The sequence below is a fragment of the Actimicrobium sp. CCI2.3 genome (genome assembly GCF_035019065.1).
In the GTDB taxonomy this organism is placed as follows: domain Bacteria; phylum Pseudomonadota; class Gammaproteobacteria; order Burkholderiales; family Burkholderiaceae_D; genus Actimicrobium.
The window spans coordinates 1-57,250 of sequence record NZ_JASJWR010000034.1 but is presented as its reverse complement, the minus strand read 5'-3'; the positions used below and the strand labels follow the sequence as shown (position 1 = coordinate 57,250).

Annotated in this window: 45 protein-coding genes; 24 read left to right on the top strand and 21 right to left on the bottom strand. The window is 58.3% G+C overall.

Features of this window, described 5'->3' with window-relative positions; genetic code table 11:
- Positions 1–106: 106 nt before the first annotated feature.
- The 4 genes from serS to QN370_RS17255 form a co-directional block, all read right to left on the bottom strand.
- Positions 107–1,402, bottom strand: a complete 1,296-nt coding sequence (gene serS / locus QN370_RS17270; RefSeq protein ID WP_322127036.1) for a serine--tRNA ligase — start codon at positions 1,400–1,402, stop codon at positions 107–109.
- 61 nt (positions 1,403–1,463) lie between these two features.
- Positions 1,464–2,759, bottom strand: a complete 1,296-nt coding sequence (locus QN370_RS17265) for a replication-associated recombination protein A (RefSeq protein WP_322127035.1) — start codon at positions 2,757–2,759, stop codon at positions 1,464–1,466.
- Between the two features lie 21 nt (positions 2,760–2,780).
- On the bottom strand, positions 2,781–3,452 hold the full coding sequence (gene lolA / locus QN370_RS17260; RefSeq protein WP_322127034.1) for an outer membrane lipoprotein chaperone LolA: 672 nt from the start codon (positions 3,450–3,452) through the stop codon (positions 2,781–2,783).
- Between the two features lie 6 nt (positions 3,453–3,458).
- Positions 3,459–5,795, bottom strand: a complete 2,337-nt coding sequence (locus QN370_RS17255) for a DNA translocase FtsK (protein WP_322127033.1) — start codon at positions 5,793–5,795, stop codon at positions 3,459–3,461.
- A gap of 241 nt (positions 5,796–6,036) precedes the next feature.
- Between QN370_RS17255 and trxB the strand changes: the two genes are divergently transcribed.
- Positions 6,037–6,993 carry a thioredoxin-disulfide reductase gene (gene trxB, locus QN370_RS17250; protein ID WP_322127032.1) on the top strand — a complete coding sequence of 319 codons (957 nt, stop codon included), beginning with the start codon at positions 6,037–6,039 and terminating at the stop codon, positions 6,991–6,993.
- Positions 6,994–7,020: 27 nt separating this feature from the next.
- A complete protein-coding gene (locus QN370_RS17245) occupies positions 7,021–7,665 on the top strand; it encodes a Smr/MutS family protein (RefSeq protein ID WP_322127031.1) in 645 nt (214 codons plus the stop codon).
- A 190-nt stretch (positions 7,666–7,855) separates the two neighbouring features.
- Here the strand turns inward: QN370_RS17245 and QN370_RS17240 are convergent, their stop codons facing one another.
- Positions 7,856–9,073: an ABC transporter substrate-binding protein gene (locus tag QN370_RS17240; RefSeq protein WP_322127030.1), complete on the bottom strand. Its 1,218-nt coding sequence runs from the start codon at positions 9,071–9,073 to the stop codon at positions 7,856–7,858.
- A 285-nt stretch (positions 9,074–9,358) separates the two neighbouring features.
- On the opposite strand from QN370_RS17240, the gene QN370_RS17235 reads away from it, so the two are divergent.
- From QN370_RS17235 to QN370_RS17215, 5 genes are all read left to right on the top strand, one after another.
- Positions 9,359–9,955, top strand: coding sequence for a hypothetical protein (locus QN370_RS17235; RefSeq protein ID WP_322127029.1), 597 nt, complete (start codon positions 9,359–9,361; stop codon positions 9,953–9,955).
- Between the two features lie 70 nt (positions 9,956–10,025).
- A complete protein-coding gene (locus tag QN370_RS17230) occupies positions 10,026–10,691 on the top strand; it encodes a hypothetical protein (protein WP_322127028.1) in 666 nt (221 codons plus the stop codon).
- Between the two features lie 19 nt (positions 10,692–10,710).
- Positions 10,711–11,160 carry a MauE/DoxX family redox-associated membrane protein gene (locus tag QN370_RS17225; protein WP_322127027.1) on the top strand — a complete coding sequence of 150 codons (450 nt, stop codon included), beginning with the start codon at positions 10,711–10,713 and terminating at the stop codon, positions 11,158–11,160.
- Positions 11,118–12,116 carry a hypothetical protein gene (locus tag QN370_RS17220; RefSeq protein ID WP_322127026.1) on the top strand — a complete coding sequence of 333 codons (999 nt, stop codon included), beginning with the start codon at positions 11,118–11,120 and terminating at the stop codon, positions 12,114–12,116. Before QN370_RS17225 ends, QN370_RS17220 begins: the two co-directional genes overlap by 43 nt.
- A complete protein-coding gene (locus QN370_RS17215; RefSeq protein ID WP_322127025.1) occupies positions 12,113–13,078 on the top strand; it encodes a hypothetical protein in 966 nt (321 codons plus the stop codon). The genes QN370_RS17220 and QN370_RS17215 overlap by 4 nt, the downstream gene beginning before the upstream one ends.
- 34 nt (positions 13,079–13,112) lie before the next feature.
- Here the strand turns inward: QN370_RS17215 and QN370_RS17210 are convergent, their stop codons facing one another.
- The 7 genes from QN370_RS17210 to QN370_RS17180 all read right to left on the bottom strand — a co-directional run bounded on the left by QN370_RS17210 (position 13,113) and on the right by QN370_RS17180 (position 20,888).
- Complete coding sequence (locus tag QN370_RS17210) at positions 13,113–13,814, bottom strand: ABC transporter ATP-binding protein (RefSeq protein WP_322127024.1); 702 nt, start codon at positions 13,812–13,814, stop codon at positions 13,113–13,115.
- Positions 13,811–14,578, bottom strand: a complete 768-nt coding sequence (locus tag QN370_RS17205; protein WP_322127023.1) for an ABC transporter ATP-binding protein — start codon at positions 14,576–14,578, stop codon at positions 13,811–13,813. Before QN370_RS17205 ends, QN370_RS17210 begins: the two co-directional genes overlap by 4 nt.
- Positions 14,575–15,852 carry a branched-chain amino acid ABC transporter permease gene (locus QN370_RS17200; protein ID WP_322127022.1) on the bottom strand — a complete coding sequence of 426 codons (1,278 nt, stop codon included), beginning with the start codon at positions 15,850–15,852 and terminating at the stop codon, positions 14,575–14,577. The genes QN370_RS17205 and QN370_RS17200 overlap by 4 nt, the downstream gene beginning before the upstream one ends.
- On the bottom strand, positions 15,849–16,739 hold the full coding sequence (locus QN370_RS17195) for a branched-chain amino acid ABC transporter permease (RefSeq protein WP_416172135.1): 891 nt from the start codon (positions 16,737–16,739) through the stop codon (positions 15,849–15,851). Before QN370_RS17195 ends, QN370_RS17200 begins: the two co-directional genes overlap by 4 nt.
- Positions 16,740–16,982: 243 nt before the next feature.
- The gene (locus tag QN370_RS17190) at positions 16,983–18,233 is read right to left on the bottom strand and encodes a branched-chain amino acid ABC transporter substrate-binding protein (RefSeq protein ID WP_322127020.1); all 1,251 of its coding nucleotides are present in this window, start codon (positions 18,231–18,233) and stop codon (positions 16,983–16,985) included.
- A gap of 100 nt (positions 18,234–18,333) precedes the next feature.
- Positions 18,334–19,986: a 3-(methylthio)propionyl-CoA ligase gene (locus QN370_RS17185; RefSeq protein ID WP_322127019.1), complete on the bottom strand. Its 1,653-nt coding sequence runs from the start codon at positions 19,984–19,986 to the stop codon at positions 18,334–18,336.
- Positions 19,987–20,105: 119 nt separating this feature from the next.
- Positions 20,106–20,888 carry a class II aldolase/adducin family protein gene (locus QN370_RS17180; protein ID WP_322127018.1) on the bottom strand — a complete coding sequence of 261 codons (783 nt, stop codon included), beginning with the start codon at positions 20,886–20,888 and terminating at the stop codon, positions 20,106–20,108.
- A 100-nt stretch (positions 20,889–20,988) separates the two neighbouring features.
- Between QN370_RS17180 and QN370_RS17175 the strand changes: the two genes are divergently transcribed.
- From QN370_RS17175 to QN370_RS17150, 6 genes are all read left to right on the top strand, one after another.
- Positions 20,989–22,191 (top strand): serine hydrolase domain-containing protein, encoded by a 1,203-nt coding sequence (locus QN370_RS17175; RefSeq protein ID WP_322127017.1) that lies wholly within the window; start codon positions 20,989–20,991, stop codon positions 22,189–22,191.
- 76 nt (positions 22,192–22,267) lie between these two features.
- On the top strand, positions 22,268–23,749 hold the full coding sequence (locus QN370_RS17170; protein ID WP_322127016.1) for a protein adenylyltransferase SelO: 1,482 nt from the start codon (positions 22,268–22,270) through the stop codon (positions 23,747–23,749).
- Positions 23,746–24,168 carry a peptide-methionine (R)-S-oxide reductase MsrB gene (gene msrB, locus QN370_RS17165; protein ID WP_322127015.1) on the top strand — a complete coding sequence of 141 codons (423 nt, stop codon included), beginning with the start codon at positions 23,746–23,748 and terminating at the stop codon, positions 24,166–24,168. The genes QN370_RS17170 and msrB overlap by 4 nt, the downstream gene beginning before the upstream one ends.
- Positions 24,165–24,785, top strand: a complete 621-nt coding sequence (locus QN370_RS17160) for a septation protein A (RefSeq protein WP_322127014.1) — start codon at positions 24,165–24,167, stop codon at positions 24,783–24,785. The genes msrB and QN370_RS17160 overlap by 4 nt, the downstream gene beginning before the upstream one ends.
- Positions 24,782–25,063 carry a BolA family protein gene (locus QN370_RS17155; RefSeq protein ID WP_322127013.1) on the top strand — a complete coding sequence of 94 codons (282 nt, stop codon included), beginning with the start codon at positions 24,782–24,784 and terminating at the stop codon, positions 25,061–25,063. The genes QN370_RS17160 and QN370_RS17155 overlap by 4 nt, the downstream gene beginning before the upstream one ends.
- A 48-nt stretch (positions 25,064–25,111) precedes the next feature.
- Positions 25,112–25,888 (top strand): peptidylprolyl isomerase, encoded by a 777-nt coding sequence (locus QN370_RS17150; RefSeq protein WP_322127012.1) that lies wholly within the window; start codon positions 25,112–25,114, stop codon positions 25,886–25,888.
- A 121-nt stretch (positions 25,889–26,009) separates the two neighbouring features.
- Here QN370_RS17150 and QN370_RS17145 read toward each other — a convergent pair whose 3' ends face one another.
- Positions 26,010–26,930, bottom strand: a complete 921-nt coding sequence (locus QN370_RS17145; RefSeq protein ID WP_322127246.1) for a LysR family transcriptional regulator — start codon at positions 26,928–26,930, stop codon at positions 26,010–26,012.
- A gap of 100 nt (positions 26,931–27,030) precedes the next feature.
- Here QN370_RS17145 and metE point away from each other — a divergent pair, with 100 nt between their 5' ends.
- A complete protein-coding gene (metE, locus tag QN370_RS17140) occupies positions 27,031–29,304 on the top strand; it encodes a 5-methyltetrahydropteroyltriglutamate--homocysteine S-methyltransferase (RefSeq protein ID WP_322127011.1) in 2,274 nt (757 codons plus the stop codon).
- Between the two features lie 141 nt (positions 29,305–29,445).
- Here the strand turns inward: metE and QN370_RS17135 are convergent, their stop codons facing one another.
- A complete protein-coding gene (locus QN370_RS17135) occupies positions 29,446–31,179 on the bottom strand; it encodes a methyl-accepting chemotaxis protein (protein ID WP_322127010.1) in 1,734 nt (577 codons plus the stop codon).
- 397 nt (positions 31,180–31,576) lie between these two features.
- A complete protein-coding gene (locus tag QN370_RS17130; protein ID WP_322127009.1) occupies positions 31,577–33,139 on the bottom strand; it encodes a methyl-accepting chemotaxis protein in 1,563 nt (520 codons plus the stop codon).
- A gap of 738 nt (positions 33,140–33,877) precedes the next feature.
- Between QN370_RS17130 and QN370_RS17125 the strand changes: the two genes are divergently transcribed.
- On the top strand, positions 33,878–35,590 hold the full coding sequence (locus tag QN370_RS17125) for a methyl-accepting chemotaxis protein (RefSeq protein ID WP_322127008.1): 1,713 nt from the start codon (positions 33,878–33,880) through the stop codon (positions 35,588–35,590).
- A 33-nt stretch (positions 35,591–35,623) separates the two neighbouring features.
- On the opposite strand, the gene QN370_RS17120 is transcribed toward QN370_RS17125, so the two are convergent.
- Positions 35,624–38,251, bottom strand: a complete 2,628-nt coding sequence (locus tag QN370_RS17120) for a chemotaxis protein CheW (protein WP_322127007.1) — start codon at positions 38,249–38,251, stop codon at positions 35,624–35,626.
- Between the two features lie 258 nt (positions 38,252–38,509).
- Between QN370_RS17120 and QN370_RS17115 the strand changes: the two genes are divergently transcribed.
- The 3 genes from QN370_RS17115 to QN370_RS17105 all read left to right on the top strand — a co-directional run bounded on the left by QN370_RS17115 (position 38,510) and on the right by QN370_RS17105 (position 43,977).
- On the top strand, positions 38,510–41,629 hold the full coding sequence (locus QN370_RS17115) for an error-prone DNA polymerase (RefSeq protein ID WP_322127006.1): 3,120 nt from the start codon (positions 38,510–38,512) through the stop codon (positions 41,627–41,629).
- A 157-nt stretch (positions 41,630–41,786) separates the two neighbouring features.
- Positions 41,787–42,623 (top strand): creatininase family protein, encoded by an 837-nt coding sequence (locus tag QN370_RS17110; protein ID WP_322127005.1) that lies wholly within the window; start codon positions 41,787–41,789, stop codon positions 42,621–42,623.
- 46 nt (positions 42,624–42,669) lie between these two features.
- Positions 42,670–43,977 carry a YncE family protein gene (locus QN370_RS17105; protein WP_416347710.1) on the top strand — a complete coding sequence of 436 codons (1,308 nt, stop codon included), beginning with the start codon at positions 42,670–42,672 and terminating at the stop codon, positions 43,975–43,977.
- A 1,012-nt stretch (positions 43,978–44,989) separates the two neighbouring features.
- Here QN370_RS17105 and QN370_RS17100 read toward each other — a convergent pair.
- The 5 genes from QN370_RS17100 to QN370_RS17080 form a co-directional block, all read right to left on the bottom strand.
- Entirely contained in the window at positions 44,990–45,994 is a 1,005-nt protein-coding gene (locus QN370_RS17100) for a S49 family peptidase (protein ID WP_416172120.1), read from the bottom strand.
- Positions 45,995–46,019: 25 nt separating this feature from the next.
- Positions 46,020–46,394: a Rieske (2Fe-2S) protein gene (locus QN370_RS17095; RefSeq protein WP_322127004.1), complete on the bottom strand. Its 375-nt coding sequence runs from the start codon at positions 46,392–46,394 to the stop codon at positions 46,020–46,022.
- Positions 46,387–47,046, bottom strand: a complete 660-nt coding sequence (locus QN370_RS17090; protein ID WP_322127244.1) for an HAD-IIIA family hydrolase — start codon at positions 47,044–47,046, stop codon at positions 46,387–46,389. The genes QN370_RS17095 and QN370_RS17090 overlap by 8 nt, the downstream gene beginning before the upstream one ends.
- 43 nt (positions 47,047–47,089) lie before the next feature.
- Positions 47,090–48,118, bottom strand: a complete 1,029-nt coding sequence (locus QN370_RS17085) for an RluA family pseudouridine synthase (RefSeq protein ID WP_322127003.1) — start codon at positions 48,116–48,118, stop codon at positions 47,090–47,092.
- A gap of 143 nt (positions 48,119–48,261) precedes the next feature.
- On the bottom strand, positions 48,262–48,561 hold the full coding sequence (locus tag QN370_RS17080) for a hypothetical protein (RefSeq protein ID WP_322127002.1): 300 nt from the start codon (positions 48,559–48,561) through the stop codon (positions 48,262–48,264).
- A gap of 118 nt (positions 48,562–48,679) precedes the next feature.
- Here QN370_RS17080 and QN370_RS17075 point away from each other — a divergent pair, with 118 nt between their 5' ends.
- The 6 genes from QN370_RS17075 to QN370_RS17050 all read left to right on the top strand — a co-directional run bounded on the left by QN370_RS17075 (position 48,680) and on the right by QN370_RS17050 (position 57,148).
- On the top strand, positions 48,680–51,958 hold the full coding sequence (locus QN370_RS17075; protein ID WP_323581756.1) for an Rne/Rng family ribonuclease: 3,279 nt from the start codon (positions 48,680–48,682) through the stop codon (positions 51,956–51,958).
- A 130-nt stretch (positions 51,959–52,088) separates the two neighbouring features.
- Positions 52,089–53,438: a chromate efflux transporter gene (gene chrA, locus QN370_RS17070; protein WP_322127000.1), complete on the top strand. Its 1,350-nt coding sequence runs from the start codon at positions 52,089–52,091 to the stop codon at positions 53,436–53,438.
- A 28-nt stretch (positions 53,439–53,466) separates the two neighbouring features.
- A complete protein-coding gene (gene moaA / locus QN370_RS17065; protein ID WP_322126999.1) occupies positions 53,467–54,582 on the top strand; it encodes a GTP 3',8-cyclase MoaA in 1,116 nt (371 codons plus the stop codon).
- Positions 54,583–54,589: 7 nt separating this feature from the next.
- Positions 54,590–55,174 (top strand): molybdenum cofactor guanylyltransferase MobA, encoded by a 585-nt coding sequence (mobA, locus tag QN370_RS17060; RefSeq protein WP_322126998.1) that lies wholly within the window; start codon positions 54,590–54,592, stop codon positions 55,172–55,174.
- A gap of 5 nt (positions 55,175–55,179) precedes the next feature.
- Complete coding sequence (gene glp / locus QN370_RS17055) at positions 55,180–56,484, top strand: gephyrin-like molybdotransferase Glp (RefSeq protein ID WP_322126997.1); 1,305 nt, start codon at positions 55,180–55,182, stop codon at positions 56,482–56,484.
- Positions 56,485–56,500: 16 nt separating this feature from the next.
- A complete protein-coding gene (locus QN370_RS17050; protein ID WP_322126996.1) occupies positions 56,501–57,148 on the top strand; it encodes a DsbA family oxidoreductase in 648 nt (215 codons plus the stop codon).
- The last annotated feature ends 102 nt before the right edge of the window (positions 57,149–57,250 follow it).

Sequence of the window (57,250 nt, the reverse complement as noted above, 5' to 3'; positions counted from 1 at the left end):
GCGCTCTTTCCGATATCTTTGATGCCACATCAATCTAATCAAAATCAACCGTTAAAAACAGCATACAAGGGTGCAATGCCCGAAGGGCATTGCACCGCACACAGAATCAGCGTGCCGCAACCAGCCGTTTGAGCCCACCCATGTAATTCCACAACACTTCCGGAATATCAACGCTGCCATCAGCCTGCTGAAAATTCTCCAGCACGGCCACCAGCGTACGTCCCACCGCCAGGCCGGAACCGTTCAAGGTATGTACTAGCTCCGGTTTGCCCTGCGCATTCCGGAAACGGGCCTGCATCCGGCGCGCCTGAAAGCACTCGCAATTCGATAGCGAAGAGATTTCGCGGTAGGTTTTTTGCGCTGGCAACCAGACTTCGATGTCATAGGTCTTGGTTGCCGAGAAGCCGATGTCGCCGGTACACAAGCTCACTACGCGATACGGCAGACCCAGCTTTTGCAGGATGGTTTCGGCGTGGCCGACCATCTCTTCAAGTACGGCGAACGACTGCTCCGGATGCACGACCTGCACCAACTCGACCTTGTCGAACTGATGCTGGCGAATCATGCCGCGTGTGTCGCGACCATAGGTGCCGGCTTCCGACCGAAAACAGGGGGTGTGCGCCGTCATCTTGACGGGCAAGGCATCGAGCGCAAGGATCTGGTCGCGCACGATGTTGGTCAACGAGACTTCCGAAGTCGGAATCAAATAGAGCGTCTCGCCCTCGCCTTCCTGGCCGCCCTTTTTTACCGCAAACAGGTCGGCTTCAAACTTGGGTAACTGGCCGGTACCACGCAGCGAGTCGGCATTGACGATGTATGGGGTGTAGCACTCGGTGTAACCATGTTCGCCGGTGTGCGTGTCGAGCATGAACTGCGCCAGCGCACGGTGCAGACGGGCGATACCGCCTTTCATCACCGAGAAGCGCGAACCGGTCAGCTTCACCGCCACATCAAAATCGAGCCCCAGCGGAGCGCCAATATCGACATGATCCTGCACCGTAAAATCGACATTGCGCGGCGTACCAACGCGACGCACTTCGACGTTATCGGCTTCTTCCTTGCCGATGGGCGTGGATTCATGTGGCAGGTTAGGAATCTGCAGCATGAACTCGCTGAGTTGATGCTGAACGACTTCGAGGCGGTCACCCGACGATTTCAGTTCATCGGCAATGCCAGCGACCTCGGCCATCACTGCGCTACTGTCCTCGCCTTTGCCCTTGAGCATACCGATCTGCTTCGACAGCGCATTGCGCTTGCTCTGCAAGTCTTCGGCGCGCATCTGGATTTGCTTGCGCTCGCCTTCAAGAAGGTTAAAGCCGGCAACATCGAGCACGTACTTGCGGGTGGCCAGGCGGACAGCGACATTATCAATGTCTTTGCGGAGGAGTTGGATGTCGATCATGTGGGGTGCCGGAGTCGGATTTGTGTGGCGTCATTGTACCAACAGCACCGCGTCAGGCAGTTCACTTCTTGTCGTGCTTGCGCGCCGTCTGGTCGAGATTTTTCAGAAAAATGAGCTTCTCCGAAATTTTTCCTTCGAGGCCGCGCGGTGTCGGCTTGTACCACTGCATCCCTTCCATGCCCTCCGGCAGGTAGGTTTCGCCAGCGGCAAACGCGTCCGGCTCATCATGCGCATAGCGGTACAGCTTGCCGTAACCGAGTTCCTTCATCAACTTGGTCGGCGCATTACGTAGATGCTCGGGTACCGGACGCGACTTGTCCTTGGCGACGAACGCACGGGCCGCGTTGTAAGCGTTGTACACCGCGTTCGACTTGGCCGCGCACGCCAGATAAATCACCGCTTCGGCCAGCGCCAGCTCACCCTCGGGCGAACCAAGCCGTTCGTAGGTTTCGGTCGCATCGAGTGTCAGGCGCAACGCGCGCGGGTCGGCCAGACCGATGTCTTCACTGGCCATGCGGATCAACCGGCGCGCCAGATAACGCGGATCGGCACCGCCATCGAGCATGCGTACCAGCCAGTACAGCGACGCATCCGGATTCGAGCCGCGCACCGATTTATGCAGTGCCGAAATCTGATCGTAGAAGGTGTCGCCGCCCTTGTCGAATCGCCGCAGCGCGTCGCCGAGGCACTCCGACAGCAACGCGGCATCGACCAGCACGACGCCTTTTGCCGCTGCCGCACGGGCCACGATTTCAAGATTATTGAGCAGCTTGCGGCCATCGCCATCGGCACTCGCCACCAGCGTGGTTTTGGCATCGTCGGCAAACTGCAAGCCGTCGAGCAGATCGCGGCAGGCACGATCAAGCAACTGCGCGAGATCCTCTTCGGTCAACGATTTGAGCACATACACCGCAGCGCGCGAGAGCAGCGCGCCATTGACTTCAAAGCTGGGATTTTCGGTGGTGGCACCGATGAAGGTGAACAGGCCGCTTTCGACATGCGGCAAGAAAGCGTCCTGCTGGCTCTTGTTGAAACGGTGGACTTCATCAACGAATAAAATCGTGCGCCGCCCCATCGCTCCGCGCGAGAGTTGGGCCCGCTCAACGGCCTCGCGGATGTCCTTGACGCCTGACAGCACTGCCGACAGCGCGATGAAATCCGCCGCAAAACTGTCAGCCATCAACCGCGCCAACGTGGTCTTGCCAACACCTGGCGGGCCCCACAGAATCATCGAATGCGGCTCGCCCGATTCAAACGCAACCCGCAGCGGCTTGCCCGGCCCGAGCAAATGCTGCTGGCCGATTACCTGATCCAGCGTTTTCGGGCGCAGCCGTTCTGCCAGCGGTGCGGCGCTCATGACCGACTCAATCGCCAACCGTTATTGTCGGTTGACATCAGCACCCTTGGGGATGACGAACTTGAACTGATCGGCGGCAAGCACCGGGTTGCGCTCGAATCGCGTGAAGGTCAGTATCGACGTCTGGCCGAAGGTGTCGCGCAATTCCATGGCAACCGGCACGCCGTCGCGCAAGCCGATGCCGATATGCTCAAACGTGGTGTCCTTCGATTTCGGCCTCGCATCGAGCCATTCGATGCCCTCGCGGGTACCGGCTTCTTTCAGCGTGAAATTCTTGTCGAGGTCATTGCTGCCAAACAGGATGGCAGCTGGTGACGAACCGATCGCATCGCCAAGCTTGCGCGCCGTCACCTGATTGAGATCCTTGTCGTAGATAAACAGGTTCTCGCCATCGGCTTGCAGCACCTGGTCGTAGGGCTTCAGGTAGGTCCAGATAAACTTGCCTGGTCGGGCAAACACGAAGGTGCCGGTCGATGGCGTCGAGACTTTGACGCTCGGTGCCGTGGCAGCAGCGCCGCCTTTGCCGACGGAATCCGACCGGACCAGACGCTGGCTGAATTCGCCTTTGGCAGACTGTGTGCCAGCGACGAACGACTTGAACTGATCGAGTGCAGCGGCGTGTAGTGCCAGTGGCGCGGCCAGAACAACAGCGGTAACAGCGAAGCGGGTAAAACGGTAGATGAGGGGAAGCATGGTGTCCTATTCTGCGGCAGCCCCGGCCGGAACCAGGATTTCGCGATTGCCGTTCGATTGCATGGTGGAGACCAGGCCGCTCTGCTCCATTTGTTCGAGCAGGCGGGCGGCCCGATTGTAGCCGATCCGCAAATGGCGCTGCACCAGCGAGATCGAGGCGCGGCGATTCTTGAGGACGATGGCCACCGCCTGATCGTACATCGGATCGGCTTCGGCACTGGCGACACCCTCGCCGCTGGCAGCACCATCGCCACCGTCTTCCATCACGCCGCCTTCGAGAATGCCCTCGATATAGTTCGGTTCGCCCTGGGCTTTCAGGTGATCCACAACCCGATGGACTTCTTCATCCGAGACGAACGCGCCATGCACGCGAATCGGCAAGCCGGTACCGGGCGGCATGTACAGCATGTCGCCCATGCCGAGCAGTGCTTCGGCACCCATCTGGTCGAGAATCGTGCGCGAGTCGATCTTGCTGCTGACCTGAAACGCGATACGCGTCGGGATGTTGGCCTTGATCAGACCGGTGATGACATCGACCGATGGCCGCTGCGTGGCGAGAATCAAATGGATACCGGCAGCGCGGGCTTTCTGGGCGATACGGGCGATCAGTTCCTCGACCTTCTTGCCGACGACCATCATCAGGTCGGCCAGCTCGTCGATGATGATGACGATGGTCGGTAATTTTTCGAGCGGCTCGGGAGCGTACGGCGTCAGGCTGAACGGGTTCGGAATTTTTTCTTCGCGCTTGTCGGCGTCGATGATTTTCTGGTTGTAGCCAGCCAGATTGCGCACGCCCAGTTTGCTCATCAGCTTGTAACGCCGTTCCATTTCGCCGACTGCCCAGTTCAACGCGTGACCAGCCTGACGCATGTCGGTCACGACCGGTGCCAGCAAATGCGGAATCCCTTCGTAAATCGACAGCTCCAGCATCTTCGGATCGATCAGGATCAGGCGCACCTGATTCGGGTCAGACTTGTAGAGCAGTGACAGGATGGTGGCATTGATCCCCACCGATTTGCCGGAACCGGTGGTACCGGCAACCAGCAGATGCGGCATCTTGGCGAGGTCGGCGACGACCGGGTTGCCGGCGATATCCTTGCCCAGTGCAATCGTCAGACTGGACACGCCATCGTTATAGACTTTGGAACTGATGATTTCGGTCAGGCGCACGATTTGCCGTTTCGGATTTGGCAGTTCTAGCCCCATGTAATTTTTGCCGGGAATGGTTTCAACCACGCGGATTGAAGTCAGTGACAGCGACCGTGCCAGGTCGCGTGCGAGGCCAACAATCTGGCTGCCCTTGACGCCGGTGGCCGGTTCGATCTCGTAGCGCGTGATGACCGGGCCCGGATGCGCCGCGACCACTTTGGCGACAACGCCAAAATCGGACAGCTTCTTTTCGATCAGGCGACTGGTGAATTCCAGCGTCTCGACACTGACCGTGACCTGCGCCGGCGGTGCCGTATCGAGCAGCGAAATCGGCGGCAGGTTGGAGTCCGGATGATCGATGAACAGCGACACCTGACGTTCCTTTTCAGCCCGCTCCGAGCGCGGTATCGCGACGACCTGTGGCTCGATGCGCACCGGCGGCGCGTCGACAATGCGCGTGCGTTCCTGCACCACGACGGTCTCGCGCTTGACCACGGCAACCTGACCAACCTTGCGGTCCTGATAGGCGGCGAACAGGTTGCGCACACTGTCGATCAGCATGTCGATGCCCGTGCCAATGCGTTCTGCCACGGCCAGCCACGAGAGCTGAAAAAACAGGCTGAACCCCAAGCCAAACAACAGCAGCAAGAACAAGGTCGCACCAGTAAAACCGAACGCATGCTGCGCGCCGCCACCGATCAATTCGCCCAGCACGCCACCGTGCCCGTGCGGTAGAGCTGCGCGAAAGGAATACAGGCGCAAGTGTTCGATCGCGACGCTGCCCGCCAGGAGCAAGGCAAACCCGGCACCACGGATCAAGCTGTCATGGCGATAGACTGGTTCCGGTTCTTTTTGCAGTAAATATTTACGCGAGAGCCGGCGATATCCGCTCAACACCAGGCGCAACAGCAACACGCTCCACCACCAGGCCGACAGCCCGAAAATATAAAGCAGCAGGTCGGAAGTCCAGGCCCCGATCGGACCACCCCAGTTATGCAGGTCCGGCACCGCATTCGAATGTGACCAACCCGGATCGGTACTTGAATACGACAACAAGATCAGCACCAGATAAACACCCACTGCGCTGAGCACCAGCCAGCGCGCTTCGGACAGCAAGCGTACCAACCGGCTCGGCAACGGCTGAGTGTTACGGGGGGTTGTGCTACGGGTATAGGCTTGACTTGGTTTACTCATAAATCCTGGCTACTTTTTGGCGAGAAATAACGGCACGACGGGCTAAATGGTGGTGCTGCACCACGGCAAATCCAGATCGTCATGTTCGTCTATAATCTTGGCTAGACATTAGGTACTGAGCACGATTGAGGTCGTTGTCCTCATAGCGAGATTGCAATTTCGCGACATGCCATTATATAAGCCAGACACATGCTGCCACGTCACGCAGCCCGAAACTTCTCTTTTCGATCGATAAAATTCCATGACTACCGTCAAACATGCACATGTCCTCATCCTTGGTTCCGGTCCTGCCGGCTACAGCGCTGCAGTCTACGCTGCGCGCGCCAACCTCAACCCGGTATTGATTACCGGCATGGAGCAAGGCGGTCAACTGATGACCACCACCGATGTCGAAAACTGGCCCGGCGACCCGATGGGCGTGCAAGGTCCGGAGCTGATGCAGCGTCTGCTGCAACATGCAGAACGCTTCAAGACCGAAGTCATCTACGACCATATTCACACCGCAATGCTGACCGAAAAGCCGATCCGGCTGGTCGGTGATTCCGGAGAATATACCTGCGATGCATTGATCATTGCGACCGGCGCTTCGGCACAATATCTCGGCATCCCTTCCGAGCAAGCCTTCATGGGCAAGGGCGTGTCAGCCTGCGCGACCTGCGATGGTTTCTTTTATCGCGGTCAGGAAGTCGCTGTCATCGGTGGTGGCAACACCGCCGTCGAAGAGGCACTGTACCTGTCGAACATCGCCTCCAAGGTCACCGTGATCCATCGCCGCGACAAGTTCCGCGCCGAAGCGATCCTGATCGACCGCCTGATGGCCAAGGTTGCCGAAGGCAAGATCGAAGTCAAATGGAACAGCACCCTCGATGAAGTTCTTGGCGACGACAGCGGCGTGACCGGCTTGCGCATCAAGTCCGCCATCGACGACAGCCTCACTGACATCACCGTGCACGGCATCTTTGTCGCCATCGGCCACAAACCGAACACCAGCCTGTTCGAAGGCCAGTTGACGATGAAGAACGGCTACATCAAGACGCTGACCGGACTCGAAGGCATGGCCACCGCCACCAATCTGCCGGGTGTGTTTGCGGCCGGCGACGTGCAGGACCATGTCTATCGCCAGGCCATTACCAGCTCAGGCACCGGCTGCATGGCTGCACTCGATGCCCAGCGTTTCCTTGAAACGCTAAACGACTGACGCCCGGCTCGGGTTTGTTGTCACGCCATGTCTGTACCGCTCAAGGACTTCGCCTCCCTGACCCTGCTGCGCAAGCAACTCAAAGCGCAGCAGGAAGAGCGCGCCGTCGCTGAACTGGAACAGCAACGACGTTCAAGGCTGGCGGCGATCGAAGCCGATCTGTTTCGACACAGCATCGGCATGGTCGCTCCACTACTGATCTCTGAAAAAATTTTCCTGCAACCGGAACGTCCCGATCCGATCGCACGCCAGCATCTGGCCGACGAACAGGCCGCCCTGGCCGAATCGCTGTCGGACGACTTCAGCATCGAAACCCTGCTCGACACCGACGCCGAACTCAGTTACGCCCGCAGCAGCATCACGGCCGACACTGTCCGCAAATTGCGGCGTGGCCACTGGGTGATCCAGAGCCAGCTCGATTTGCACGGCATGCGTACCGACGAAGCACGAGAAGCCTTGTCCGAGTATCTGCACGCGGTCAGCCGGCGCGGGCTGCGCTGCGTGCGCATCATTCACGGCAAGGGATTGGGTTCGATCAACAAACAACCGGTACTCAAAGGTAAGGTCCGCAACTGGCTGGTACAAAAAGACGAAGTCATCGCCTTTTGCCAGGCCAAGGCTTCCGATGGCGGTAGCGGCGCGCTGGTGGTGTTGCTCAAAGCGCGGAGCTGAGCGCCTCGCCGACCAGCGCCATGCAGAGGATGCGACGGTGCTGCGCGATGCACTCATGCGGCCCGAAGACCATCAATGCCTCGATGTCAATCCGGCTGCTTTGGCGTTGACCGGCTTACCGGCAAGGCACCCAGTGCGGCCGAATTGTCGGCGCGTGTTCTGCCTCCACGACCGACCTGACGCAAAAGCGCTACGGCTTTTTATAGCGCAACACGGCATCCCGGAGCTGATCTTCCTTGCTGGAATAATCGACCCGACCATCGACGACCCGACCGATCCACAGCATGTTGAGCGTGATGGCGTCATGGTCGCTGGCCGAGAAGGGCTTGCTGTAACTGGTGATGACGCCTTGATAGCGACTCTCCAGATTTTCAAGCGCGGCGCGAATCCGGCGGCCATCGCCGGAATTGGCCTGGCGGATGGCGCGGTACAGCAAATGCATGCCGTCATAGCCCTGCGCCGCACTCATTGGTGACGCGATCAGGTCGGTCTTGAACAGGCGCCGGTACGCCAGCAGAAATCCGTTCCTGGTGGTCGATCCCATATCCTGGATAAAGGTCTGCGGCATCAGCGCGCCCTCGCCCGCCGGACCGGCACTATCGATGAAATTACGGCTGGAAAAAGTCCAGCTACCCAGCAGCGGCACCGTCCATCCGGCTGCTGCCTTGTTACGCGCAATGACTGCCAGTTCAGGTCCTATGCCCCAGGCCACCAATGCCTGCCCACGGCTCTGCCTGGCCCGCGCGACCTGTTTGCGCATGTCCGTGTCACCGACCTTGAAACGCTCATCGGAACGCAGGGCGATGCCGGCGAGCTGGCACTCTTCGCGAAACGCCAGTGCACCGGCATCGCCATACGGGGTGGTATCGGCCAGCAGGGAGACGGCAGCGATCTTGCGTCGCTTGAGCTCGCTCGCCAGCGCCCGTGCTTCCAGGTCCACGGTCGGCGAAATCCGGAAGATATAATTTTCCGGAGCCTGCGGCGGGGCAAATTTCCGGGTCAGCATGGTACCGGTCGATACCGCCACCAGCAACGGCAGTGACGCTTTCTGGTACGCGTCGATCGAGGCCAGGCCGACGCCCGTGTTGACGATACCAATCACGGCGGTGACTTTTTCCTGCACGAAGTCGTCGGCAATTTTTGCTCCCAGCGGCACCGATGCCTGATCGTCGCGCTCGATCAATTCAAACAGCTGGCCATTGATGCCGCCAACACGATTGATTTCGTCGATGGCCAGCCGAACCCCATTGCGCATGCTCTCACCGAGCGGACCGGAGCCTCCTGTGAACGGTCCGGACACACCGATCCGTATCGTGGATGCGGGACCGATACCAGCCTGTGCATGCGTAGTCCACCACCCCGTAATGACGCAAGCAGCGCTCAACAGCGTGGCAAGGAACCGTTTCATGGGAACTCCTCTGATCAGTGGCAATGCTCCACAGTGTAATCAATAGTTACGCGATCTGGACGACCGCAGACCTCGATCCGATAACAGCGTGCGCTGTATCAACTTGATCCCGATCAGTTCCCATGCGCCAGGCAGCAGTCGGGTACCAGCAACCTTAAAAAATCAATCGCCGCGAATTGCGCCGCCTCAAAAAGTCCGGACCCCGACCTGTTAATTTTTGTTTGTAGCAAAAGAGGATTTCCGATGGCGTCGATCACGCCAGAAAATTGCACAATGGAGATGGAAATGCCACAACAAACGATAGAGACACGTCTTAAAGATTTCAACATTGATCCTGCCACGATCAAGCTGACGGATCTGGATGTCGCCGCTAACCAGACCCTCCTACTGACCAGTGCCGATGCGGCCCACGTCCACAGTATCGCGTTTCTCGAACCCCACTCGATCACCGACATCAAGCGCTGGATCGGGATCCCCGACCAGGCTTTCGCACAGGGACATACCCTGCCGTCAATTGGTCCGGTGGTCCTGCATCCGACGATCCGGCCGAGCATCGTCGGCCGCAGTGGCATCGTTATCCCGCCATTACCGGCATTTCATCCCGACCAGGTTGCCACGATCAAGAACATGGCGCGCGACTTCATTTACGGTCATAGCGGCAACATCAGTGCAGCACAAATCCCGGCACTCAACAAATGGCTGGACCTGCAAAAAATCCGGATTCCGATTTTCATTTTCCGCGATATCCACGTCGCTTCCGGTGCCGTGCTGAACGTCAAGGGAAAGGTTCTGTTTGCAAACCACATCACGATCGACAAAGGCGGCCTGATCAAGCTTGGTAACCAGAGCGCGATCCATGCGGCCGGCATCAAGGGACTGTAATGCGCGCTCGCTGCGGCAACTCAGTGGCAACTCAGTGGCAACTCAACGACAACCAGACAGGAGATAAAAAATGCCTTCTTATAATATTGACGTACATGGCAATGCTGGCGGCGATGGTCACGGCGGCACTGGCGGCCAGACCGGTGGCGCAGGCGGGCAAGGACAGGATGCAGTCTGCCACTGGGATGGCGACGATGCCGGCACTGTCGGTGGCGCTGGCAACGATGGCACGAGTGCGTCCAATGGCACCAACGGATTTGCGGGTCAGGATGGTGGCTCGCTGACTGTCTCGGTCACTGAATTCATTACGGGCGTGAATGTCGATGCACATGGCGGCAACGGCGGTTCCGGCGGGCCGGGCGGCCCGGGTGGGCAAGGCGGTCAGGGCGGCAATGGTGGCAACGGCCATGGCTGCGAGAACGACGAAAACGGTGGTCGTGGCGGCAATGGCGGCAACGGTGGCCGGGGTGGTGACGGCGCTGCCGGCGGCAATGGTGGCAACGTGACGATTCAGTATGCGCATGGCATCCCAACCCCGTCGTATGCCGCCAATACCGGCGGTGGCCAGGGTGGCGTCGGTGGTGCGGGTGGCCCCGGTGGTTTGCCCGGCGTTGGTGGTCGCCGTGGTGGCACGGGCAATTCGGCAGCGCAAGGTAATCCTGGCGCACCCGGTGCACCCGGCATCAATGGCCAGAATGGGTCGGTTGGTAACGTCATCGTCGTCGAAATTCCGTGACAGTAACGATCATGATCCGATGACCGACACCTCCGCGATGCTGGCAACGCTGTTGCGCGGCGCTTATGGTCTGTTATTCGTTGCCTCGGGCATCTCGGCATGTCTGAGGCAACGTTCGGTCAGACTCGCCATCGCCAACTACCGCTTGATATCGGCACGACTCGTTCCGGCTTTTTCGCGCTTGCTCGCGATACTCGAATTACTCGCGGGCGTGCTCTTGCTGTCGTCGCTCTGGCTGCCCACGTACCCGCTCGCGTGGGCGACAACAACCGGCTTGCTGACACTGTTCTGCCTCGCCATCGGATCGGCACTCGTGCGCGGCTTGCACATTGCGTGTGGTTGCGGCGTGCTTCTCAACGGTCATACGCTGACGCCGATGACGCTGCTGCGTAACCTCTTGCTGCTGACACTGTTGCTGTTGCCACCATGTTGGCCGTCATCGTCATTGCTGCTCCCGGTGCTGCAATGACAGGACAAGGACTGCTGACGCTGGCTGCCAGACTGACGGGACGGTCGCAGGAAGAGATCGTCCAGCAAGCGGGCAACCTGCTCGGCCCATCCGCATCGCAAGCCGGACCATGGCACTCGACCCTTAACAACGACGGTTCGCCACTGCAACTTTGCATCGGACTCCACGTTGGTACAGCGCCCGTCGTGCGCCTGCTGGCGGATCCCGCCGCGAAAACCAGTGACATCAGACAACGTCAGCAACAAGTAGCGCAAGCGGTGCAGGCAATACTGCAGCAACAGGCTCCCGACATGCACCCAACCTGTCAGACCTTGTTGGAACACATGCTGCCAGCCGATACGATGGCACGTGCTGCGCTACCAGCCGGCGGCGCGTGGCTGGCTACCAATTTATCCGGACCTGGCATGGCGCTTTATGTCAGCACGAAATGGGGCGATCCCGCCGCACGCTGGCGGCGTGCCCAGCATTGGCTAGGTAGCCTGATCCCGGATCGACTGGCTCGTCATGCGCACTTGGTCAGCGCTGGCATCGAAGGCAATTCGGCAGCCACTGCGCGGGCAAAACTGTACTGGCGCATCGGCAACAAAGCGGCGCTGGCAGACCTTGGCTTGTCGCTGGCCGAGAGCGACGAAGTGCGTGACTTCCTGCGACTCGTCATTGGTACCAGGCACATTCCACGCAGTGCCGTCGTCGGCAGCATCGGGATGACCTTGGCCAGCGCCGCAGCAGAAGAAATGTCGGGCAATATCAAGCTCGACGTCTGCGCCCATTGCGTGCAACGTCCATCGGAAGAATGGCTAACGATCATTGCGCAATGCTGCCAGCGTTACGGGCTAACACCCTGTCATCAGCTAAACAACCTGGCCGCACTGGGCGAACTGGCTTTCATTGGCTTAGGCCTCGACCAGGCGTGCCAACCCAGGATCAATATCTATCTGAAATCGCTGCCGGAATGAAACAGGTCACCGACAGGATGCTGCACAGCGCACTGCGCGCAGCCGTCGCTTACCTGACGTCGCACCAGGCGGACGACGGTCACTGGCAGGATTACCGCTTGCCGGTGGGACGCTCTGATGCATGGGTGACCGGCTATGTCGGTGTGGCGCTGGCGCAATCGGATCACAGCGCGACCGTGCGGCGCAGCACCGACGCGGCCGCCAACTGGCTGGAAAAACAACGCCCCTATCCGCAAGGCTGGGGCTACAACCGCAGTACCGGCCCCGATGCCGATTCCAGCGCCTTCGCGCTGACGCTGCTGCGGCTTGCCGGTAAAACGCCGTTGGCATCCGATGTGACATGGTTGCGTGAACACTGGCATGGTGATGGCGGCTTTGCCACTTATGCACGCGATGATGCCTGGGGAGTGCCACACAATGACGTCACACCGGCAGTTTTTCTGGCACTGCCACCTGTCGACCAGATGGCCTACCACGATGACGTGCTGGAGGTGCTCGCGCGGGAGCGCAACAAGGACGGCACCTGGCCGTCGTACTGGTGGCGTACTTGTCACTACGCGACGTGGTGGAGCCTGCGTTTGTTGCGCGCGCTCGGTATGCCGCCGGAAGGCAGGCCACCCGTGGTCGGCGCGAGCGAACAGCATGCGATCCATGGTGCGTTTGATCTGGCTCTTGTCACGGGCATCGCCAGCCTGCAACACGCACAACCCGAACTGATCAGCGCACTGGCAGGCAAGCTGATCACATTGCAACGAGCGGACGGTGCCTGGGCCGGTGGCGCGAATTTGCGGGTCACCGACCCATGCTGTTATCAACCTTGGTCAGGCGGGCCAGCATGCGGACGCTTGTACGCGGACGAGAACCATCTGGTGACGACCGCAACCGCACTGCAGGTGCTGGCGGAGATGACGAAGGAAATACCAACGCAGACGAAAAAAACGACTAGCGCCACCATCCGCTAGCACCTGCATCAACATCCACATCCACATCGTGCCTTCAAACCTCCAGCCACTCCTTGCGAACCGCATCATTTGCCTTGAGTTGCGCCGGCGTGCCCTCGAACACAATCGAGCCGTGACCCATCACATAGACCCGCTGCGAAATTTCCAGCGCGATGGCCAACTTCTGCTCGACCAGCAAAATCGAAATACCACGGTTTTTTAGGGCACTGAGGTACTCGGCGACCAGGTCGACGATCTTCGGTGCCAAGCCTTCGGTCGGCTCGTCGATCATGATCAGGTCCGGGTCGCCCATCAACGTGCGGCACAAGGTCAGCATCTGCTGTTCGCCACCCGACATCACGCCGGCTGGCGTGTGCTGCCGTTCGCGCAGACGGGGAAACAGCTGGTACATGTCATTCAACGTCCAGCGCGACTTGCGACCTTTCTTTTCGCCGAGGATCAGGTTTTGCTCGACCGTCAGCGTCGGAAAGATATCGCGGTTTTCAGGCACGTAACCGAGTCCCTTGTGGGCAATCTGAAAGGCTTTCAGGCCGATCATTTCCTCGCCCTTGAACAGGATGGAACCGGTCGCGTCGACCTGCCCCATCGCCGCCTTGACCGTGGTCGAACGACCCACTCCGTTGCGTCCGAGCAGGCTGACGATCTCGCCCTCGTTGACCACCAGGTTGACACCATGCAGGACATGGCTCTTGCCGTAATACGCGTGCAGCTCGTTGAGTTCCAGCAGGGCCGTCATGATGCTGTCTCCTCTGGTGCGTGCGAGCCCAGATAGGCTTCCTGCACTTTCGTATTGCCACGAATATTGGCCGGTGTGTCGCAGGCAATCATCTCGCCATACACCAGCACCGCGATTTTATCGGCCAGGCCGAAGACCACGCTCATGTCGTGCTCGACCATCAGCAAGGTCTTGCCGACGGTGACTTTGCGAATCAGTTCCACCGCTGTTTCGGTTTCGGAACGGCTCATGCCGGCAGTCGGTTCGTCGAGCAAAATCACATCGGCACCACCGGCAATCGTGATGCCGATTTCGAGCGCACGCTGTTCCGCGTAAGTCAGCAATCCGCCCAATGTCGCGCGGCGACGCGACAAGCCAATCTGTTCGAGCACCGCTTCGGCCCGTTCATGCGCATCCCTGAGACCATTGAGACGATGCCAGAACGAGTACTTGTAACCGAGCGACCACAGCACCGCACAGCGCAAGTTTTCATAGACGCTGAGCCGATGGAAGATATTCGTGATCTGGAAACTGCGCGACAGCCCGCGCCGGTTGATCTCGAACGGCTTCAGACCCACCGTGCTGACACCGTTGAGCAGAATGTCGCCGCTGCTGATACCGAAGCGGCCCGAGATCAGATTGAACAGCGTCGACTTGCCGGCACCGTTCGGTCCGATCACGGCAAAGCGTTCGCCTTTCGGCACTTGCAAGCTGGTACCGCGAATGATTTCAGACTTGCCGAAACTCTTGCGAACGTTCTTCAGTTCGAGGGAAAACGCGCTCATGTTTGTGCCCTCCGGATGGCTGCTTCAATGTCGGTATTGACGTCGCCCCAGACGTCGCAAAATGGGGTCTTGATTTTCGCGAAAGCGACGATGCCGACAATGGCCAGAGAGAGACCGATCAGCCATGCAGTCGGTGCGCCAGTGTTGACCTGAAAACCGAACAGCTTCAACAGTGGCCCGCTGCCGACGTCCAGCGTAACGTGGTAAAGCAGCTCGATCAGGACCACGGCACCCGAAAAGAGTACCAGTCCGGCACCACAGATCGCCGCCATCAGCGGTGCCACGCGACGGAACTGTTTGTGCACCACCACCCGGACATTCATCATCACGATGCTGGCAAGTCCACCGGGCGCATACATCACGATGAGGATGAAGAACACGCCCAGATACAACTGCCAGGCCTTGGTGTAATCGGACAGCATCACTGTCAGGAAGACACCAACGACCGCGCCGATAATCGGCCCGAAAAAGAACCCGATCCCGCCGATGAAGGTGAACAGCAGCACCGCACCGGAACGCAGGGCGCTGACGTTTTCAGCACTGACGATTTCAAAGCTGATGGCCGACAGGCCACCGGAAATCCCGGCGAAGAAAGCCGACAGGATCAGCGTCATGTAGCGCACCCATTGCGTGTCGTAGCCGATGAATTCGACCCGCTCCGGATTGTCGCGCACTGCATTGACAAGTCGTCCCAGTGGTGTCTGCGTGAACGCAAACATGCCGATGGTGGTGACGAACAGCCAGAACGCGATCAGGTAATACACCTGAATCTGCGGCCCGAACGTGATTCCGAGGAATGGTTCACCGATCACCCGATTGGTCGAGATACCGCCTTCGCCCCCAAAAAATGTCGGGAACATCAACGAGGCGGCGAACACCAGCTCAACCAGTCCCAGCGTGATCATCGCGAACGTGGTGCCGCTTTTCTTGGTCGTGACATAGCCGAACAGAATGCCGAAACCCATGCCGGCGAAGCCACCGATCAGCGGTACCAGCATCACCGGAATCGGTGCACCGGCAGTCGCCATGTTGAGCGCATGGATCGCGAAAAAAGCGCCGAGACCGGAGTACACCGCATGACCGAACGAGAGCATGCCGCCCTGCCCCAGCAACATGTTGTACGACAGCGCAAAAATCGTCAGCGTGCCGACTTGCGACAGCAGCGACATGGACGCACCCTTGTTAAAAATCAGCGGTGCCACGACCAGTGTGACGGCAAAACAAAACCAGATGATCCAGCGCACAAGATTGAGAGGTCGATAAGTCATGGTCATCCCTCCCGTGTACCCATCAGACCCTTGGGCCTGAAGATGAGGATTAGCACCAGCAACAGGTAAGGCATGATGGGCGCGACCTGTGAAATGGTGAGTTTAAGGACAGCGTAACCGGGCGTCATCGCCGTGATTTGCGCGCCGAATACTGCCAGCAGGCTGATCATCGAGTAATCGATCGCCACGGCAAAGGTCTGCAGTACGCCAATGAGCAGCGAGGCAAACAGCGCACCGACCAGCGAGCCCATGCCGCCGACCACCACCACCACGAAAATGATGCTACCGACGGTACCCGCCATGCCCGGTTCGGTGACAAACGCGTTGCCACCGATGACCCCGGCCAGTCCGGCCAGCGCACAACCGCCGCCAAACACCAGCATCAGTACCCGCGGCACGTTGTGGCCGAGGGCCTCGACCGTGTCCGGATGCGTCAGCGCCGCCTGGATCACCAGGCCGATGCGGGTACGCGTGAGTACCAGATAGATCGCTAGCAGCATCAGCAAGGCGATCAGCATCATGAAGCCGCGATAAATCGGAAACGTCGTCGTATAGAGCGTGAATAACGCGCCATCGAGCTCTGCTGGAATCTTGTAAGGCACGGTTGCACGGCCCCAGATCAGCTGCACGATTTCGAGAATCACGTAAGACAGCCCGAACGTAAATAACAGCTCGGGAATATGGCCGTACTTGTGTACCGAACGCAAACCGTAACGTTCGACCAGCGCGCCCAATGCGCCAACCAGCAAGGGCGCGACCAGCAACGCCGGCCAGAAGCCGAGCACACTGGAAATCGTATAGGCAAAATAAGCACCCAGCATGTAAAAGCTGGCATGCGCGAAATTGAGGACACCCATCATGCTGAAGATCAGCGTCAGGCCAGCAGAAAGCATGAACAGCAAGAGCCCGTAGCTCAGACCATTGAGCAAGGTAATTAGCGTGAACTCCACGAGGGAAACCTTTATGTGATGACGACGTGCCGTGGCACGGTATCCAGAAACGAGTCGATGCAACCTGCGGGTGCGCTGGCGGGCAGGCAAGCGACATCGCGGTTCAGTTGAAAAACATGCCGGAGCACAGGACCACCTCCGGGAATTTCCCGACGGCCTGCTGTGCTGCCTCCAGCATCACGGAACTTACGATGGCTTTGGAGGCCGCTTCATCTGGCAGGAGGTCGGTTGCGTAGCGACGTAAGTCTCGACTTTCTGATCCGTCTTCCAGCCGTAGCCGGTGTTTTCCTGATCGTACTTGACGGTCTTGCCGTCTACCTTGGACCAGGTTGCAACGTACAGAGGCTGCTGTAACTGGTGATCCGCGACACGCATTTCGTTCTCGCCATTGAGGCTGTTGAATTTCATGCCTTCCAGCGCGTAGGCTACCTTGATCGGATCAGTGGACTTGGAAGTCTTGATGGCCCGCGACAGCATTTCGACGATGTTGTAGGTGGCGAGCGTGTAGAAATCGCCATCGTATTTTTTCTTGAATGCCTCGACAATTTCCTTGCCAGAAAAGGTCTCGTTATTCGGGTGCCAGTACGCCACCATCTTGACGTGATCTGCACCGGCGGCGCCCATGGCGGTAGGCACGCCTGTGGTGCCGGCGTAATACGTGTAGAAGTTGGCTTTCAGATCGGCATCCTTGCCGGCCTTGATCAGCAACGCAAGATCGGCACCCCAGTTGCCGGTGATGACGGTGTCGGCACCGGATGCCTTGATCTTGGCGATGTACGGAGAAAAATCCTTGACCTGACCGATCGGGTGCAAGTCATCACCAACCACCTGGATATCCGGCCGCTTGCGCTTCAGATATTCCTTGGCAGCACGCGTGACCTGAAGGCCGTGGGCGTAGTTCTGCCCAATGATGTAGACCTTCTTGATCGACATATCCTTGGCCATGAAACTGGTCAAGGCTTCCATCTTCATGTCGGAATTGGCATCGAAGCGGAAATGCCAGAAACTGCATTTGCTGTTGGTCAGATCAGGATCGATCGCGGCGTGATTCAGGAACACGACTTCCTTGCCGGGATTGCGTTCGTTATGCTTGTTGACGGCATCAATGAGTGCCAGCGCCACGCCGGAGCCATTGCCTTGCGTAATGTAGCGGTAACCTTGATCGATCACCGTCTTGAGTTGGGTCAGCGACTCCTGCGGACTACCCTTGTTGTCGAAGCCGACAAATTCGAGCGTATTGTCACCGGCTAGTTTTTGCTTGTTGGCAGTTTCCGAAAACATCTGGAAAGTTTGCAACTCATTTTGCCCGATCGGTCCGAATGACCCCGACAAAGTTTCAATGAGCGCGACCTTGACGTTTTCAGCGTGGGCGACCGGTGCAGCGCAAGCAGCGGCAACAGACAGGGCAATCAACAACGGGCGGAACTGGTTTGTCATTTGTCTCTTCCTTATGGATTTTATAGGTATGAACACTGCGATGACCAACTACGAATTACGCACTACGCATTAAGCACTTCGCATTAAGCACTACAGCCCATCAGGCAGTGGGCAACTTGTACTCCTTGAACTGTTCGCGCATCTTGTTTTTCAAAAATTTTCCGGTTGCGCCAATCGGCAGTGCGTCGACAAAAGTCACATCGTCCGGCGTCCACCACTTGGCAATCTTGCCGTCATAAAACGCCAGCAATTCTTCCCGCGTCACCTCGGCATTTGCACGCTTGACCACGATCAGCAAAGGTCGCTCATCCCACTTCGGATGGAACACACCGATGCACGCCGCTTGCAGGACGGCCGGATGGGCCATCGCGATATTTTCCAGATCGATGGTGCCAATCCATTCGCCGCCGGACTTGATGACGTCCTTGCTGCGGTCGGTGATCTGCATGTAGCCGTCGGCATCGATGGTGGCCACGTCGCCGGTCGGAAACCAGCCGTCTTCAAGCACGCTGGCTTCTTCCTGCCTGTAATAACTGCTGATGATCCACGGTCCCTTGACCAGCAAGTTCCCGTAGGTTTTGCCATCCCACGGCAATTCGAGTCCGGCATCGTCGACGATCTTGATGTCGACACCGAAAATCGCATGGCCCTGTTTTTCCAGCAGTGACTGTCGCGCGTCTTCGGACAGGTTGTTGTGTTTCGCTTGCAGCGTGCACGAGGTGCCCAGCGGCGACATCTCGGTCATGCCCCATGCGTGGATGACTTCGATATCGTATTTGTGGCGCAAGGTTTTCATCATCGCCGGCGGACAGGCCGAGCCACCGATGACGGTACGCTTGAAACTGGAAAAGGTCAGCTCGTTGTCGGCCATGTAGTTCAGCAGACCAAACCAGACCGTCGGCACACCGGCCGAGAACGTCACCTGTTCTTGCTCGAACAATTCATACAGCGATTTGCCATCGAGCGCCGGTCCGGGAAACACCATCTTGGCGCCGGTCAGCAAGACCGAATACGGCAAGCCCCAGGCATTCACATGAAACATCGGCACCACCGGCAAGACCGCATCGCGAGCCGACACATTGAGGCTATCGGGCATTGTCGAGGCATACGAATGCAGCACCGTCGACCGATGCGAATACAACGCACCCTTCGGATTGCCAGTCGTACCTGAGGTGTAGCACAGGCTCGATGCCGAGTTTTCGTCGAACAGCGGCCAGGTGTAATCAGGTGACGCCGCGTCGATCAATTCTTCATAGCACAGCAGGTTCGGGATCTTGCTGGTGGCCGGCATGTGAGCACGGTCGCACAGGGCGATGAAACCCTTGACCGTGGTGCACTGCGCGGCAAACGCTTCGACCAGTGGCAGGAATGTCATGTCGAACAGCAGGTACTGGTCTTCGGCATGATTGACGATGTAAGCGACCTGCTCGGGATGCAAGCGCGGATTGATCGTGTGCAGGACGGCACCCGAACCGGACACGCCGTAATAGGCCTCAAGGTGACGATAGCCATTCCATGCCAGCGTGGCGACGCGATCACCCATCGTCACGCCCAGCGTGGCCAGGGCATTGGCAAGCTGGCGCGAACGGGTATGGCAATCATGGTAGGTGTAGCGATGGATATCGCCTTCGACGCGGCGGGAAACGATTTCGTTATCACCGAAATGGCGGTCTGCATGTTCGATAATGCTGGAAATCAACAACGGCTGATCCATCATCTGGCCCATCAGCGGGCTCTTCGGGTACGACGCCATCTTTTCTCCTGTGTGCAGTTCAATTCGATCGCGACGATTTTCGTACGACCGTGCGGAAAGCGTCAATAGTTTTCGATGCTGCGATGCGGTATTTCACCACTGCGTCTGCTCAGCTCAGCTCAGTTCCTGTAGGACGGATCAGCCCGGTCCAGTCGCCGCAACAGGCCCGGCCATGCCAGCATGCCACCGAGCGATTTGGTCGCTTCACGCGCCTGCGCCTGAGCGGTGCTGATGATGGCATCGGGTATCGTGATCAGTTCGCCGCCTCCGGCCTGTGCCCTGATCTGGATATTGCAGGCGGTCTCGAAGGTGTACATGTTCAGGAAGGCATCGGCGATGGTCGAACCGAGTGTCAGCAAACCGTGGTTACGCAGCATGAAATACGTCTTGTGACCGAGGTCGGCAACCAGCCGTGCCTTCTCGTCGTCGCGCAGCGCCACGCCTTCATAGTCGTGATAGGCCAGGCTGGCCAGGATAAAAATCGATTGCTGCGACAGCGCCAGCAACCCCTTTTTTTGCGCTGACACCGCCACGCCATTGAGGCTGTGCACATGCAGCACGCATTGCGCATCCGGACGTGCCGCATGGACGGCACTGTGGATCGTGAAGCCGGCCGGATTGACCGGAAAAGGCGAGTCATCGAGCTTGTTACCATGAAGATCGATCTTCACCAGCGACGACGCAGTGATTTCATCGAACATCATGCCGTAGGGATTAATCAGGAACTGGTCGTGGATTCCTGGCACGCGCGCCGTGATGTGCGTGAAGACCAGATCGCTCCAGCCATAATCGGCCACCAGTCGATAGCAAGCCGCCAGATCCACGCGGGTTTGCCACTCTTCGGGTGAAACATTATCCTTCAGTGAAGGAATCATCAACTGATCGTTTGTGCTTGCGTTCATACTCTTCCTGTCTCCTGTTAAAAGGAATCTGCTGGCAACATGCACAACGCTGCGGCCTATTCTTGTCACATCAATGATCAACGAACCATTACGGAGAACCATGCCACAAGCTAACGATTCCATCAATGCGACTTTTCACCCGGCCGGTCTGGTTCGGCTTGATCAGGCAATCCAGCGCGAGATCGATGCCGGCCATATTCCTGGTGCCACGCTACTGCTCGAACGCGGTGGTCGGATCGCCCATGAAAAAGCCTACGGCGCACAAGGACCGGACCAGTCCACACCGATGGCGACCGACTCGATATTCCGGATCTATTCGATGACCAAACCGATCGTCTCGGTGGCGATCATGATGCTGGCCGAACAGGGTCGGCTACTGATTTCAGATCCAGTGTCACGCTATTTTCCGGAACTGGCCAACTTGCAGGTCGCCACCGAAAGCGTTGCCGCCGACGGCAGCCGGACCATGACGCTGGCACCGTGTGTGCGCGAAATGACGATTCAGGATTTGCTGCGCCACAGTGCCGGCCTGACCTACGGGATATTCGGCGAATCGACGCTGGTCAAGCAAGCCTATCTGGACAGCGGCATCGAGGGCCGCAACATCAGCAATGCCAAGCTGGTCGATTGCCTGTCGCGCTTGCCGCTGGCGTTCCAGCCGGGCACCAACTGGGAGTACAGCCGCGCCACCGATCTACTCGGCGCCTTGCTGGAAAAAATTTCCGGCCAATCACTCGATGTTCACTTGCAGGAGCAGATTTTTACGCCATTGCAGATGCCCGATACCGGCTTCTGGGTCGCACCCGAGCAGCAGCACCGGATCGCCGAGGCGTTTCCGATTGATCCGGTCACGCAGCAGCCGGTGCGCCTGCTTGATGCGCGCCGTCGTCCTGAATTTTTGTCCGGCGGTGGCGGCCTGCTATCGACTGCACGCGATTACCTGCGCTTTGTGCGCTTGCTGCGCAACGGCGGCGAACTCGACGGCGTGCGCCTGCTCTCGCGCAAGACCATTACGTTCATGACCAGCGATCATCTGGCAGGGATTCCGGGTGCCACGGGTGGTGCGGCCTATCTGCCCGGTCCCGGCTATGGTTTCGGACTGGGATTTGCAGTGCGCAATACGGTCGGCGGCGCGCCGACGCCTGGCTCGGTGGGCGATTTTTTGTGGAGCGGCCTGGCCGGCACGTATTTCTGGATCGATCCGCAAGAAGACCTGATCGCCATCTGGCTGATGCAGGCACCCGAGCAGCGCGAGCGCTTCCGGCAAATGATCCGCAATCTGGTCCATGCGAGCCTGACCTGAACGGGAAGAGTCACCCGGGTTACGTTGACCACCCGATTGATTTAAGATGCACGATCGCTGTCTATCCCGGAATACCATGACGTTACCCAAGCAAACCCGCACCAGCACGCTCGACATCGCCCATCACTTTGCCGACTTGCCCGATGCGTTTTTTACCCACCTGATGCCGACCCCGCTGGCCAAACCGTATCTGGTGTGCGCCAGTGCCTCGGCCGCAGCGCTGATCAACTTTGATCCGGCCGAATTCACGACGACTGATTTCATCGACACCTTCACCGGCAACCGGATTGCGGACGCCGTCACGCCGCTGGCGGCGGTGTATTCAGGCCATCAGTTCGGTGTCTGGGCCGGCCAGCTTGGAGATGGCCGCGCAATCCTGCTCGGCGACGTGCCGTCCACAACGGGCCGCATGGAACTGCAACTCAAAGGTGCCGGACCGACGCCGTATTCGCGCGGCGGCGATGGCCGTGCCGTGCTGCGGTCGTCGATCCGTGAATTTCTCTGTTCGGAAGCGATGGCCGGTCTCGGCATTCCGACTACCCGGGCGCTGTGCGTGACCGGCTCGAACCAGCTGGTCATGCGCGAAGCGCCGGAGACCACCGCGGTCACGACGCGCATGGCACCGAGCTTCATCCGTTTCGGCTCGTTCGAGCACTGGTATCAGAACGACCAGCCCGCGCTGTTGCGCGCTCTGGCCGACCATGTCATCGATGTGCACTACCCCGAAGCACGTAGCGATGCCAATCCGTACGCAGCGCTACTCACGAGTGTGACTCGGCGCACCGCGCAGATGGTGGCGCACTGGCAGGCCGTCGGCTTCATGCATGGCGTCATGAATACCGACAACATGTCCATCCTCGGCCTGACGCTGGACTATGGTCCGTTCGGTTTCATGGACGGATTCGATCCATCCCACATATGCAATCATACTGATCAGCAAGGTCGCTACGCCTATGCGCGGCAACCGCAGATCGCGCACTGGAATTGCTATGCGCTGGGCCAGGCGCTGCTGCCGTTGATCGGCACGGTCGAAGAGACAGAAGCTGCACTGGCCAATTTCAAGCCCGACTACGACAGCATGATGGCCGCGCTACTGCAAGCCAAGCTCGGACTAGCGAGCGTGCAGCCCGATGACACCGCACTGGTCGACAGCCTGTTCGCCATCCTGCAAGCTGGCCGGGTCGACTTCACGCTATTTTTCCGCCGCCTCGGTGAGTTGCAGCGCGACCGGCCCGAGTCCGATGCGCCATTGCGCGATCTGTTTATCGAACGTGCGGCATTCGATGCCTGGGCCACAGCTTACCGGCAACGCCTGCAACACGAGACGCGTGGCGATACCGAACGGCGTCTTGCAATGCATGCGGTCAACCCCAAATACGTACTTCGCAATCATCTGGCGCAGGTGGCCATCGAAAAAGCGCAGTCCGGGGATTATTCCGAAGTAGCCCGCTTGCTGGCGATTCTCGAAAAGCCATTTGACGACCAGCCCGAATTCGACAATTATGCGGCCCTGCCACCCGACTGGGCCAGCCAACTGGAAGTGAGTTGCTCATCATGACAAACAAGATTACCAAGACTGACGCCGAATGGCGTGCTGCGCTCGACCCCATGGATTACGAAGTAACCCGCCACGCTGCGACCGAACGCGCATTCACCGGCCGCTACTGGGATCATCATGAACACGGTATCTATACCTGCGTGTGCTGCAACACGCCGCTGTTCGAATCCGATGCCAAGTTTGACTCCGGCTGCGGCTGGCCGAGCTATTTCACCGCGATCAATCCGGACAACGTGAAGGAACTGGTCGACCGCAGTCACGGCATGGCACGGACCGAAATCATTTGCGCGGTCTGCGATGCCCATCTGGGTCATGTCTTTCCGGACGGTCCGCCACCGACTGGCTTGCGCTACTGTATCAATTCCGCCTCACTGAGCTTTGCGTCGTCTGCCAACCCGACTGAAAAGAATCCAGAATGAAATTCCTGTTCGATCTGTTCCCGGTCATCCTTTTCTTTGCGATGTTCAAATGGGGCGAGGGCAATGTTGCCGCCGCCCAGGAACTGGCCGGACGCTATCTGTCCGGCATGGTCTCGGGCGGCGTAGTCACTGCCGCGCAAGCACCCATCCTGCTGGCGACCACCGTTGTGATCGTCGCGACACTGGCACAGATTGGCTGGTTGCTGTTGCGGCGCAAGAAGATCGATGTGATGTTGTGGGTGTCTTTGCTGATCGTCGGTGTGTTCGGCGGCGCGACGATCTACTTTCACAATGAAACATTCATCAAGTGGAAGCCGACCGTGCTGTACTGGGCTTTTGCCGCCGTCTTCCTGATCAGCCAGTTCGTGCTGAAAAAGAACCTGATCAAGAAAATGATGGGCGAACAGATCGACTTGCCAGCCGCACTCTGGAGCCGGCTGGGCTTGTCATGGGCAGTGTTTTTCGTGCTGATGGGTTTCCTGAATTTGTATGTCGCGTTTAATTACACGACCGCCACCTGGGTCAACTTCAAGTTGTTTGGCGGTATGGGCCTGATGCTGGTGTTTGTTCTGGCGCAAAGTTTGTTCTTGTCCAAGCATATGCAGGAGCCAAAATGAACGATCGTGAACAACGCATCCTCGCCAGTCTGACTGCCACCTTTGCACCAACGGCCTGCGTACTGGAAGACGAATCTGCAGCACATGCCGGTCACGCGGGTGCAGCCACCGGCGGTAGCCATTTCCGGCTGCACCTGGTGTCTGCACGTTTTGAAGGCGAGTCACGCGTGAACCGCCATCGGCTCGTGTATGATTGCCTACGCGTCATGCTACAAGTGGAAATTCATGCACTTGCACTGAGTACGATGGCACCTTCCGAAGTCGCAGCCACACCCTGAATTCCAGCTCATCACCTTTTATTTTAATTTCGACCACAGGAACAAATAATGACATTCAAACCTGCTCGCTTGCTCGTAGTCTTACTCGCTATGGCCGCCCTGCCAGCCATGGCACAAAACATCGCCGTCGTTAACGGTAAGAACATTCCTTCCAGCCGCGCCGACCTGATGGTCAAGCAAGCCGCGACGCAAGGACAAGCCGACACCCCGGAACTGCGCAAAATGGTCAAGGAAGAATTGATCAATCGCGAAGTGCTCGTGCAGGAAGCGGACAAACTTGGTTTGGGCAACACTGCCGACGTCAAGTCACAACTCGAAATCGCCCGTCAGTCGCTGGTTATCCGCGCACTGGTCGGTGACTACGTCAAGAAGCACCCGATCAGCGATGCCGACATCAAGACCGAATACGACAAGTTCAAGGCAACGGCTGGCGACAAGGAATACCGCGCCCGTCATATCCTGGTTGAAAAAGAAGACGAAGCCAAAGCCATCATCGTCAAGCTGAAAGCGGGCGGCAAGTTTGAAGACCTCGCCAAGGCATCAAAAGATCCGGGCTCGGCTGCCAACGGTGGCGATCTGGACTGGGCTTCGCCTGCGTCATTCGTCAAACCTTTCTCGGATGCGATGGTTGCACTGGCCAAAGGTTCGTACACCGAAGTGCCGGTCAAAACCCAGTTCGGTTACCACGTGATCAAGCTCGAAGACACCCGTGCCGCCAAAGTGCCGACGCTGGAAGAAGTCAAGCCACAGATCAGCGAAAGCCTGCAACAGAAAAAACTGCAGGAATACCAGCAGGAACTGCGCGCCAAAGCCAAGGTGCAATAAACAATATCGGCAACATGAAAGCGCTCTTCGGGGCGCTTTTTTTATGCGTAGCGCGAGTCGGTTCCAGTGATCTCAGCCGGTGCAATAACCAACGGGCATTGCACCGAATGCACTGACATGCCTACAACAACGCCACCCCCTCCAGACTCACATAACAACTCTCCCGCGTCGTCCTGACAAAATCCGCCAGATAAGGCCGCGCCGACAGCTCCGGCAAACAGGCCGCATAAAGCCGTCCTGTCAAACCCTGCGACGTGATCGGACGGGCCAGTACATAGTCGCGCTTGAGATAATTCTGCGCCGCCCAGACCGGCAACGTCGCAATGCCGCGTCGACTCGCCACCAGTTGCAACATCGCCACCGTCAGCTCGGTAGTGCGACGTTCAGCCTGCACACCCGCTGGCTTCATCACTTGCCGCACCACGTCGAGCATGTCGTCCGGCACCGGGTAAGTGATCAGCGTATCCGTAGCGAAATCGGCCGCCACCAGATAGTCGCGACCGGCCAGCGGATGGTCGTGCGCCAGCAACGCGACGATCTCGAAACTGAATAGCGGATGGTAATCGACCGTTTCATCGGGATCGATCTCGGCGACGATCGCGATATCGGCGCGATGGCCGTACAGCAAACCGACCGGGTCGGCATGAAAACCGGACACGATATCGAGTTCGACTTCCGGCCAGCGAGAACGAAACACATCCATCGCCGGCATCAGCCAGTCAAAACAGGTGTGACATTCCACCGCGATACGCAACTGACCAGCAGTGCCCTGCGCCATCCGCACCAGATCGCGTGCAGCACCATCGATATGCGGCAACACGATGTCGGCCAGTTTGAGCAGGCGATCGCCAGCTGGCGTAAAGCGTACCGGCTGGGATTTACGCTCGAACAGCGCGCTGCCGTGATGGTCTTCGAGCTGGCGCAACTGGTGTGACAGCGCCGACTGGGTCAGATTAAGTAGCGTCGCTGCACGCAACAGGCTGCCCGCCTCACGCAGGGCAACCAGGGTTTTCAGATGACGGATTTCGAGGATGGCTTGCATATGAATTTGGCTCACGTTGATCAGTACATTTTAGCGTTTGAATCATACTGCAAGCCCGGTCATCATGGTTCTCCCAGATCAACCGCACACGGAGTACAGCATGGCCCTCGCCCACACCCTTGGATTTCCACGCATAGGCGCGCAGCGTGAACTGAAATTCGCGCTCGAATCCTTTTGGCGTAACGACAGCAGCGAAGCGCAATTGCGCCAGACTGGACGCGACCTGCGCCAGCACCACTGGCAGCAACAGGCCGATGCCGGCATGGACCTGATCACGGTCGGCGATTTCGCCTGGTACGACCAGGTACTCGGCATGCTGGCCTTGCTGGGCGCGATCCCGTCGCGCTTCGGTATCGCACCCGCCACGCTGACGCTGTCGCAATACTTCACGATGGCGCGCGGCGACCAAACCCATTTTGCGATGGAAATGACCAAGTGGTTCGACACGAATTACCACTATCTGGTGCCGGAATGGACTGCTGACACCCGCTTCGATGGCGGTGTCGACTGGCTGTTCGACGAAGTGGCAGAAGCACGGGCCGCCGGTCATCCGGTCAAGGTCGCGCTGATCGGTCCGCTGACGTTGCTCCATCGCGGCAAGGTCAAGTCCGGACTCGATCATCCACTGGACCTGCTGCCCGCAGCCATTGCCGGTTATCAGGCGCTGCTTCAGCGCTTGCAATACGCTGGCGTCGAATGGGTCCAGATCGACGAGCCAATTCTGGCGCTGGACCTCGATGCGCGCTGGTGTGCGGCGATCGCACCGACCTATGCGGCACTCGCTGCCGATGCACCGCCGCTGCTGCTGGCCACCTATTTCGACGATGTGATCCAGCACGCAACACTGCTGCGGGACTTGCCAGTGGCGGGTGTGCATCTGGATCTGGTACGCGCACCGCAGCAGCTCGATGCGTTACTGGCCGACTGGCCGGCCGACCGGGTGCTATCGGCAGGCATCGTCGATGGTCGCAACATCTGGCGCAGCGATCTTGACGCGGCACTGGCGCACTTGCAACCGCTGCAAGCGCAGCTCGGTGACAAGCTGTGGATCGCGCCGAGTTGCTCACTGCTGCATGTACCTGTTGATCTTGCGCAGGAAGACAAGCTCGATCCGGAACTGCGCAGCTGGCTGGCCTTCGCCGTCCAGAAGCTCGATGAAATCGCGCTGCTCAAGCATGCGCTGGCGGGCCAGGTCGGCACGGGATTCGATAGCGCCCGCGCCGCGCAACTGAGCCGGGCCAATTCGCCGCGCATCCACAACGGCGCGGTTCAGAAGCGTCTGAGCAAGGTCACTGCTGCGCTGGCCGAACGCACGACCCCGTTCGCCACCCGCATCGCGATCCAGCAAGCGCGCTGGCAACTGCCGCCGTTCCCGACCACCACCATCGGCTCGTTCCCGCAAACCAGCGCGATCCGGCAAGCGCGCGCCGCCTACAAACGTGCCGACATCAGCCATCTCGATTATCTCGAACAGATGCGCGCCGAAATCCGCCACGTCGTCATGCAGCAGGAACAGCTCGGACTCGATGTCCTGGTCCATGGCGAAGCCGAACGCAATGACATGGTCGAATATTTTGGCGAACAGTTATGGGGCTTTGCTTTCACTGCCTATGGCTGGGTGCAGAGCTACGGCTCGCGTTGCGTCAAACCGCCGCTGATTTATGGCGACGTCTACCGCCCGGAAGCCATGACCGTTGGCTGGAGTCGCTATGCCCAGAGCCTCACCAACAAACCGATGAAAGGCATGCTGACCGGACCGGTGACGATGCTGCAATGGTCATTCGTACGCGATGACCAGCCACGCGCCACCACGACATTGCAAATTGCTTTGGCATTACGCGATGAAGTCTGCGATCTCGAACAGGCTGGTATCGGCATGATCCAGATCGACGAGCCGGCCTTGCGTGAAGGTTTGCCGCTGAAGGCACGCGACAAGCCGGCTTATCTCGACCAGGCAGTGCGGGCGTTTCGCATCAGCGCCGCCGGTGTCGCCGACCAGACCCAGATCCATACGCACATGTGCTACGCCGAATTCAACGACATCCTGCCGTGGATCGCGGCGATGGATGCCGACGTGATCACGATAGAAACCTCGCGTTCGGATATGGAATTACTGGATGGATTCGGACAATTTTCCTACCCGAACGATATCGGACCGGGCGTCTACGACATCCACGCACCGCGCATTCCGCAAGTCGACGAAATGACCCGACTCTTGCGCAAGGCGCGCGGGGTTATCCCGGATGCACGTCTGTGGGTGAACCCGGATTGCGGCTTGAAGACGCGTGGCTGGCCGGAGACCTTGGAAGCGTTAGGCAACATGGTGCAGGCGGCAAAGGTGTTGCGAGCGGAAGTGCTGGCCGAAGCGAGATAACCAGACCGGCACGGGAGTCGGTGCAATGTCCTGATCACGGTCGACAACACCAAGGACTTGCGGCGGTTTGCTCGGTGCAATAACCGAAGGGCATTGCACCGAATGGTCTGACAGCCATCGCCAAAGCTCAGGCTTCTGTGTCTAAAACTCTTCCCACTCACCACCAGCCGCAGCCACCGGTGCGACAACGGTTTTTCTGGTTGCCACAGCCGTACGGGAAGATGCTACCCGTACCAGCGCGGTGGGCTTTTTGACTTGCGTTTGTTTGACTGCCGCTGAACTGGCTGGCAGGCGCGTAGCGACCATGCTGGCAACGCCCTGGTTCTCCAGCTTGAACGCGCTGACCGTTTCGGCCAGATTGGCGGATTGGTCCTGCAACGACTCGGCAGCCGCAGCGGCCTGTTCAACCAGCGCGGCATTTTGCTGCGTGACTTCGTCCATCTGCCCGATCGCTTGATTGACTTGTTCGATACCCGCCGTTTGCTCTTCGCTGGCGGCGGCAATTTCGCTGATGATGTCGGTCACACGTCGCACGCTATCGACGATTTCGCTCATCGATGCGCCGGCCTGGTCGACCAGTCTGGTACCGGCATCGACTTTTTCGACCGAATCATTAATCAATCCTTTGATGTCTTTTGCCGCTGCTGCCGAACGCTGCGCCAGGCTCCGCACCTCGCTGGCGACAACCGCAAAACCGCGTCCCTGCTCACCGGCGCGGGCCGCTTCCACTGCGGCGTTCAAGGCCAGGATGTTGGTCTGGAAGGCAATGCCGTCAATGACGCCGATGATGTCGGCAATCTTCTTGGCCGATTCATTAATGGAACCCATCGTACTCACCACCTGCGCCACGACGGCCCCGCCCTTGACCGCTACGTCGGACGCGGACGACGCCAGCTTGTTGGCTTGTCGTGCGTTATCGGCGTTCTGCTTGGATGTGCTGGTCAGCTCTTCCATCGACGACGCAGTTTCTTCCAGTGAACTGGCTTGCTGCTCGGTGCGTGAGGACAAATCCATATTGCCGGCAGCGATCTCGGATGAAGCCGTTGCGATGGTGTCGGTACACTGCCGGACCTTGCCGACCAGCTCTGTCAGGCTGTTGTTCATGTCTTTTAATGCATTGAGCAACTGACCCGTCTCATCGTTTGACGACACCACGATACGGCTGGTCAGATCGCCAGCAGCGACGCGCTTGGCAATGTCTACCGCAGCAGCCAAAGGTCGAGTAATCGACAGGTTGATGCGCCAGCCGAGCAAGGCTCCGGCCACCAACGAAAAGGTGCTGATGAGTAGTAAGGTCCAGACGGCGGTTTGCGATGCCGATTTCGCTGCATTCACTGCAATCCCGGTTTCTTCCTTCAATGATTTGTCGAACGCCGCAATATGCGCATGGACTTGCAGCAGGACAGGCATGCAATCCTGCGTAATGACCTTGATGGCTAACTCCGTTTTTTGAGACGTTGCCAAGGCCACGACGTTGTTGGCAATTGGCAGGTAGGTGGCTTCGAGTACACGCAGTTTCTCTAGCATCTGGCGACTTTTTTCGCTGGTAATCGCGGGATCTTTCATCAATTCGGTCAACCGGTTAAAGCCCTTGTTGATCTCGGCCTGACTGTCTTTGACCAATGTTACATCAGCTTGCTGTTTGGACGGATCGGGCAGCAGTGCGAGGTTGCGAGCCGCGATAGCGCGCTGGCCAACCGCAGAATCAATATCGTTCAAGGCATCGATGCGGGCATTACCCACATCGAGGATGAAGCTCATGCGCTCGGAGAGCCCGACGATCTGGCTCAGACTCACTCCCGTGACAATCAGTTGTAAAAAAATCAGGGCAGCGAAGGCCATCCCTAAACGACTACCAATGTTCAAATTTTTCATATTGAGCACTCCGATAAATAATCTGAGATGACGTCTTCATGAAGCCCGGACGACCGTGTTGCCGCATTACCCCGCTACGACACAGCGCATTTGTAAAACTTTGTTTCGCTAAAATAGCACTATTAGTATTTGTGAAAAAAACAAATTCTCCTTTATGTTGTTTTACATAAACCTTTTAGATGCAGAGATATGGGGTCGCTGATCGGAATGCAAACAGAAAAAAATGGCGCGCAACGGCAATGACGTTCGTATTGGCGTTTCGGGAAGATGAGACAGGTGCGAGGGCACGGCCACGCATTATTGGTAAAAAACGTCCATTGTGCCAAGCGCATCTGGATGGCTGCGGCCTCGGCGGACTTGCCGGAGGCACGCAGTGTTTCGGCCTGCTGGATGTGTCTTAAAACTCTTCCCATTCACCGCCAGCCGCAGCCACCGGTGCGACAACGGTTTTTCTGGTTGCCACAGCCGTACGGGAAGATGTCACACGAGCCAGCGCAGCGGGTTTTCTGACTTGCTTTTGTTTGCCTGCCGCTGAACTGGCTGGCAGGCGCGTAGCGACCATGCTGGCAACGCCCTGGTTGTCCAGCTTGAACGCGCTGACCGTTTCGGCCAGATTGGTGGATTGGTCCTGCAACGACTCGGCAGCCGCCGCAGCCTGTTCAACCAGCGCGGCATTTTGCTGCGTGACTTCGTCCATCTGCCCGATCGCCTGATTGACTTGTTCGATACCCGCCGTTTGCTCTTCGCTGGCGGCGGCAATTTCGCTGATGATGTCGGTCACACGTCGCACGCTATCGACGATTTCGCTCATCGATGCGCCGGCCTGATCGACCAGTCTGGTACCGGCATCGACTTTTTCGACCGAGTCATTGATCAACCCTTTGATGTCTTTTGCGGCCGCTGCCGAACGCTGCGCCAGGCTGCGCACCTCGCTGGCGACGACTGCAAAACCGCGTCCTTGTTCCCCGGCGCGGGCCGCTTCCACTGCCGCGTTCAAGGCCAGGATGTTGGTCTGGAATGCAATGCCGTCAATGACGCCGATGATGTCGGCAATCTTCTTGGCAGATTCATTGATGGAGCCCATCGTGCTCACCACCTGCGACACGACTGCCCCGCCCTTGACCGCCACGTCGGACGCGGACGATGCCAGCTTGTTGGCCTGGCGCGCATTGTCGGCGTTCTGTTTTGACGTACTGGTCAGCTCCTCCATGGAGGACGCGGTTTCTTCCAGCGAACTGGCTTGCTGCTCGGTACGCGAAGACAAGTCCATATTGCCTGAAGCAATCTCGGCGGAAGCGGTCGCGATGGTATCGGTACCCTGACGGACTTTACCGACGAGCCCTGTCAGAGTGTCATTCATCAGTTTCAAAGCACCCAGCAATTCACCGGCCTCGTCCGTTGATGTCACAACGATGTTGCTGGTCAAGTCGCCCGCTGCGACGCGCTTGGCGACTTCTACTGCCTGCGCAATTGGTCGCACAATCGAACGGGTAATCCACATACCCATCAGTGCCGCCATCACCACGGCAAGCAAGCTGCCACCGAGAATGGCGTTACGATTGAGCGCACGTTGCGACTCGGCCGTGGCTGCGCGTACGACTAGCAAATCACGTTCCATCTTGTCAAACTCGGCCTGCAGTCCACGAAAAGCATCCATCGCAGCCTTGTCACGACCCAGCGCAAACTGCTTGCTCAGGTCAGCGATCGTCATGGTGCCCGCATTGACGTTCTTGCGCAGCGCGAACAGTGACTCGGAGACGCCTTTGAATTCCAGATGACGTGATTTCATGTCATCCAACCGCTTTTGTTGGGTTGGATTATCGGAGGTTAATTTCTTGGCCTCGGTCCACGCCTTGTCGAAGTTTTGCAGACCAGCTGTCCAGGGCTCAAGAAAACGGTCTTCACCAGCCATCAAATGGCCACGTGCGCCGGTCTCCATATTCACCATGGAAAGAAGCATGTTATCGCCGGTGGCCAGCACCTCGTAGGTGTGCTTGTTCCAACCTTCCGCATCAGCCAGTTTGGACGAGCTAGACAGCGAGACCCCTGAAACGATGAGGAAGATGCCAATAACTGCAGTAAACACAACAAAAGTCGACGCGCGAAGGGTAAATTCTGGAGGTTCATTTGTATTGTCTTTCGTAAATGACGAGAGTTGGACGCGAGCTTCACAGAGCAATGGCTTCTTCATGATGGCTATTCAGCGAGGCTAGTGTTAGACGAGAAATGCAGGAGTCAAGCGGGTCAGCATCGTCACAAAGCCATTACTAATTTCAAATTTCAAATTTTCATCGACGCAACTAATGACTTGATGTTGAACCTCTGCAAATGGACGAAACGCAGCTGTTCCCAACCCGACAATAACCAAAGGTATCAATCATGATTCTTTGAAGCAATTCTATAGTAACCGTCGAGATTGCCCCATCAAAATTTTTTTATTAAAAACGTTGTTTAAATCAACATTTCCTGAACGTTGAAAACTAACGCAAGCAAAAAGATGGAGGCAGAAATGCCATTCCAGACCACGCTGTCCTGATTGTCGTAAGGCTTGTCAACACAGCTATAACTAGTTGGCAAAATAATCCGACTACTTTGTTTCTTTAGGGCATTATGTGCCCCGACGCTCGAACTTGGATTTGAGTTCGCATGAAGAACACTTACCGCTTCCACACTGCAATTGCCCCACGAAAGAACGACAATGAAAAACTGGAAGATTGGTACCCGGCTGGGTCTGGGATTTTTGACACTGTTACTGCTGATGCTGGTAATCACCGCCGTGAGCGTGCTGCAGATGAACACGTTATCCGACAGAATTCTTTTTGTGACCGAGGTGGGCGATGCCCGCATTGAAGCTCTGAGCCATGTCCAGTCGGCGATTGACCAGCGGGCCATTGCTGCGCGCAACCTGACATTGATCGATGACCCGGCAGCCCAAAAAATCGACACTGCGTTGGTCAAAAGCAGTCAGATCAAGGTTGATCAGGGACTTACCGTACTGGGCACACTGCTAAGCGATCAGGTCACTGCGACCAATGAAGACCGTCAGATGCTCGACAAATTGCGTGAGCTGGAATCACGCTATCGGCCAATAGCGAACAACATCGTCATGCTGGCCACGACCCAGAGAACAGCTGCCGCCATCAAGTCGATTACCGAAGAGTGCATGCCGTTGCTCATCCAGGTGACTGCTCACGTTGAGGCGTTCGGGAAAGTGCTGCAAACCGAAACCAGCGCGACGGCAACGGCGGCAGAAGCGGCAGCACAAAATGCAAGAATGACTTTAATGCTGATCAGTGCAATAGCACTACTAATTGGTATTGTGCTGGCCTGGCGTCTGACCCGTTCCATCACAGGCCCGCTCAATGATGCTGTTGCTGTGGCCCAGCGGGTTGCCTCCGGCGACCTCACTAGCATCATCAAAGTTACTACCCGCGATGAAACCGGCCAGTTGATGCAGGCACTCAAAGACATGAACGATAGCCTTGTCAACATCGTGGGTGAAGTGCGTCATGGCACCGACACGATCGCGACGGCCTCGTCTGAAATCGCCGCTGGCAATCTGGACCTGTCGAGCCGCACCGAACAGCAAGCCAGTTCGCTCGAAGAGACCGCCTCGTCGATGGAAGAACTGACCAGTACCGTCAAACAGAATGCCGACAATGCACGCCAGGCCAATCAGCTCGCAATGAGCGCTTCACAATTTGCCATCAAGGGCGGTGAAATGGTCACGCAGGTAGTCGAAACGATGGGAGCCATCAATTCTTCGGCACGGAAAATTGTCGACATCATCGGCGTCATTGATGGCATTGCATTCCAGACCAATATCCTCGCCTTGAACGCCGCTGTCGAAGCAGCCCGGGCCGGTGAACAAGGACGCGGTTTCGCCGTCGTCGCCAGTGAAGTGCGCAGCCTGGCGCAACGCTCGGCCTCGGCGGCGCAGGAAATCAAGGGATTAATCACGGACTCGGTCGAGAAAGTCGATGCCGGCACAAAACTGGTCGACCAGACCGGGATGACGATGAGTGACATCGTTGATAGCGTGCGACGTGTCAACGATGTCATCAGCGACATTTCGGCCGCCAGCCAGGAACAGACCAGCGGCATCGAGCAGATCAACATGGCCATCACGCAGATGGATGAAGTCACCCAGCAAAACGCCGCGTTAGTCGAACAGGCCGCCGCTGCAGCCGACTCGCTGCGCGAGCAAGCCAATACGCTCACCCAAGTCATCAGTATCTTCAAAATCGATGACCACTCTGCGATGCTGGCGTCGGCTCCCGTGACCAGACCGCTGCGCGTCCTCACGCCTCGTGTGTTGCCCAAATCGGCACCCGCAACACGACCTGCATCTGCGAGGCAGCTCAGCGTTGCGACAGCCGCAACAAATAACAACGATTGGGAAGAGTTCTGAGCGCGGTGTTTTCAAAGACAATTCAACGTCACTTCAGCGGTTTATACGATGAACATGGCGGCTCCCATCGGTCAGCGCAAACACGTTCGATGATGCTTCCGGTGCGCTTTCGGCCGGTGCCATCAACAGCTTGAACAGGTAGGCGAGATCGATCATCTGGATCAGCAACTTGCCCTCGTTGGCCTGAAAGACCTGCTGCACCAGCAAGCCGTTGCCAATGGCCTGCCCGACCATCGGCGTACCGGCGACTGCTTGTGCAGCGACCCGCCCGACGCCATGCAACTGATCAACCAGCAAGCCAATCGACCGATTCCCGAAGCGCACCACCACAACCTGACTGCGACTGTCCTGCTGGCTCGGCGTGCCTGACAAGACCGCTGCCAAGTCAAAGACCCAGACAAAATCGTCAGCCATGCCGGGCTGTGTGCCGGCAATCGGAACGATGCCGAGACACCCGCACCCAGTACCAACGCCGATCGATATCGGTGCCACGCGAGACGCCGGCAACGCTTCGCGCACCTGATCGGCGGCGATTGCCATTAGCGCTGTACCAACGAAAAAAGTGGCCAGTTCCGGACCTTCAGCCTGCGCGCCGGCCGGTGCAAATGCGGCGACGACGTCGATGCCAGCCACCGCGTGCCGGGTCACTTCGCCGACCGATGACAGGACGACGGCAATCACATCGGCACGATACGAATCACTGACCTTGAATTCGCGATAACCATGCGACACCGTGCAACCGAGCAGTGCGTAGCGGCCCTCGTCAATGACGACGCGCGACGCACTCTCGCCATTATCGAGTGCGAGCAATGCGCTATCGATGTCAAGCGTGGTACCAATGGGCCGGGCCGGATCGGTGCTGGCAATGATGGTGCCGCGCCGGTCCACGAAAAAAGCCTGCGTGTCAGGCTTGTCGCCAATACCACCGCGCAGCATCGCGGCAAATTCCGGCGTGGCATCAAACACGATGCCAATACCGCCGAGGATTTGCGATGCCTGCAAGGGGTTGCGAATGGCTGCGTGATAGACGTAAGTCGGCGCATTCCCGTACCGTGCCGATGGCGCAAAGGGCGAGACGTGGTAGTCCTGGGTACTGCGCAGCGCCAGTACCTGCTGCAGTGTCGCGGCATCGACCATGGTGTCAGTACCGGGTCCGGTACTGGCCACAATCCGGCCCGTGCGGTCGTACACGAACAGGCAGGCATAGACGGTATAGAGGCCGTTGATGGTGGCGAGGATATGCGTCATTGCAGCACTATCCTGTGCGCCAGGCTGTGGTATCGCCAGCAAGCGCTGCAACTCTGGCGATAGCGCCCACCAGCGACAATCATTGGCACGTTCGTAGAGGTTGCGATCGAGCAGGTCGACCAGCAAATTCGTCACATATTCGGCATCGTGCAGACCGGCTGCCAGCACGGTATCGAACAAGCTGTGGATTGATTCGGCAAACAGCGTATTGCTGCGCGCGCCGGTCTCGCTGATCTGTTCGAGGACGGTTTTAAGGCTGACCGAGCCGGCACCTTGAGCGCTCGTGACCTGACCATTCCAGACCACCCGCCGTATCGTCTCGGCGGTGCTGTCGGCTGCGCCCATGATGTCAAATAGCGCCGGACAAAATGACCGCGCATGGACCAGCAAGCCATCAGCTATCCCGGCATCCAGCCCGGACAACATGCTCGCCTGAACACCACCGAAAGCGATATCGAGCGGAATCATGACTTGTCCCTGCCAACCCTGCGGCCCCGGATAGCCCTGGTAACCGGCCGAACCCGTCGTGCACACCAGGTATTCGCGCCCTCCTGACATCATCATGCGCGGCGTCGCGTCATGGTTGACGGGGACCCGTGTACCAAGCGGCATCCAGCCGGGATCGGCACTGGCAATAACGCTGCCGCCAGCATCAAGCAATAGCATGTTCGAGCGTCCGGCCGGATCACGGTGCGTCGAAAATATCCGCGCCATTTCTTCTTCAAAGGCGAAGCACAGACACAGCACGCCCACCACGGCACCCGTCTCGGGATGACACAGTCGACGCGAATAGATCAGCGCATCACGCTTGCCCGGGCACAGGTCACTCGCGCGGAAGGTCTCGACATAATTGTCACAGGCAAGGGTGCGGGCAATCAGCGCGTCGTCACTGCGGCTCACCGGCTGCGACTGGTCAAGCTGAACCAGTACGTGCCCCGCCAGGTCCAGCACGATGATCTGGTCATACACCGTGTACTTGTCGCGGTAGGCGCGCAGTCGCTGTCGCATTGCGTGCACGTCGGCATCAAGGCCGGCGGCGAATGCACACAGGGCTCCATCGGTCGCAAGAAAGCCGACATCAGCGGTGCGTTCAAACAAATTGCGCACCACGATCTCGATCACGTAAGCGGACTTGGTCATCAACGCCGCATGAACGTTGCGCAACTTTTCGCGTGCCAGGTTAATCACCAGCTCTTCTTCAAGCTGATGAAAACGCGCCCGGGTCGCCGCCATCGTCGGCAGGATGGCACCGGCCTCGCGTGGACAGTTCATCCTCGCGGACGATTCGATCAGACGCCATATCAGGTTCAATTCATGCAAGGACTGCGCACACTTGCTGACATCGCGCATGTAGGGCAAAAAAGCATCCACCGGGAAGGAAGCGTTCAAGACATTCGAGGGGCGGGAAGACATGGCAGGCTCACGCAGGTTGGCATCCGGGAATCAGGAAACAGGCGACGCTGCATCGCCTGCCATACTTTTAGTGCCACTTAAGTAACCAACTATATCTGCGCAGAATACCGTGAAGCAAGAAAATAATTGACCTCCGGAAAACTTTTTTATTGCCTCATTAAAATCAGATATCAGTGACCCACCCGAGACGCACCAGCGACCCCCTGCGGAGACCAGTCAATTTTTCAGAACTGTTTTTATATACAGTATTATTAGCCAATGCCCCAACAACTCCCTCCTTATGTTGAACTCCACTGCCTGTCGAACTACACGTTCCTGCGTGGTGCCTCGCACCCCGAAGAATTGATCGAACGGGCCGCCGGCCTTGGTTATGCGGCACTGGCTATCACCGACGAGTGCTCGCTCGCCGGTGTCGTACGCGCCCACATCGAAGCCAAAAAACACGGCCTGGCATTGCTGATCGGCACCGAAGTCAAGCTGCGCTGCGGTATGACACTGCTGCTACTGGCAACCAACCGCCAGGGCTACGGCAATCTGTCGCAGCTGATCACGAATGGCCGGCGACGCGCCGACAAGGGCAGCTACCAGTTGGCCATCGAGGATTTTGCAACGCCAGAACTGGCCGGCCTGCCAGATTGCCTGGCGATCCTGTTACCCGAACGCGCACATGACGATGCACAACGGCTGCAACAAGCGCAGTGGCTTGCGCGTGTTTTCGCTTCGCGCGCGTGGATCGCGGTCGAACTACTGCACCGCATTGATGACGATGTCTGGTTGCAACAGTTGTCCGCGCTGTCACAGCAAACCGGTTTGCCGCTGGTCGCCAGCGGTGATGTCCACATGCATGTGCGCTCGCGCAAACCGCTGCAGGATACGGTCACTGCAATCCGGCTCGGCAAGCCGATTGCCGAATGCGGACTGGCATTGCAAGCCAATGCCGAACAGCACTTGCGCTCGCGCTTGCGGCTCGCGCAACTGTATCCGCGCGCGCTGCTGGAACAAACGCTGGTGGTCGCGCAGCGCTGCACGTTTTCACTGGATGAACTGCGCTATGAATATCCGCTGGAAATTGTGCCAGCCGGTGCCACCCTCGACGGCCACCTGCGCAACCTGACCTACGAAGGCGCGGCACGCCGCTTCATCGCCGGCATTCCGGCCAAGGTGCAGGAACAGATCGAACATGAACTGGCGCTGATCCACGACATGGCCTACGAGCCGTATTTTTTGACCGTGCACGACATCGTGCGCTTTGCCCGCAGCCAGGACATCCTGTGCCAGGGCCGCGGTTCGGCGGCCAATTCGGTGGTCTGCTATTGCCTCGGGATTACCGAGGTCGATCCGGAACGCATGTCGATGCTGTTCGAGCGCTTCATCTCGAAAGAGCGTAACGAGCCACCCGATATCGATGTCGATTTCGAGCATCAGCGACGTGAAGAAGTGATCCAGTACATCTATCGCAAATACGGTCGTCATCGCGCTGCGCTGACCGGTGTGCACATTACTTACCGGCCGCGCTCGGCACTCAAGGATGTCGGCAAGGCGCTGGGCATCGACTTCGACCAGATCAACCGCTTGTCGCACTCGCATCAATGGTGGGAAGACGGCCAGGTCAGCGACGAGCGCCTGCGCGAAACCGGCTTCGATCCCGACGCCTCGCTGGTGCACAAACTGCTGGAGCTGACCCGCACGCTGGTCGGTTTTCCACGCCACCTGTCGCAGCATCCGGGCGGCTTTGTCATCGCGCGCGACAATCTGGCCAGGTTGGTGCCGATCGAAAATGCCGCGATGCCAGATCGCAGCATGATCGAATGGGACAAGAATGACCTCGATGCACTTGGCATCCTCAAGATCGATGTGCTGGCGCTGGGCATGTTGTCGGCGATCCGGCGTGCGCTCGACCTGATCGGCCTGCGTCGTGGCGATGTCTTCACGATGCAGGATGTGCCTGCCGAAGACCCGGCTACCTACGACATGATCTGCGCCGCCGATACCGTCGGCGTGTTCCAGATCGAGTCGCGCGCGCAAATGTCAATGTTGCCGCGCCTGCGCCCCGAGAAGTTTTACCACCTCGTGATCGAAGTCGCGATCGTGCGGCCGGGGCCGATACAGGGTGGCATGGTGCATCCGTACCTGCGTCGCCGGCAGGGACTGGAACAAGTAACCTATGCCAATGCCGACATGAAACTGGCGCTCGAACGCACACTCGGCGTACCAATTTTTCAGGAGCAGGTGATGCAGGTGGTGATGCTGGCGGCCGGCTTTACACCGGGCCAGGCCGATGATTTGCGGCGCTCGATGGCGGCCTGGAAACGCAAGGGCGGGTTGCAGAAATTCCGCGAACCCGTCATCGCCGGCATGCTCGCCCGTGGTTACGAACCTGAATTCGCCGAAGGAATTTTCAGCCAGATCGAAGGCTTCGGCGAATACGGTTTTCCGGAATCGCATGCGGCCAGTTTTGCGCTGCTGGTGTATGTCTCGGCCTGGATCAAGCGGCATGAACCGGCAGCTTTTCTGGCAGCGCTGCTGAACTCGCAACCGATGGGTTTTTACGGACCCTCACAACTGGTGCAGGATGCCCGCCGTCACGGCGTGCGCGTATTACCGATCGACGTCATGATCAGCGAGGTGGACTGCACGCTGGAAGAACACACCGACCAATTGAACGCGGCGCAGCCCGATGTCCGGCTCGGTCTGTGCCTGGTGCGCGGGCTCTCCAGCCAGGCAGCGCAACGCGTGATTGAAGTACGTGCCATGCGGGCGTTCGATAGCGTCGACGACATGGCACGGCGCGCCGAACTGGACCAGCACGACCTCAAGGCACTGGCCGCCGCCAATGCCTTGTTCGCGCTGGCCGGACATCGTCGTCAGGCTAACTGGGAAGTCGCTGCCCTGCTCCCGGTGACGGCGCTGCTGCGTCATGCACCGATCACTGAAATCGCGCTGGCATTGCCTGCCGCTAGCGAAGGTCATGACATCGTCGCCGATTATCACAGCACGGGTCTGACACTGAACCGCCATCCGCTGGCGCTACTGCGGGCGCGACTGCGCCAGATGCACTTGTCGACCGCACTCGAACTGAAGGGCTATGGCAACGGCAAGCTGGTGCGAACCAGTGGCCTTGTCACGATGCGACAACGACCCGGCACCGCCAAAGGCACGATGTTCATCACGCTCGAAGATGAAACCGGCGTCATCAACGTCATCCTCTGGAAGAACGTGCAGGAGCAGGATCGTCTCGCCATCCTGCAAGCGAGTCTGATGACGGTGTATGGCGTCTGGCAATGTGTTGGCGAAGTGCGGCATCTGATCGCCAAAAAAGTGCTCGATCATTCTGCGTTGCTGGGTCAACTGCACATTGAAAGCCGTAATTTTCATTAGCTGGCTCCGAATAATTGAGGATTCCTGCCTGATGAAACTAGTTGAACACCTCGCCTCCTGCCCCGTGATCGCATAAGATTGTTCCGTGCCGCTCGCGCTAAAGCTCATCCACATTACAAAGTGACATGTCGTGAAGAATAAATTGACTGACAGAAGTATGCAAAAACGCATCTTGAACGGCGTCTGCGGTCTGGCATATCTGCTTGCCATCGCCATTCCATCGCTGGCGATATCGGCGACGCCGGGTAATAACAGCGTCCAGCTGGAAGAGCTCACCAGCACCGAATTGCGCAGTCGTATCGAACATGGCGCGACCACTATCCTGATCCCCATCGGCGGCGTGGAGCAGAGTGGTCCGTTCATCGCACTCGGCAAGCACAACATGCGGGTCGGAGTCATCGCCACGATGATCGCGCAACAACTCGGCAATACGCTGGTCGCGCCGGTGGTGTCCTACGTGCCGGAAGGCGCGGTCAATCCACCGACCGGCCACATGCGATTGAGCGGCACGATTTCGATCCCGCCAGCGGCCTTCGAAGCGGTTCTCGAAGGAGCTGCGGCGAGTTTACGGCAGCATGGCTTTCGCGACATGATCTTCATCGGCGACCATGGCGGCTATCAGCAAAACGAGGTTCGCGTGGCGCAAAAACTTAACCGCGCCTGGGGTAAGGATGACTCTGCCCGCGTCCATGCGCTGCTCGATTACTACGATATTACTCAGACCGCGTTTATCGATGACCTGAAAAAACGCGGATTCAGTAGCGCCGAGATTGGTCTGCACGCAGGCCTGGCCGATGCGGCCCTGATGCTCGCTACGGTGCCATCGATGGTGCGCGTTGACGCCATGACGCATGCGCCGAAACCTGGTGTCAGCGATGGCGTGCGCGGCGACGCCACGCGCGCCACTGCCGAACTGGGTCGACTGGGCGTTCAGCGCCAGATTGATACCTCGGTAAATGCCATTAAAATAATCCTCCAGGAACGTCATCGCTAAGCAACTCGCCACCCAGGCGAATCATTAGACAAAATGAATGGAACCAATGAAATCCACATTAACCACTCGCACCGTAACGCCACTTGGCCGCCGTACTCGACGCATCGCCCTCATCGGCGTGAGCCTGCTCACGTTGTCGGCTGTCGATCTGTTTGGCAACCTCACTAGCGCCAGGGAAGTGAGCGCCTCCCGCCCCCCGGAAGCCACCGCTACGTATTCGCCGTTGCCTGGCATGCCACCATTGAGTGACCCAAAGAACGTCTATGGCGACATTGGGTCTGGCAACATGAGCGCAGTCGTCAAGAACCAGTTGGCGCGTGTCTATGTCCCCAACCTGCGGTCGAACGATGTCTACGTGATCGATCCGGAGACGCTCAAAGTCGTCGACAAGTTCAAGGTCGGCATCGGCCCGCAACACGTCGTGCCCGCTTATGACTTGCAGACACTCTGGGTCGCCAACAATGCCGAGCGGACCAATCTGGGCAGCTTGACGCCGATCGACCCGATGACTGGCAAGCCGGGCAAGTCCGTGCCGGTGGACGATCCCTACAACATGTATTTCACACCCGACGGAAAGTCTGCCATCGTCGTCGCCGAAGCGATGCACCGTCTCGACTTCCGCGATCCAAAGACAATGACGGTGCAGTACTCGATCGACACGCCGTCCTGTGGCGGCATCAATCACGCCGACTTTTCCAGTGACGGTCGCTACGCGGTCTTCACCTGCGAATTCGATGGGACGATCGCCAAAATTGATCTGGTTGGGCGCAAAGTGGCAGGCTACCTGAAGCTCAAGATGCCGTCCGCGCGCTTCGCCGAGGCCGCGTCGGCGGGTGGTCCGGCAACTGAAATCTGCACCAGCAGCAAAGGTATGCCACAAGACATCCGCATCTCGCCGGATGGCAGCAAGCTCTACATTGCCGACATGGAAGCTGATGGATTGCATGTCGTCGACATCGCCGCGTTCAAGGAAGTCGGGTTCATTCCAACAGGCGTCGGCACGCACGGAATCTATCCTAGCCGTGACGGCAAGCACCTGTATGTGGCCAACCGCGGCACTCACCGTATCCACGGCAAACGTAAAGGCAAGGGCAGCGTCAGCGTCGTTGACTTCGCCACCGACAAAGTGGTCGCCAACTGGCCCGTGCCCGGTGGCGGCAGTCCCGACATGGGCAATGTCAGCGCCGACGGAAAATATCTTTGGCTGTCAGGCCGGTTCGATGATGTGGTGTATCGATTTACCACTGCCAACGGCAACGTGGACCAGGTCAAGGTCGGACAGGAACCGCATGGCCTGACCGTGTGGCCACAACCGGGCCGGTATTCGCTGGGTCACACCGGCAATTTGCGTTGAGGAAGGCGTAGCAGACACACCATCCTGTGCCACCGTGATGAGGTGAGAATGCCATGAACTCACATGGTTCCGTTGATTCAGCCCATCAACGGAATGGTTCCTTGGAACTAACGGCGTCTTCTTTGCTACTGAAGTTCATGCAAACTGAGACTTCGGGGTGTGTCATGGGTCAAATTTTTTCTAGAAGCATTCGCAGTGCTCAACCGAACGTGGCGGCCCAACAACTACCGGCTCCGCCACAACCGACTCCCAGTGGCCCTGTTGCTGCCGACATGGCTACCCAGAAGCAACAACGGGCCAATATGACAAAGGATGCTTTACCGCCCATTCCAGAGAAATCTTCGGTTAATCGCAAAAGTTCTGGCGCATCACTCAATTCCACGGGTCCAGTTGCTACATCGCATGGAAACAGGATTCGGAAGCAAATGCTGCAAGGTGTTAGAAATGGTGTTCAAAATTTGTCCTTGAATGCCAGCACGACGGTCAGTGTAGGCTTGGATGCACTCACGCCGACCGGTAACAACGACGTTCAACCGACACCGGTAGCACCTATTGCCCGAATAAAACAGCGGCAATTGCCAAGCGATGGATCAATTGCGCCAGGTGCCTACAGCAAGGCACCGGGTAGGCCACCCCGTCGACGGGATACCCCGGATTACGCGGCGCTGTATGCCAACAGATTATCGACTACCCGGCAGTCTCCGACTTTGTCCAATCCAGGTGCAAATGAGTCAGCGGATGAATCGCAACATTTGGCCGCGGTATATGACTCAGCTCTTCCCACAGCGGTCCCGGTCAAGCCGGGGCACGATGACAGTTCAAACCCGTACGATGTTCAAACGGCGATCCTGTGGCCCCATGAAAGATCCGTGTCAAGTGACGACAGCTCCGTGTCAAGCGACGACAGCTCCGTATCAAGCGACGACAGCTCCGTGTCAAGCGACGACAGATCGGTCTCAAGCACATGGTTTAACCGACGGCCAAGCTAGTCGCCACGTGGCGACTTTTCAACTTAATGGATTTGTGAAGAAGCGCCGGAAACGAGCGATTTCATTGCCCCTGCACCCATTGCAGCGCCAAATTTCTTCAGAACACGTTCCGGCAAACCTTCATGCTGCGTGTAATCAACGACATCTTCGGCCTTGAATTGCTCCCGTGCGATGCTGTCCACGGTACCGAAACCGTCAGCCAATCCGAGCTCGACGGCTTTGGAACCCGTCCAGAACAATCCGGAAAAAGTTTCCGGCGTTTCCTTGAGTCGCTTGCCACGACCCTTGCGCACGACGTCAATGAACTGCTGATGGATTTCATCGAGCATTTCCTGAGCGAACGCCTTCTGCTTTTCGCTTTGCGGACTGAACGGATCCATGAATCCTTTGTTCACACCCGCAGTTTGCAGACGCCGCTCGACACCCACTTTATCCATCAACCCGGTGAAGCCGAAGCCATCCATCAGCACCCCAATGGAACCGACAATGCTCGCCTTGTTGACAAAGATCTTGTCCGCAGCCACGGCGATGTAATAGCCGCCCGATGCACACATTTCATCGACCACGACATACAGCGGCTTTTTCGGATACAGCTTGTGCAGGCGCACCATTTCATCATTGATCATGCCGGCCTGCACCGGACTCCCGCCCGGACTGTTGATGCGCAGAATAATGCCGACCGCCGCTGTATCGGCATACGCCTTGTTCAAGGCTGGAATAACCGATTCGGCCGACCCGCTGCCGCCACCGGACTCAATCGTGCCGTCAATATCAATGAGCGCCGTGTGCGTGGTCAGGACCTCTGCGTCGGTCTTGCCGAAACTGACAAAAGCCCATATCCCGAACACGACTGCTGCCAGGGTAGCCAGTCTGAAGAAAATACCCCAGCGACGGCGGGCACGCTGTTCGCGCAAGGCTTCGTAGGCCAGCTTTTCAATGACATCGCGCTCCCAGCCGTCTTTCATTGGTTTGCCATCGGGCTTCACCGGAGCGGCCGGTTGCTCGGAACTGAAATCATCATTGTTCATCGTTACTTTTCCTATCGTTCAAAACTCAGGCTTTGCCTGGTGTTACATAGTTATCAGGGCACCAGGCTATTTGGCCATGTATCTCGGTGACCGCTATCGGACGAAGCTTGCCACCACGACATGGCCCTCCTGCACAACGGCCGCTTTCCGGCGCGTAGATGGCACCATGCGTCGCACACATCAAGTACAAGCCACTGGATTCAAAGAACTCGCCTTCTGCCCAATCCAGTTCGATCGGCACATGTGCGCAGCGATTAAGGTAGCCATACACCGCCCCCCTGAAACGCACTACAAATCCGGTCGCATCCGCACCACCTGCTGTCACGGTGAAGCGCACGCCCTTGCCACCTTCGATGAGCGCAGTCGAGTCGCAGATCGGAATGGGTGACAGGTCAGGCATGCGCGGACAACCAGGTATGCAATTCGCGGACGGAATTGGCAGCGAACAATGGATTGAGCACGGCCAGTTCCTGTGCAGAATGCGCACCGTAGTGAACCGCCACACCCGCTGCTCCGGCATTCAATGCCATCTGCAAATCGTGCGTGGTATCGCCAATCATCAATGTGCGCTTCATATCCTGACCGAGTTCGCGGGTCAGTTCCTGCAGCATCGCGGGATTTGGCTTGGAAAAGGTCTCGTCCGCGCAGCGCGTCGCGTCAAATAGCGACAGCAACTTGGCGGCATTGAGTGCGCGATTGAGACCGACACGACTTTTCCCGGTTGCGACAGCAAGAAAATATCCCGCTTGAGACAAGTCCGATAACATTTCACGAACGCCATCGAACAGGGTCAGGTCATTGCCCGTCGCCAGATAGTGATGGCGATAGCGCTCTACCATTTTCGGATAATACTTGGGGTCCAGATCGGGCAAGGCCGCTTCCATTGCATCCTGCAAGCCCAGTCCGATCACGTACGACGCGGCGCGCTTGTCGGGAATGGGCAAGCCCAAATCGCGGGCGGAATCCTGAATGCACTTGACGATGGTCGCCGTGCTATCCATCAGCGTACCGTCCCAATCGAACACGATCAGATCAAATTGTTTTCGCGCCATGATGCCCGGTGGCGCTGCCACCGGCTCCTTCAAATTAAGGTGGTTACTTGACCGCAGGCGTACCGGCAACCGGTGCTTCTGTCAGGCTAGCCAGAAACTTCAGGCACTCTGGCGTCAACGGCGCGTTCAACGTCAATGGCCTGCCGGTATCAGGATGCACGAAGGTAATCTGATGCGCATGCAGGAACATCCTTTTCAACGCTACCCGCTTGCCATCCGCTTTTTGCAGCATCCGGTTCAATGCAAAATCGCCGTACTTGTCGTCACCGGCGATCGGGAATCCACTGGAAGCAGCATGAACCCGGATCTGATGCGTCCTGCCCGTTTTCAGCTCTGCTTCCAGAAACGCGAACTGCTCGTATTTTCGCAGCAATGTGAAAACCGTGTGCGATGCCAGGCCATCAGCCTGCACCCGCACTCGCCGCTCGCCATCCGGAGCATTGAATTTATGCAATGCCAGTTTGACGTGCTGCCGGGCATTTTGCCAATCACCTTGTACTAGCAGCAAATAGCGCTTGTCGATTTCGCCATCGCGAATCTGGGCATGCAAGTTAGTCAGTGCCGAACGCTTTTTCGCCAGAATCAAGATGCCCGACGTATCACGGTCGAGACGATGCACCAGTTCCAGAAATTTGGCATCGGGCCGCGCAGCGCGCAATTGCTCGATCACGCCGTAACTGACACCCGACCCGCCATGCACGGCAACGCCCGCAGGCTTGTTGATGATCAGCAAATGATTATCTTCAAACAGCGTGGCAAATTCAGTGCCTGGCGCAGTGGATTCTTTTTTTTCAGCAACGCGTACCGGCGGCACGCGCACGATATCGCCTTCGGTCAACCGGTAGGTCTGGTCGATACGCCCCTTGTTGACGCGCACTTCGCCTGAGCGAAGCACCCGGTAAATATGGCTTTTGGGAACGCCCTTGCAGATACGTAAAAGGAAATTATCGATCCGCTGGCCAGACTCTTCATCGGAAATCGTGATGAGTTGAACTTGGGGAGAATCTTGCAGCGACCGGGAGGGTGAGAGCGTTTCAGCTTCTTTCCCAGAAAATCTCTCTAAGTCCTTCATTTTGAATATATACTTGTTTCGCAGTAGTTACAAAACAGCTGCTGGTGTGAGAAAGAAGTTCATTCTACACAGGGGCGTCTCCATCGGCCTCGCCAATTTGCAAATACGATGGAAAAGATGTGTATGCAACATTCTTGCGCGAGTCAAGGTCGCACCGTTGATGTCATCGGACAGCGCGCAAGAAAGTTGATCAGAGAAGTCGGAATGTTCGGATAAATTTCGCCAGCTTGCCAGCTCAAAGGCAAGCTGGCGAATTGATGAAATTGCACCTTGTTTACCGATTCTGCTGAACCCGGAAGTTTGTATAGCTTATCCAGTTCGCCCTGCCGCCGATGATGCGCTCGATACCCGAAGCGCCCGACGTATGGTGGCATGTAGCCGGTAATCAGGCCTGTTTCATCTGCGCCCCGCAGCGGCCCAACCGGTCTGCCGGTTTGACGCATGCCAAGGCAGTTCCCTCCCGCATTCTCCGGTCTCGCGTACATCCCTGTACTTTTGCCGCCATACTAAAAACAAGGCGGCACTGAAGACGACCATTGAGTCGTCACGGAGCAAAATAAAATGAAACGCATGTTATTCAATGCGACGCAGCAAGAAGAATTGCGCGTCGCAATCGTTGATGGTCAGAAACTGATCGACATCGATATCGAAACCACTGGCCGCGAACAGCGCAAATCCAATATCTACAAAGGGGTCATTACCCGCATCGAACCGTCGCTCGAAGCCTGCTTCGTCAGCTACGGCGAAGAACGCCACGGCTTTCTGCCATTCAAGGAAGTCGCCCGCACCTACTTCAAGGAAGGCGTTGATGTCCGCGCCACCTCGATCAAGGAAGCGCTGCGCGAAGGCCAGGAAATCATGGTCCAGGTCGAAAAAGAAGAACGCGGCAACAAGGGTGCAGCCCTGACTTCGTTCGTCTCGCTGGCCGGACGCTACCTGGTCCTGATGCCGAACAATCCGCGCGGCGGCGGCGTGTCCCGCCGGGTCGAAGGCGAAGATCGCCAGGAACTGCGCGAAACCATGGACAAGCTCGACCTGCCAGCCGGCATGTCAGTCATTGCCCGCACCGCCGGCATCGGCCGCAATGTCGATGAACTGCAGTGGGACTTGAATTACCTGATGCAACTCTGGCGTGCCATCGAAGGCGCCGGCCAATCATCGACAGGCGCGTTCCTGATTTATCAGGAATCCTCGCTCGTGATCCGCGCCATCCGCGATTACTTCCAGCCCGACATCGGCGAAATCCTGATCGATACCGACGACATCTACGAACAAGCCCAGCAGTTCATGAGCCATGTAATGCCGGACATGGTCCATCGGGTCAAGCGTTACCGCGACGATGTGCCGCTGTTCTCGCGCTTCCAGATCGAACACCAGATTGAAACCGCGTACTCGCGCACCGTGCCGTTGCCATCCGGCGGCGCGATCGTCATCGATCACACTGAGGCATTGGTTTCGGTCGACGTCAACTCGGCCCGCGCCACCCGCGGTAGCGATATCGAAACCACCGCGTTTAACACCAACTGCGAAGCCGCTGAAGAAGTCGCCCGCCAGTTACGCCTGCGTGACCTCGGTGGCCTGATCGTCATCGACTTCATCGACATGGAAAACGCCAAGAACCAGCGCGAAGTCGAAACCCGTCTCAAAGATGCACTGCACTTTGACCGTGCCCGCGTTCAGATGGGCAAGATCTCGCGTTTCGGCCTGATGGAACTGTCGCGCCAGCGTCTGCGTCCTTCGTTGTCCGAAGGCAGCCATGTCACTTGCCCGCGCTGTAATGGCACCGGTCACATCCGCGATACCGAATCGTCCGCACTGCAAGTCCTGCGCATCATCCAGGAAGAGGCAATGAAGGAAAATTCAGCCGCGATCCATATCCAGACTCCGGTCGATGTGGCGGCGTTCCTGCTCAATGAAAAGCGCGGCGAGATCCTGAAAATCGAAACCCGCCATCGGGTCTCGATCATCATGATCCCGAACAAGCACCTCGAAACCCCGCACTACAAACTCGAGCGCATCAAGCATGACGATGCCCGCCTCGAAGAAGTCCAGGCCAGCTACGCGATGGTGGAAGAAGCCGAGACCGACATCAGTTACGGCAAGCGCCAGAAAGAAGAAGCCAAGCCGCGTCAGGAAGCCGTCGTCAAGAGCATCACGCCAGACCAGCCAGCACCGATCGTCGAACGCAAGATCGTGGAAGCTGTCAAACCGACCGCTGCGGCCGCTGCCGCGCCAGTTGCCGAAGAGGGATTTTTGGCCAAACTGATTGGTTTCTTCTTCAAGAAACCTGCAGAACCTGTTGTTGTCGCGCCGGTAGTGACTGCCAAGGCAGAAGAAAAAACCGACCGTAATGACAAAAACGGACGCAATACCCGTGGTCGCAGTCGCGGCGGCCGGGGCGGTCGTGACCGGGATGAATCCGGACGCGAAGACGGCGCAAAAACAGCACCGGCCGTCGCTGCCCAAGCTGAAGCGACCGCACCGCCGGCCCGCACGCCACGTCCGCCGCGTGAACCACGCGAGCCGCGTGAAGTGCGTGAACCGCGTGAAGTGCGCGAGCCACGTGACAGTGCCGAACCGCGTCGGGAACGCACGCCACGGCCACCGCGTGAAGATCGCAAGGAAGTCGTTGCCGAAACCCGTAGCGACGAATCGTTGTTACCAGTGGCAGCAGGAACCGGCATTGCCACTGCTGTCTCGGCGGCGGCTGTCCAGATAATCGGGAATGCGACTGCGCAGGATAGCGAAGAGTCACCCGATGTCACCACAGTCGATGCGGAAACAGGTGAGCAACTGGAAGAAAAACGCCGGCGTCGGCGCCGTGGTGGTCGCAACCGTAACCGTCGCGATCGTGAAGGTGGTGAAGTTGTCGAAGGAAGCAGTGAAGGTGAAGACGCTGATGATGCTTCTTCAACCGGCAATGACCAGTCCGAGCAAGTGTTCGTGCCGGTCGCATCCAACGCCATTGCCGCAGCCGCAGCCGAGGCAGCAATAGCCCGAGCCGACCTGCTGGCAACCGATAACGATGTGACTTATCCCGCATCCGCATTGAGCGCCGCGATGCCAGCACCACTGGTACCGCAAGAAGTGATCCGGTCGGAAGAACGCGTTGTGGCTGTCGCTGAAACAATGGCTGCACCGGTGGTCGTTGCCGAGCCTGTCGTTGCTGTCGTTGCTGTCGTCGAAACAGTGCCGGTCGTCGAGCCTGTCGTCGCCGTTGTTGAAACCGTTCAGGTGGTTGTCGAGCCAGTGGTCGCCGTCGTCGAAACAGTTCCGGTGGTTGTCGAGCCAGTTGCTGCCGTCGTCGAAACAACGCCTGTCGTCGTCGAGCCTGTCGCCGTCGTCGTTGAAACCGTTCCGGTAATAATCGAGCCACTTGCTGAAGTCGAAACAACCCCGGTCATCATCGAGCCTGTCGCTGTCGAAACAGCCCCGGTCGTCGTCGAGCCTGTCGCTATCGAAACAGCCCCGGTCGTCATCGAACCTGTCGCCATCGAAACAGCCCCGGTCGTCATCGAGCCTGTCGCTATCGAAACAGCCCCGGTCGTCATCGAGCCTGTCGCTGTCGAAACAGCCCCGGTCGTCATCAAGCCTGTCGCCGTCGCCGTCGAAACAGTCCCGGTTGTTGCAGAGCCTGCCACGACGATTGCCAAAGTAGATGATCTTTCCGATGTTCTCAAATCGGCAGGTCTGGTGCTGGCAGCCACCGACCCGGCCAAGCTGCAGGCAGCACAGGCCGCAGCAGCCAGCATGGCAACGCCGCCACGGGTGCGACGCGAGCGCAAAGTTGCACCAGTGCAGGCTGAAGAGCCGCTGGTACAAATCGAAACGCAACGCTAAGTATCCGGCTTGCCATGCATCCACTGATGCATGGCAAACCGCCGCCACACACCGGAAGGGAGCTCACGCTCCCTTTTTTCATCAGGACGCTATGACCGTCCATTGCCACTGTTGTTGACTGAGCCAAACGATGACCACACCCGATCCGGCCACCACTGCCCCGCCTGCCGACGTCTCCCTGCGCGAGGCGTTCTGGTACTGGCTCAAACTTGGTTTCATCAGCTTCGGCGGACCTGCCGGTCAGATCGCACTGATGCATGCCGATCTGGTTGAGAAACGTCGCTGGATTTCCGAGCGGCGTTTTTTGCATGCGCTCAATTTCTGCATGCTGTTGCCCGGTCCGGAAGCCACCCAACTCGCGGTCTACATTGGCTGGCTGATGCATCGCACCCGTGGCGGCATCATGGCTGGCGCACTGTTCGTGCTGCCCTCCTTGTTCATCCTGATCGCACTCGGCTGGATCTATCTGATTTACGGCAATCAGCCAGTGGTGGCCGGCATTCTTTACGGCATCAAGCCGGCAGTGGTCGCGATCGTCCTGGCTGCCGCATTCCGGATCGGCTCACGGACGTTAAAAAACAACTGGCTGCGCGGCATCGCCGTGCTGGCCTTCGCGGCGATCACCTTGTTGCACTTGCCGTTTCCGTTGATCGTGCTCGTAGCAGGGCTACTGGGCTGGATCGGCGGACGCGTGCGACCGGAACTGTTTCGTGTCGGTGGCAGCCATGCCGCAGCGGCAACGACCTACGGACCGGCACTGATCGACGATGCCACGCCGACGCCGTCGCACGCGCATTTTTCGCCTGCCCGGCTGGCGCTGACTGGCGGTGTTGGCATTGGCCTGGCGATTTTTACATGGGCTGCCATTGCGTTACTTGCCGGTATCGATAGCACGCTCGCCCAGCTTGGCTGGTTCTTCACCAAAGCGGCGATGCTGACTTTTGGCGGCGCCTATGCCGTACTGCCGTATGTCTACCAGGGCGCGGTCGAACACTATCAGTGGCTCACTGCGGTACAGATGATCGATGGACTGGCGCTCGGCGAAACCACACCCGGGCCGTTGATCATGATCGTCGCGTTTGTCGGCTTTGTCGGCGGCTGGACCAAAGAACTATTTGGCGCACAGCACTTGCTGGTAGCTGGCGTCATCGGAGCCTTTGTCGCTACCTGGTTCACCTTTTTGCCGTCGTTCATTTTTATCCTGGCTGGTGGACCACTGGTCGAATCGACCCGCGACAACATCCGGCTCACGGCACCACTGACCGCGATTTCAGCGGCAGTGGTCGGTGTCATCATCAGCCTGGCCGTGTTTTTTGCCGACCATGTTTTTCGCTTGCAAGAAGGACTTGCACGCTGGGACTGGATCGCGATAGCCATCATGCTGGCCGCCTGCATCGCGCTATTGCGGTACAAGGTCGGCCCGATCAAACTACTCATCGCCTGTGCGTTTGCAGGCCTCATGGTATCGTTCTACGCCTGATGAAAATGCACCTGGAAAACCACATCCCATGACAGATAAAGTCATTCCGATCATGGACCTGCGCCAGAAAAACCGGACGCCGGCCATCCCCGCCACCTTGCTCGCCCCGACCGGCCTGCTCACCGACCGCCTGATGCGCCCCCTGCACGACCTGCGCATCTCGGTCACCGACCGCTGCAACTTCCGCTGCGTGTACTGCATGCCCAAGGAATTGTTCGACAAGGATTATCAGTTCCTGCCGCAAACCGACTTGCTGTCGTTTGAAGAAATCACCCGCATGGCGCGAATTTTTATCGATCACGGCATCGAAAAAATCCGGCTGACAGGTGGTGAACCGCTACTGCGCAAACACGTCGAAAAACTGATCGAGATGCTCAGCCGCCTGAAAACCCACAGCGGCCGCGACCTCGATATCACGCTGACCACCAACGGTTCGCTGCTGGCCAAAAAAGCCCAGTCGTTGAAAGATGCCGGTCTCAAGCGCGTCACCGTTTCGCTCGATGCGATCGACGAAACCACTTTCCGGATGATGAACGATGTCGACTTCCCGGTCGCCGACGTGCTGCACGGCATCGATGTTGCGCATGCCGTCGGACTCGGTCCGATCAAGATCAACATGGTCGTCAAGCGCGGCATGAATGACCAGGAAATCCTGCCGATGGCGCGTCAGTTCAAAGGCTCGCCGGCGATCCTGCGCTTCATCGAATACATGGATGTGGGTGCGACCAATGGCTGGAAGATGGATGAAGTCATGCCGTCCGCCGACATCATCGCGCGCATCAGCAGCGAATTTTCATTGCAGCAGATCGACCCGAATTACGTCGGCGAAACCGCTGGCCGCTGGCGCTATGCCGACGGCAGCGGCGAGATCGGTGTCATCTCCAGCGTGACCCAGGCCTTTTGCCAGGATTGCAGCCGCGCCCGCTTGTCGACCGAAGGCAAGCTGTTCACCTGCCTGTTCGCCACCGGCGGCCACGATCTGCGTGCACTGATGCGCGCCGGACACAGCGACGCCGAAATCTCCGCCGCCATCGGCCAGGTCTGGCACAAACGCACCGACCGCTATTCCGAACTGCGCAGCGCCGACACGGTCGGTCTGCCGCGCAGCGCCAACAAAGTTGAAATGTCCTACATCGGAGGCTGATAAAAATATGAACACTACCGGATTAATCCTCGCAGGCGGCCGCGGCACCCGCATGGGCACTGTCGACAAGGGCTTGCAAAATTTTCGTGGCGCACCGATGGCCATGCACGCACTGATGCGTCTGGGCCCGCAGGTCGACGACCTCATGATCAATGCCAACCAGAACCTGGCCGCCTATGAAGCGATCTGCACCGCCGTCTGGCCGGATGAAATGCAAGGCTTCGCCGGACCGCTGGCCGGTATCCAGACTGGCCTGATGCACTGCGAGACCACCTACCTGGTCACCGCCCCGTGCGACTCGCCATTCCTGCCGTCCGATCTGGTCGAGCGCCTGAAAACCGCCTTGATCGAGAACGATGCCGACCTCGCCGTCGCCGTCACTGGCAGCGGCGACCAGCGCCAGTCGCATCCGGTGTTCTGCCTGATGAAAGCTGCACTGTTGCCGCATCTGACCTTGTTCCTGCAACAGGGTGGCCGCAAGGTCGACGCATGGTACGCCTCACTGCCGGTGACCGAAGTGCATTTCGAGGATGAAGCGGCGTTCCGCAATATCAACACGCTTGAAGACCTGCGCCGATTCGAGGCTAGCTGATTGCCATGAACCCACCTGCCCGCTCCCTTGCCGATGTCGTCAGCTGCCTGTCGGACTACGATCCCGATGCCGTTCCGGTCGTCGCCGCTCAGCGCATCATCAGCGACTTCATCACGCCCATCGACTGCATCGAACAACTGGCCCTGCGCAGTGCACTGGGTCGCGTGCTGGCGCGCGACATCATCTCGCCGATCGACGTGCCGTCGCATGACAATTCGGCGATGGATGGCTATGCGCTGCGCAGTGCCGACCTTGGCAATGCCGATGTCACACTGGCCGTTGCCGGTACCGCCTTTGCGGGCCGCGCCCATGTCGGCAGCGTCGGTCCCGGCCAGTGCGTGCGCATCATGACCGGGGCGGTGATGCCACCCGAGTGCGATACCGTAATCCCGCAGGAATTTACCTTGCCTGCAATTCAATCGCAGCCAACCGAATCACACATCATCGTGCCGACCGGTGCGGTGCGCAGCGGGGACAACCGGCGCTTTCGTGGCGAAGACCTGAAGATCGGTCAGGCCGCCTTGCAAAAAGGACGCATCCTGCGTCCGGCTGACCTCGGCTTGCTGGCATCACTTGGCATTGCCGAAGTCCCGGTGCAGCGCCGCTTGCGCGTGGCGTTTTTCTCGACCGGTGACGAATTGCGCTCGATCGGCCAGCCGCTCGATGAAGGCTGCGTCTACGACAGCAACCGCTACACGCTGCACGGCATGCTGATGCGACTGGGTTGCGATCTGATCGACATGGGCGTCGTCAAGGACGACCCGGACTCGCTCGAAACGGCGCTGCGCCATGCGTGTGAAAACGCCGATGCCATCATCACCTCGGGCGGTGTCTCGGTCGGCGCGGCCGATTACACCCGTGACATCATGGCCCGGCTGGGCGAAGTGGCGTTCTGGAAAATCGGCATGCGTCCCGGTCGGCCCATGGCTTTCGGGCAGATCAGCTCGAACGGCCAGAGCGCCTTCCTGTTCGGCCTGCCCGGCAATCCGGTCGCGGTGATGGTGACGTTTTATTTTCTCGCCCGACAGGCGCTGCTGCAGATGATGGGAGCCGATGCCAGCGCACCGCCCCTGATGCGGGCGCGCTCCGCCGACGCCATCCGCAAGAAACCCGGCCGCACTGAATATCAGCGCGGCATCCTCTCCACCGACAGCGACGGCTGCCAGCAAGTTCGCATCACCGGCGCACAGGGCTCCGGCATTCTGCGCTCGATGGTCGAAGCCAATTGCATGGTGGTCCTGCACGACGCCCAAGGATCGGTCGCCGCCGGCGATCTGGTCGACGTCATGCTGTTTGATGGACTGACTTAACTACCAAGGAAACTCCATGGCCAAGCATTTGCAAATTGATTTTGTCTCCGATGTATCGTGCCCCTGGTGCGTCATCGGCCTGATCGCGCTCGAACAAGCCATCGCCCGCGTCGGCGACGACGTCGAAGTGACGATGCAATTCCAGCCGTTTGAACTGAACCCGAACATGCCGCGCGAGGGGCAGGACATCACCGAGCACATCGCCGAGAAATACGGGTCCACACCCGCCCAAAGTGCCGCCAACCGCGAGATGATCCGTGCACGCGGCGAAGAACTCGGCTTCACCTTCGGCATGGCGCCGAAGAGCCGCATCTACAACACCTTCGATGCGCATCGCCTGTTGCACTGGTCGGAAGAAGAAGGCCGCCAGGTCGCGCTCAAGCATGCCTTGTTCGACGCGTATTTCACCGAAGGCCGCGATCCGAGTTCGCATGAAGTGCTCGTCGACGTCGCCGGTAAAGCCGGCCTCGACCGCGACCGCGCCGCGAAAGTGCTTGCCACCGACGAATTCGCCGATCAGGTAAGAGCGCGCGAAAAGTTCTTTGTCCGGCAAGGCATCAACTCGGTACCTGCCGTGATCATCAACGAGCGCCACCTGATTGCCGGTGGCCAGCCAGTCGACGTCTTCGAGCAGGCCTTGCGTCAGATCATCGCCGAGGACTGATTCGCAGATGCGGTGCAATGCCCTGCGGTTATTGCACCCTACGATTGAGCGGGAGTCGTGGGGGTTGATGTTGATGTTGATGTTGATGTTGATGTTGATGTT

What these genes read in the sequence shown, in the direction of transcription:
- QN370_RS17170 (WP_322127016.1), top strand. Translation starts at nt 22,268, where the DNA reads ATGACGTTACCCAAGCAAACCCGCACCAGCACGCTCGACATCGCCCAT.
- QN370_RS17105 (WP_416347710.1), top strand. Translation starts at nt 42,670, where the DNA reads ATGAAATCCACATTAACCACTCGCACCGTAACGCCACTTGGCCGCCGT.
- QN370_RS17195 (WP_416172135.1), bottom strand. Translation starts at nt 16,739, where the DNA reads ATGCTTTCTGCTGGCCTGACGCTGATCTTCAGCATGATGGGTGTCCTC.
- QN370_RS17110 (WP_322127005.1), top strand. Translation starts at nt 41,787, where the DNA reads ATGCAAAAACGCATCTTGAACGGCGTCTGCGGTCTGGCATATCTGCTT.
- QN370_RS17090 (WP_322127244.1), bottom strand. Translation starts at nt 47,046, where the DNA reads ATGGCGCGAAAACAATTTGATCTGATCGTGTTCGATTGGGACGGTACG.
- QN370_RS17220 (WP_322127026.1), top strand. Translation starts at nt 11,118, where the DNA reads ATGTTGGCCGTCATCGTCATTGCTGCTCCCGGTGCTGCAATGACAGGA.
- QN370_RS17180 (WP_322127018.1), bottom strand. Translation starts at nt 20,888, where the DNA reads ATGAACGCAAGCACAAACGATCAGTTGATGATTCCTTCACTGAAGGAT.
- glp (WP_322126997.1), top strand. Translation starts at nt 55,180, where the DNA reads ATGAACCCACCTGCCCGCTCCCTTGCCGATGTCGTCAGCTGCCTGTCG.
- chrA (WP_322127000.1), top strand. Translation starts at nt 52,089, where the DNA reads ATGACCACACCCGATCCGGCCACCACTGCCCCGCCTGCCGACGTCTCC.
- trxB (WP_322127032.1), top strand. Translation starts at nt 6,037, where the DNA reads ATGACTACCGTCAAACATGCACATGTCCTCATCCTTGGTTCCGGTCCT.
- QN370_RS17210 (WP_322127024.1), bottom strand. Translation starts at nt 13,814, where the DNA reads ATGACGGCCCTGCTGGAACTCAACGAGCTGCACGCGTATTACGGCAAG.
- QN370_RS17085 (WP_322127003.1), bottom strand. Translation starts at nt 48,118, where the DNA reads ATGAAGGACTTAGAGAGATTTTCTGGGAAAGAAGCTGAAACGCTCTCA.
- QN370_RS17265 (WP_322127035.1), bottom strand. Translation starts at nt 2,759, where the DNA reads ATGAGCGCCGCACCGCTGGCAGAACGGCTGCGCCCGAAAACGCTGGAT.
- lolA (WP_322127034.1), bottom strand. Translation starts at nt 3,452, where the DNA reads ATGCTTCCCCTCATCTACCGTTTTACCCGCTTCGCTGTTACCGCTGTT.
- QN370_RS17075 (WP_323581756.1), top strand. Translation starts at nt 48,680, where the DNA reads ATGAAACGCATGTTATTCAATGCGACGCAGCAAGAAGAATTGCGCGTC.
- QN370_RS17185 (WP_322127019.1), bottom strand. Translation starts at nt 19,986, where the DNA reads ATGGCGTCGTACCCGAAGAGCCCGCTGATGGGCCAGATGATGGATCAG.
- QN370_RS17205 (WP_322127023.1), bottom strand. Translation starts at nt 14,578, where the DNA reads ATGAGCGCGTTTTCCCTCGAACTGAAGAACGTTCGCAAGAGTTTCGGC.
- QN370_RS17100 (WP_416172120.1), bottom strand. Translation starts at nt 45,994, where the DNA reads ATGAACAATGATGATTTCAGTTCCGAGCAACCGGCCGCTCCGGTGAAG.
- QN370_RS17130 (WP_322127009.1), bottom strand. Translation starts at nt 33,139, where the DNA reads ATGCTTCTTTCCATGGTGAATATGGAGACCGGCGCACGTGGCCATTTG.
- QN370_RS17190 (WP_322127020.1), bottom strand. Translation starts at nt 18,233, where the DNA reads ATGACAAACCAGTTCCGCCCGTTGTTGATTGCCCTGTCTGTTGCCGCT.
- QN370_RS17120 (WP_322127007.1), bottom strand. Translation starts at nt 38,251, where the DNA reads ATGTCTTCCCGCCCCTCGAATGTCTTGAACGCTTCCTTCCCGGTGGAT.
- QN370_RS17240 (WP_322127030.1), bottom strand. Translation starts at nt 9,073, where the DNA reads ATGAAACGGTTCCTTGCCACGCTGTTGAGCGCTGCTTGCGTCATTACG.
- QN370_RS17255 (WP_322127033.1), bottom strand. Translation starts at nt 5,795, where the DNA reads ATGAGTAAACCAAGTCAAGCCTATACCCGTAGCACAACCCCCCGTAAC.
- QN370_RS17125 (WP_322127008.1), top strand. Translation starts at nt 33,878, where the DNA reads ATGAAAAACTGGAAGATTGGTACCCGGCTGGGTCTGGGATTTTTGACA.
- QN370_RS17150 (WP_322127012.1), top strand. Translation starts at nt 25,112, where the DNA reads ATGACATTCAAACCTGCTCGCTTGCTCGTAGTCTTACTCGCTATGGCC.
- moaA (WP_322126999.1), top strand. Translation starts at nt 53,467, where the DNA reads ATGACAGATAAAGTCATTCCGATCATGGACCTGCGCCAGAAAAACCGG.
- QN370_RS17200 (WP_322127022.1), bottom strand. Translation starts at nt 15,852, where the DNA reads ATGACCATGACTTATCGACCTCTCAATCTTGTGCGCTGGATCATCTGG.
- QN370_RS17145 (WP_322127246.1), bottom strand. Translation starts at nt 26,930, where the DNA reads ATGCAAGCCATCCTCGAAATCCGTCATCTGAAAACCCTGGTTGCCCTG.
- QN370_RS17245 (WP_322127031.1), top strand. Translation starts at nt 7,021, where the DNA reads ATGTCTGTACCGCTCAAGGACTTCGCCTCCCTGACCCTGCTGCGCAAG.
- QN370_RS17215 (WP_322127025.1), top strand. Translation starts at nt 12,113, where the DNA reads ATGAAACAGGTCACCGACAGGATGCTGCACAGCGCACTGCGCGCAGCC.
- QN370_RS17175 (WP_322127017.1), top strand. Translation starts at nt 20,989, where the DNA reads ATGCCACAAGCTAACGATTCCATCAATGCGACTTTTCACCCGGCCGGT.
- QN370_RS17235 (WP_322127029.1), top strand. Translation starts at nt 9,359, where the DNA reads ATGCCACAACAAACGATAGAGACACGTCTTAAAGATTTCAACATTGAT.
- QN370_RS17225 (WP_322127027.1), top strand. Translation starts at nt 10,711, where the DNA reads ATGACCGACACCTCCGCGATGCTGGCAACGCTGTTGCGCGGCGCTTAT.
- msrB (WP_322127015.1), top strand. Translation starts at nt 23,746, where the DNA reads ATGACAAACAAGATTACCAAGACTGACGCCGAATGGCGTGCTGCGCTC.
- QN370_RS17115 (WP_322127006.1), top strand. Translation starts at nt 38,510, where the DNA reads ATGCCCCAACAACTCCCTCCTTATGTTGAACTCCACTGCCTGTCGAAC.
- QN370_RS17230 (WP_322127028.1), top strand. Translation starts at nt 10,026, where the DNA reads ATGCCTTCTTATAATATTGACGTACATGGCAATGCTGGCGGCGATGGT.
- QN370_RS17080 (WP_322127002.1), bottom strand. Translation starts at nt 48,561, where the DNA reads ATGCGTCAAACCGGCAGACCGGTTGGGCCGCTGCGGGGCGCAGATGAA.
- QN370_RS17050 (WP_322126996.1), top strand. Translation starts at nt 56,501, where the DNA reads ATGGCCAAGCATTTGCAAATTGATTTTGTCTCCGATGTATCGTGCCCC.
- QN370_RS17155 (WP_322127013.1), top strand. Translation starts at nt 24,782, where the DNA reads ATGAACGATCGTGAACAACGCATCCTCGCCAGTCTGACTGCCACCTTT.
- metE (WP_322127011.1), top strand. Translation starts at nt 27,031, where the DNA reads ATGGCCCTCGCCCACACCCTTGGATTTCCACGCATAGGCGCGCAGCGT.
- mobA (WP_322126998.1), top strand. Translation starts at nt 54,590, where the DNA reads ATGAACACTACCGGATTAATCCTCGCAGGCGGCCGCGGCACCCGCATG.
- QN370_RS17160 (WP_322127014.1), top strand. Translation starts at nt 24,165, where the DNA reads ATGAAATTCCTGTTCGATCTGTTCCCGGTCATCCTTTTCTTTGCGATG.
- QN370_RS17135 (WP_322127010.1), bottom strand. Translation starts at nt 31,179, where the DNA reads ATGAAAAATTTGAACATTGGTAGTCGTTTAGGGATGGCCTTCGCTGCC.
- QN370_RS17095 (WP_322127004.1), bottom strand. Translation starts at nt 46,394, where the DNA reads ATGCCTGACCTGTCACCCATTCCGATCTGCGACTCGACTGCGCTCATC.
- serS (WP_322127036.1), bottom strand. Translation starts at nt 1,402, where the DNA reads ATGATCGACATCCAACTCCTCCGCAAAGACATTGATAATGTCGCTGTC.